The organism is Pseudomonas sp. BTN1 (assembly GCF_001907715.1).
In the GTDB taxonomy this organism is placed as follows: Bacteria; Pseudomonadota; Gammaproteobacteria; order Pseudomonadales; family Pseudomonadaceae; genus Aquipseudomonas; species Aquipseudomonas paracarnis.
Map to the genome: position 1 here is coordinate 1 of NZ_MPBM01000075.1, position 57,671 is coordinate 57,671.

At 60.4% G+C, this 57,671-nt stretch carries 46 protein-coding genes (1 of these 46 running past the window's edge); 32 read left to right on the forward strand and 14 right to left on the reverse strand.

From position 1 onward, the window contains the following. Positions 1-264: 264 nt before the first annotated feature. From rnr to BMH52_RS27205, 15 genes are all read left to right on the forward strand, one after another. On the forward strand, positions 265-2,892 hold the full coding sequence (gene rnr, locus BMH52_RS27135; RefSeq protein WP_014716673.1) for a ribonuclease R: 2,628 nt from the start codon (positions 265-267) through the stop codon (positions 2,890-2,892). Beyond that, positions 2,889-3,650: a 23S rRNA (guanosine(2251)-2'-O)-methyltransferase RlmB gene (gene rlmB / locus BMH52_RS27140; RefSeq protein ID WP_003188074.1), complete on the forward strand. Its 762-nt coding sequence runs from the start codon at positions 2,889-2,891 to the stop codon at positions 3,648-3,650. The genes rnr and rlmB overlap by 4 nt, the downstream gene beginning before the upstream one ends. A gap of 294 nt (positions 3,651-3,944) precedes the next feature. Further along, positions 3,945-4,364, forward strand: coding sequence for a 30S ribosomal protein S6 (rpsF, locus tag BMH52_RS27145; protein WP_003188075.1), 420 nt, complete (start codon positions 3,945-3,947; stop codon positions 4,362-4,364). Between the two features lie 29 nt (positions 4,365-4,393). Next, entirely contained in the window at positions 4,394-4,624 is a 231-nt protein-coding gene (rpsR, locus tag BMH52_RS27150) for a 30S ribosomal protein S18 (protein ID WP_002551829.1), read from the forward strand. A gap of 36 nt (positions 4,625-4,660) precedes the next feature. Continuing rightward, a complete protein-coding gene (locus BMH52_RS27155) occupies positions 4,661-5,551 on the forward strand; it encodes a hypothetical protein (RefSeq protein WP_073845618.1) in 891 nt (296 codons plus the stop codon). A gap of 18 nt (positions 5,552-5,569) precedes the next feature. Beyond that, a complete protein-coding gene (rplI, locus tag BMH52_RS27160) occupies positions 5,570-6,016 on the forward strand; it encodes a 50S ribosomal protein L9 (protein WP_003171376.1) in 447 nt (148 codons plus the stop codon). 110 nt (positions 6,017-6,126) lie between these two features. Further along, complete coding sequence (gene dnaB / locus BMH52_RS27165) at positions 6,127-7,524, forward strand: replicative DNA helicase (RefSeq protein WP_003188079.1); 1,398 nt, start codon at positions 6,127-6,129, stop codon at positions 7,522-7,524. A gap of 208 nt (positions 7,525-7,732) precedes the next feature. Beyond that, positions 7,733-10,036 (forward strand): YgiQ family radical SAM protein, encoded by a 2,304-nt coding sequence (locus tag BMH52_RS27170; RefSeq protein ID WP_003188080.1) that lies wholly within the window; start codon positions 7,733-7,735, stop codon positions 10,034-10,036. 202 nt (positions 10,037-10,238) lie between these two features. After that, on the forward strand, positions 10,239-11,171 hold the full coding sequence (locus BMH52_RS27175; RefSeq protein WP_014716676.1) for a hypothetical protein: 933 nt from the start codon (positions 10,239-10,241) through the stop codon (positions 11,169-11,171). Then, complete coding sequence (locus BMH52_RS27180; RefSeq protein ID WP_073845620.1) at positions 11,168-11,617, forward strand: hypothetical protein; 450 nt, start codon at positions 11,168-11,170, stop codon at positions 11,615-11,617. The genes BMH52_RS27175 and BMH52_RS27180 overlap by 4 nt, the downstream gene beginning before the upstream one ends. A gap of 166 nt (positions 11,618-11,783) precedes the next feature. Then, on the forward strand, positions 11,784-12,704 hold the full coding sequence (locus BMH52_RS27185) for an NAD synthetase (RefSeq protein ID WP_073845622.1): 921 nt from the start codon (positions 11,784-11,786) through the stop codon (positions 12,702-12,704). Then, positions 12,701-13,150: a hypothetical protein gene (locus BMH52_RS27190; RefSeq protein WP_020301625.1), complete on the forward strand. Its 450-nt coding sequence runs from the start codon at positions 12,701-12,703 to the stop codon at positions 13,148-13,150. Before BMH52_RS27185 ends, BMH52_RS27190 begins: the two co-directional genes overlap by 4 nt. A 187-nt stretch (positions 13,151-13,337) precedes the next feature. Next, positions 13,338-16,628, forward strand: coding sequence for a DUF2126 domain-containing protein (locus tag BMH52_RS27195; RefSeq protein ID WP_073845624.1), 3,291 nt, complete (start codon positions 13,338-13,340; stop codon positions 16,626-16,628). Between the two features lie 158 nt (positions 16,629-16,786). Then, positions 16,787-19,273 carry a circularly permuted type 2 ATP-grasp protein gene (locus tag BMH52_RS27200; protein WP_073845626.1) on the forward strand — a complete coding sequence of 829 codons (2,487 nt, stop codon included), beginning with the start codon at positions 16,787-16,789 and terminating at the stop codon, positions 19,271-19,273. Continuing rightward, positions 19,273-20,163 carry a transglutaminase family protein gene (locus tag BMH52_RS27205; protein WP_020301622.1) on the forward strand — a complete coding sequence of 297 codons (891 nt, stop codon included), beginning with the start codon at positions 19,273-19,275 and terminating at the stop codon, positions 20,161-20,163. Before BMH52_RS27200 ends, BMH52_RS27205 begins: the two co-directional genes overlap by 1 nt. A 131-nt stretch (positions 20,164-20,294) precedes the next feature. Here BMH52_RS27205 and BMH52_RS27210 read toward each other — a convergent pair whose 3' ends face one another. Continuing rightward, a complete protein-coding gene (locus tag BMH52_RS27210) occupies positions 20,295-20,477 on the reverse strand; it encodes a hypothetical protein (protein WP_014716683.1) in 183 nt (60 codons plus the stop codon). 333 nt (positions 20,478-20,810) lie between these two features. On the opposite strand from BMH52_RS27210, the gene azu reads away from it, so the two are divergent. After that, entirely contained in the window at positions 20,811-21,257 is a 447-nt protein-coding gene (gene azu / locus BMH52_RS27215; protein WP_014716684.1) for an azurin, read from the forward strand. A gap of 136 nt (positions 21,258-21,393) precedes the next feature. Here the strand turns inward: azu and nadE are convergent, their stop codons facing one another. The 3 genes from nadE to BMH52_RS27230 form a co-directional block, all read right to left on the reverse strand. Further along, positions 21,394-22,221, reverse strand: a complete 828-nt coding sequence (gene nadE / locus BMH52_RS27220; protein ID WP_014716685.1) for an ammonia-dependent NAD(+) synthetase — start codon at positions 22,219-22,221, stop codon at positions 21,394-21,396. A gap of 3 nt (positions 22,222-22,224) precedes the next feature. Next, positions 22,225-23,439, reverse strand: coding sequence for a nicotinate phosphoribosyltransferase (gene pncB / locus BMH52_RS27225; protein WP_003188094.1), 1,215 nt, complete (start codon positions 23,437-23,439; stop codon positions 22,225-22,227). A 207-nt stretch (positions 23,440-23,646) separates the two neighbouring features. After that, a complete protein-coding gene (locus BMH52_RS27230; RefSeq protein ID WP_014716686.1) occupies positions 23,647-24,537 on the reverse strand; it encodes a LysR family transcriptional regulator in 891 nt (296 codons plus the stop codon). A gap of 153 nt (positions 24,538-24,690) precedes the next feature. Between BMH52_RS27230 and BMH52_RS27235 the strand changes: the two genes are divergently transcribed. The 9 genes from BMH52_RS27235 (at position 24,691) to BMH52_RS27275 (ending at position 35,795) form a co-directional block, all read left to right on the forward strand. Continuing rightward, positions 24,691-26,181 (forward strand): aldehyde dehydrogenase family protein, encoded by a 1,491-nt coding sequence (locus BMH52_RS27235; RefSeq protein ID WP_003188096.1) that lies wholly within the window; start codon positions 24,691-24,693, stop codon positions 26,179-26,181. A 144-nt stretch (positions 26,182-26,325) separates the two neighbouring features. Beyond that, positions 26,326-27,609, forward strand: coding sequence for an FAD-binding oxidoreductase (locus tag BMH52_RS27240; protein WP_073845628.1), 1,284 nt, complete (start codon positions 26,326-26,328; stop codon positions 27,607-27,609). Between the two features lie 374 nt (positions 27,610-27,983). Then, on the forward strand, positions 27,984-29,120 hold the full coding sequence (locus tag BMH52_RS27245) for a branched-chain amino acid ABC transporter substrate-binding protein (RefSeq protein WP_005784282.1): 1,137 nt from the start codon (positions 27,984-27,986) through the stop codon (positions 29,118-29,120). 201 nt (positions 29,121-29,321) lie between these two features. Further along, the gene (locus BMH52_RS27250) at positions 29,322-30,236 is read left to right on the forward strand and encodes a branched-chain amino acid ABC transporter permease (RefSeq protein WP_003188099.1); all 915 of its coding nucleotides are present in this window, start codon (positions 29,322-29,324) and stop codon (positions 30,234-30,236) included. Positions 30,237-30,238: 2 nt separating this feature from the next. After that, positions 30,239-31,537, forward strand: a complete 1,299-nt coding sequence (livM, locus tag BMH52_RS27255; protein ID WP_038448664.1) for a high-affinity branched-chain amino acid ABC transporter permease LivM — start codon at positions 30,239-30,241, stop codon at positions 31,535-31,537. After that, positions 31,530-32,405: an ABC transporter ATP-binding protein gene (locus tag BMH52_RS27260; protein WP_038448667.1), complete on the forward strand. Its 876-nt coding sequence runs from the start codon at positions 31,530-31,532 to the stop codon at positions 32,403-32,405. Before livM ends, BMH52_RS27260 begins: the two co-directional genes overlap by 8 nt. Then, positions 32,402-33,118 (forward strand): ABC transporter ATP-binding protein, encoded by a 717-nt coding sequence (locus tag BMH52_RS27265; RefSeq protein ID WP_003188103.1) that lies wholly within the window; start codon positions 32,402-32,404, stop codon positions 33,116-33,118. Before BMH52_RS27260 ends, BMH52_RS27265 begins: the two co-directional genes overlap by 4 nt. 823 nt (positions 33,119-33,941) lie before the next feature. After that, positions 33,942-34,709, forward strand: a complete 768-nt coding sequence (locus BMH52_RS27270; RefSeq protein WP_014716689.1) for an SDR family oxidoreductase — start codon at positions 33,942-33,944, stop codon at positions 34,707-34,709. A gap of 180 nt (positions 34,710-34,889) precedes the next feature. Continuing rightward, positions 34,890-35,795, forward strand: coding sequence for a cation diffusion facilitator family transporter (locus tag BMH52_RS27275; RefSeq protein WP_014716690.1), 906 nt, complete (start codon positions 34,890-34,892; stop codon positions 35,793-35,795). A gap of 108 nt (positions 35,796-35,903) precedes the next feature. On the opposite strand, the gene BMH52_RS27280 is transcribed toward BMH52_RS27275, so the two are convergent. The 5 genes from BMH52_RS27280 to ureE form a co-directional block, all read right to left on the reverse strand. After that, complete coding sequence (locus BMH52_RS27280; protein WP_072434881.1) at positions 35,904-37,013, reverse strand: AGE family epimerase/isomerase; 1,110 nt, start codon at positions 37,011-37,013, stop codon at positions 35,904-35,906. Positions 37,014-37,189: 176 nt separating this feature from the next. Beyond that, a complete protein-coding gene (locus BMH52_RS27285) occupies positions 37,190-37,762 on the reverse strand; it encodes a HupE/UreJ family protein (protein ID WP_073845630.1) in 573 nt (190 codons plus the stop codon). Between the two features lie 22 nt (positions 37,763-37,784). After that, on the reverse strand, positions 37,785-38,399 hold the full coding sequence (gene ureG, locus BMH52_RS27290; protein ID WP_014716693.1) for an urease accessory protein UreG: 615 nt from the start codon (positions 38,397-38,399) through the stop codon (positions 37,785-37,787). 14 nt (positions 38,400-38,413) lie between these two features. Further along, on the reverse strand, positions 38,414-39,088 hold the full coding sequence (locus BMH52_RS27295) for an urease accessory protein UreF (RefSeq protein WP_020301618.1): 675 nt from the start codon (positions 39,086-39,088) through the stop codon (positions 38,414-38,416). Then, positions 39,085-39,585 carry an urease accessory protein UreE gene (gene ureE, locus BMH52_RS27300; protein ID WP_014716695.1) on the reverse strand — a complete coding sequence of 167 codons (501 nt, stop codon included), beginning with the start codon at positions 39,583-39,585 and terminating at the stop codon, positions 39,085-39,087. The genes BMH52_RS27295 and ureE overlap by 4 nt, the downstream gene beginning before the upstream one ends. 339 nt (positions 39,586-39,924) lie before the next feature. On the opposite strand from ureE, the gene BMH52_RS27305 reads away from it, so the two are divergent. Beyond that, positions 39,925-40,431: a C40 family peptidase gene (locus BMH52_RS27305; protein WP_014716696.1), complete on the forward strand. Its 507-nt coding sequence runs from the start codon at positions 39,925-39,927 to the stop codon at positions 40,429-40,431. A 5-nt stretch (positions 40,432-40,436) separates the two neighbouring features. Here the strand turns inward: BMH52_RS27305 and BMH52_RS27310 are convergent, their stop codons facing one another. Both BMH52_RS27310 and BMH52_RS27315 read right to left on the reverse strand, forming a co-directional pair. Next, the gene (locus tag BMH52_RS27310) at positions 40,437-41,069 is read right to left on the reverse strand and encodes a TetR family transcriptional regulator (RefSeq protein ID WP_003188114.1); all 633 of its coding nucleotides are present in this window, start codon (positions 41,067-41,069) and stop codon (positions 40,437-40,439) included. Positions 41,070-41,220: 151 nt separating this feature from the next. Then, the gene (locus tag BMH52_RS27315; protein WP_003188116.1) at positions 41,221-41,541 is read right to left on the reverse strand and encodes a hypothetical protein; all 321 of its coding nucleotides are present in this window, start codon (positions 41,539-41,541) and stop codon (positions 41,221-41,223) included. A gap of 357 nt (positions 41,542-41,898) precedes the next feature. Here BMH52_RS27315 and BMH52_RS27320 point away from each other — a divergent pair, with 357 nt between their 5' ends. Continuing rightward, complete coding sequence (locus BMH52_RS27320; protein WP_073845632.1) at positions 41,899-43,965, forward strand: AsmA family protein; 2,067 nt, start codon at positions 41,899-41,901, stop codon at positions 43,963-43,965. Positions 43,966-44,078: 113 nt separating this feature from the next. On the opposite strand, the gene BMH52_RS27325 is transcribed toward BMH52_RS27320, so the two are convergent. Then, complete coding sequence (locus BMH52_RS27325; RefSeq protein ID WP_014716698.1) at positions 44,079-44,609, reverse strand: bacterioferritin; 531 nt, start codon at positions 44,607-44,609, stop codon at positions 44,079-44,081. 97 nt (positions 44,610-44,706) lie between these two features. After that, the gene (locus tag BMH52_RS27330) at positions 44,707-45,597 is read right to left on the reverse strand and encodes a DMT family transporter (protein WP_073845634.1); all 891 of its coding nucleotides are present in this window, start codon (positions 45,595-45,597) and stop codon (positions 44,707-44,709) included. A 98-nt stretch (positions 45,598-45,695) separates the two neighbouring features. Between BMH52_RS27330 and BMH52_RS27335 the strand changes: the two genes are divergently transcribed. The 3 genes from BMH52_RS27335 to BMH52_RS27350 all read left to right on the forward strand — a co-directional run bounded on the left by BMH52_RS27335 (position 45,696) and on the right by BMH52_RS27350 (position 48,046). Further along, positions 45,696-46,484 (forward strand): helix-turn-helix transcriptional regulator, encoded by a 789-nt coding sequence (locus BMH52_RS27335; protein WP_072434889.1) that lies wholly within the window; start codon positions 45,696-45,698, stop codon positions 46,482-46,484. 71 nt (positions 46,485-46,555) lie between these two features. Continuing rightward, complete coding sequence (locus tag BMH52_RS27340) at positions 46,556-46,855, forward strand: PsiF family protein (RefSeq protein ID WP_003188123.1); 300 nt, start codon at positions 46,556-46,558, stop codon at positions 46,853-46,855. 177 nt (positions 46,856-47,032) lie between these two features. After that, positions 47,033-48,046, forward strand: coding sequence for an AI-2E family transporter (locus tag BMH52_RS27350; protein WP_003188124.1), 1,014 nt, complete (start codon positions 47,033-47,035; stop codon positions 48,044-48,046). A gap of 136 nt (positions 48,047-48,182) precedes the next feature. On the opposite strand, the gene BMH52_RS27355 is transcribed toward BMH52_RS27350, so the two are convergent. Beyond that, the gene (locus BMH52_RS27355) at positions 48,183-49,451 is read right to left on the reverse strand and encodes an Hsp70 family protein (protein ID WP_072434891.1); all 1,269 of its coding nucleotides are present in this window, start codon (positions 49,449-49,451) and stop codon (positions 48,183-48,185) included. A gap of 168 nt (positions 49,452-49,619) precedes the next feature. Here BMH52_RS27355 and BMH52_RS27360 point away from each other — a divergent pair, with 168 nt between their 5' ends. Next, positions 49,620-56,555 (forward strand): dermonecrotic toxin domain-containing protein, encoded by a 6,936-nt coding sequence (locus BMH52_RS27360; RefSeq protein WP_073845638.1) that lies wholly within the window; start codon positions 49,620-49,622, stop codon positions 56,553-56,555. Between the two features lie 229 nt (positions 56,556-56,784). After that, positions 56,785-57,671, forward strand: partial view of a DnaJ C-terminal domain-containing protein gene (locus BMH52_RS27365; protein ID WP_014716703.1) — the 5' portion only. 52 nt of this gene lie beyond the right edge of the window; only the first 887 of its 939 coding nucleotides appear in the window; it begins with the start codon at positions 56,785-56,787; its stop codon lies off the right edge, out of view.

Consider the following 57,671-nt stretch of genomic DNA (forward strand, 5'->3'; position numbering starts at 1 on the left):
CACCTGAAGCTGGCGTGTCTACCAATTTCACCACCTGGGCAGCATCAACAACGTTGCCGTCGTCGATGGCGCGCACTATACGGAGCGATATTTGAGCTGTAAACCCCTGCCATGAAAAAAGCCTGGAAAATTTCACCAGCGGTCGTGCAAGGTGCGTGGCGGGGGTCGTAAAGGTCTTTTAAACGCTTGTTGAGACCTGAAATTTCCCGTTTCAATACGCGTATGCCAAACTAACCCACATATAGACAAGGTGAAAACTCTCTAATGGCCGATTGGCAGTCCCTCGATCCCGAGGCCGCTCGTGAAGCGGAAAAATATGAAAACCCTATTCCTAGCCGCGAACTGATCCTGGCGCACCTCGCCGATCGTGGTTCGCCTGCTAGCCGCGAGCAGTTGGTCGAAGAATTCGGTCTGACCACCGAAGACCAGCTCGAAGCCCTGCGCCGCCGTTTGCGTGCGATGGAGCGCGATGCTCAATTGATCTACACCCGTCGTGGCACTTACGCGCCGGTAGACAAGCTCGACCTGATCCTGGGCCGCATTGCCGGCCACCGCGACGGCTTCGGCTTCCTGATACCGGACGATGGCAGCGACGACCTGTTCATGAGCCCGGCGCAAATGCGTCTGGTGTTCGATGGCGACCGTGCCCTGGCGCGGGTTTCTGGCCTGGACCGCCGTGGTCGTCGTGAAGGCGTGATCGTCGAAGTGGTGTCCCGTGCCCACGAATCTATCGTCGGCCGTTACTTCGAAGAAGGCGGCATCGGCTTCGTGGTGCCGGATAACCCGAAGGTGCAGCAGGAAGTGCTGATCACACCGGGCCGCAATGGCGCCGCCAAGGTCGGCCAGTTCGTCGAGGTGAAAATCACCCACTGGCCTACTGCGCGCTTCCAGCCCCAGGGCGATATCGTGGAGGTGGTCGGCAACTATATGGCGCCGGGCATGGAAATCGACGTTGCCTTGCGCACCTACGATATTCCTCACGTCTGGCCTGATGCCGTGCTCAAGGAAGCCGCCAAGCTCAAGCCGGAAGTCGAAGAGAAAGACAAAGAAAAACGTATCGACCTGCGCCATCTGCCGTTCGTCACTATTGACGGCGAAGATGCCCGCGACTTCGACGATGCGGTCTACTGCGAAGCCAAGCCTGGCAAGCTGCGCCTGTTCTCCGGCGGTTGGAAGTTGTACGTCGCGATTGCCGACGTCTCCAGTTACGTGAAGATCGGTTCGGCCCTGGATAACGAGGCTCAGGTGCGCGGCAACTCCGTGTACTTCCCAGAGCGCGTGATTCCGATGCTGCCTGAGCAGCTGTCCAACGGCCTGTGCTCCCTGAATCCGAAAGTCGACCGTTTGGCCATGGTGTGCGAGATGACCATCTCCAAAACCGGCGAAATGACCGACTACCAGTTCTACGAAGCGGTGATCCACTCCCAGGCGCGTCTGACCTACAACAAGGTCAGCACCATCCTGGAAACGCCGAAGACCAGCGAAGCCAAGGCTCTGCGTACCGAGTACGCTGGCGTGGTGCCGCACCTCAAGCAGCTGTACTCGCTGTACAAGGTGTTGCTGGGTGCCCGTCATACCCGTGGCGCGATCGATTTCGAAACCCAGGAAACCCGGATTGTCTTCGGCTCCGAGCGCAAGATTGCGGCGATCACCCCGACCACCCGTAACGACGCGCACAAGCTGATCGAGGAGTGCATGCTGGCGGCCAACGTGGCCACTGCCGAGTTCCTCAAGAAGCACGAAATTCCTGCGTTGTACCGTGTGCACGACGGCCCGCCGCCGGAGCGCCTGGAAAAACTTCGCGCCTTCCTCGGCGAACTCGGCCTGTCCCTGCACAAAGGCAAGGATGGTCCTACGCCTAAGGATTACCAGGCCCTGCTGGCCAGCATCAAGGACCGTCCGGATTACCACGTGATCCAGACCGTGATGCTGCGATCCCTGAGCCAGGCGGTGTACAGCGCCGATAACCAGGGCCACTTCGGCCTGAATTACGAGGCGTACACCCACTTCACTTCGCCGATTCGCCGCTACCCGGACTTGCTCACGCACCGGGCGATCCGCAGCGTGATCCATTCCAAGCAGAACACCCCGCACGTCAAGCGCGCCGGTGCCATGACCATTCCGAAAGCACGGATCTATCCGTACGACGAAGCGGCCCTGGAACAGCTGGGTGAGCAGTGCTCCATGAGCGAGCGCCGCGCCGACGAAGCCACCCGCGACGTGGTGAACTGGCTCAAGTGCGAGTTCATGAAGGATCGCGTGGGCGAGTCGTTCCCTGGTGTCATCACCGCCGTGACCGGCTTTGGGCTGTTCGTCGAGCTGACCGACATCTACGTCGAGGGCCTGGTGCACGTCACCGCCTTGCCGGGTGATTACTACCACTTCGATCCTGTGCATCACCGCCTGGCGGGCGAGCGCACCGGTCGCAGCTTCCGTCTGGGCGATACCGTTGAAGTGCAGGTCATGCGTGTCGACCTCGACGAGCGCAAGATCGACTTCGGCATGCCTGACAAGCCGGCAGAGCCTGCGGGTCGTAAAAAACGTGGTGAAACCACAGCGCCTGCGTCCAAAGGCAAAGCGACCACTGCAAAAACCACGGCCGAGCCTGCACCTGCCAAGGCCGGTCGTCGTTCTTCCGCCAAGGACAAGGCCCCTGAAGCCTACCGCCCAAGCGACGCTGCGGCGAAAAACGCCGAGCTGCGCAAGAGCCGCGAGTTGAAGCAGCAGTTGCTCAACGAAGCCAAAAGCGGTGGTAAAGCGGCGTCTGGGGGAAAGTCTCACGGGGCGGAAAAACCGTCGAGCAAGCCAAGTAAACACCGTAAAGGCCCGCCAAAAGCGGGTTCGGCTCCCGCAAAAAGCGGCGGGTCGCGCAAACCTAAGGCCAAGTCATGAGTCTGGAAAAAATCTACGGCGTGCACGCCGTAGAAGCACTGCTGCGTCACCATCCCAAGCGCGTCAAGCAGGTGTGGTTGGCCGAAGGTCGCAGCGAGCCGCGCGTACAGGCGCTGGTCGAGTTGGCTACGCAGAATAAGGTTGCCATCGGCCAGGCCGAGCGTCGTGAAATGGACGTGTGGGTCGAAGGCGTTCACCAAGGTGTGGTGGCTGACGTCAGTCCGAGCCAGGTGTGGGGCGAGGCGATGCTCGACGAGCTGCTCGACCGTACCGAAGGTGCGCCGTTGCTCTTGGTGCTGGACGGCGTGACCGACCCGCACAACCTCGGCGCCTGCCTACGTTCGGCGGATGCTGCCGGTGCGCTGGCGGTGATCGTGCCCAAGGACAAGTCCGCGACCCTGACGCCGGTGGTGCGCAAGGTCGCCTGCGGTGCGGCGGAAGTGATTCCGCTGGTGGCCGTGACCAACCTTGCGCGTACCCTGGAGAAGCTCCAGCAGCGCGGCCTGTGGGTCGTGGGCACGGCGGGGGAGGCTGAGGTCAGCATTTATGACCAAGACCTTACCGGCCCTACCATCCTGATCATGGGCGCCGAAGGCAAAGGCATGCGCCGGTTGACCCGTGAGCATTGCGATTACCTGGTGCACCTGCCGATGGCTGGTAGCGTCAGCAGCCTCAATGTGTCGGTTGCGACGGGTGTTTGCCTGTTTGAAGCCCAGCGTCAGCGTGGTGCGAAAGCCAAGGCCAAGCCCAAGAAGTGATCAAAATGTGGGAGCGGGCTTGCCCGCGATGACGGAGTGTCAGTCAGCAGAGATGTTGCCGGTGCCATGGTCATCGCAGGCAAGCCCGCTCCCACATTGGTTCTGTGGTGTTTATTCAGGATTGTTCAAATAATCACCAATTGCCTTGCGCCGCTTCTCCCCCTTCTCTACAATTGCGCCCCTTGCCTTCCTGGCAGGCACCGATGTGCCTCCCCTGCGGCAAGATCCATAAGTGTCATTCACTCCTTGTCTGACCGTTTTTGAGCGGCAGGCTACAACCCGTAAGGAGCATTCATGCGTCATTACGAAATCATCTTTTTGGTCCACCCGGATCAAAGCGAGCAAGTCGGCGGCATGGTTGAGCGTTACACCAAGCTGATCGAAGAAGACGGCGGCAAAATCCACCGTCTGGAAGATTGGGGCCGTCGTCAACTGGCCTACGCAATCAACAATGTTCACAAGGCTCACTACGTGATGCTGAACGTTGAGTGCACTGGCAAGGCCCTGGCCGAGCTGGAAGACAACTTCCGCTACAACGATGCAGTGATCCGTAACCTGGTCATCCGTCGCGAAGAAGCCGTTACCGGCCAATCCGAGATGCTCAAGGCTGAAGAAAACCGCAGTGAGCGCCGTGAGCGTCGCGATCGTCCTGAGCACGAAGGCGCTGAAAGCGCTGAAGGCGAAGAGAACGACAGCGATAACGCTGACGAGTAATCCACGGACCTTATTAAGGAGCCTATCAAATGGCACGTTTCTTCCGTCGTCGTAAATTCTGCCGCTTCACCGCTGAAGACGTGAAAGAGATCGATTACAAAGATCTCAACACTCTGAAAGCCTACGTATCCGAGACCGGCAAAATCGTTCCAAGCCGTATCACCGGTACCAAAGCACGTTATCAGCGTCAGCTGGCCACCGCTATCAAGCGCGCCCGCTTCCTGGCCCTGCTGGCCTACACCGACAGCCACGGCCGCTGAGACCGGGCAGTCGACAAGTAGTAAGGGATTGAATGCATGCGCGCCTTAGCTGAGTTCATCATGCGCGGTCGCGTGCAGGCCACTCTGGTAGTGGCTGGATGTGCGGCATTGCCGTTGCTTTATTGGTTGGGTGCTGCCGCAGGTTGCCTTGTGCTGCTGCGGCGCGGTTTGAAGGACGCCCTTGGCGTTCTTGCCCTGGGTTTGTTGCCGGCCTTGATCTGGCTGCAAATGGGTGATCCACGGGTACTTCTGGTACTGCTGGGGTCATCGAGCCTTGCGTTGGTTTTGCGCGCAAGTGAGTCCTGGGTCCGTACGCTGCTGGTCAGCGTGGCATTGGGGTTGGTGTACTCAGTGATGCTTGGCGCGGCTTTCCGCCCGCAAATCGAGGCGCTGGCGCAGGAGATCGTCAAGATCCTGCCGTTGGCTCTCGGGGATCTCTACCAGCAGTTGTCGGTAGATGAGCGAGCGCGGTTTGCGTCACTGATTGCCCCGGTCCTGACTGGCCTGATTGCGGCTTTGTTGCAGGTCGTCAGCGTGCTGAGCCTGATTCTTGGGCGTTATTGGCAGGCGTTGTTGTACAACCCGGGTGGTTTTGGTCGCGAGTTTCGCAGTATCAGAATCCCAGCGGGGCCGGCGATGTTGCTGCTGGCGTGCATGGTTGTCGGGCCGAACTTCGGCCCACAGATGGCCTTGCTGGCGCCGATTTGCAGCGTACCGCTGGTGTTTGCCGGGCTGGCCCTGATTCATGGGCTGGTTGCGCGAAAGCGCCTGGCCAGGTTCTGGCTGGTGGGGTTGTACGTCACGCTGTTGCTGTTCATGCAGCTGATCTATCCGTTACTCGTGGTCTTGGCCATTGTTGACAGCCTGATTGATTTTCGCGGTCGTCTGGCGTCGAAAGACGCCGATAACGCGAACGGTGAAGGTTAAAAGTTAGAGGATTTTCACATGCAACTGATCCTTCTGGAAAAAGTCGCCAACCTGGGCAACCTGGGCGACAAAGTGAACGTTAAGGCCGGCTACGGTCGTAACTACCTGCTGCCATACGGCAAAGCCACCGCTGCAACCGCTGCCAACCTGGCTGCGTTTGAAGAGCGTCGTGCTGAGCTGGAAAAAGCCGCAGCAGACAAAAAAGCGTCGGCCGAAACTCGCGCTGCCCAACTGGCTGAGCTGGAAGTGACTATCACTGCCACCGCTGGTGACGAAGGCAAGCTGTTCGGTTCGATCGGCACCCACGACATCGCTGATGCACTGACCGCCTCCGGCGTTGAAGTGCAGAAGAGCGAAGTTCGTCTGCCGAACGGCACCATCCGCAACGTAGGCGAATTCGACGTAGCCGTGCACCTGCACGCCGAAGTTGAAGCCACCGTACGCGTTGTCGTGGTAGCAGCTTAAGTCGCACCTAACTGACTGGCACCTCGCGTGCCAGCCGGTTAACATCGGGCACGATCCTGTTTACAGGTCGTGCCTTTTGTTTTTCTACACACCCCAAATTCCAAGTGGCCATGAACGAAATCTCCGCTCCTGAGCAATACGATCTGCAAACCGCTGCCCTGAAGGTGCCGCCGCATTCCATCGAGGCCGAACAGGCCGTGCTCGGTGGCTTGATGCTGGACAACAACGCCTGGGAACGCGTGCTGGATCAAGTCTCGGACGGTGACTTCTATCGTCATGACCACCGCCTGATCTTCCGCGCCATCGCCAAGCTGGCCGACCAGAACTCACCGATCGACGTGGTAACCCTGGCCGAGCAGTTGGACAAGGAAGGCCAGACCTCCCAAGTGGGTGGCCTGGGCTACCTCGGTGAGCTGGCGAAAAACACGCCGTCCGTCGCCAACATCAAGGCCTATGCCCAGATCGTCCGCGAGCGCGCCACCCTGCGCCAGTTGATCGGCATCAGCACTGAAATCGCCGACAGCGCCTTCAACCCCGAAGGCCGCACTGCTGCCGAGATCCTTGACGAAGCCGAGCGGCAGATCTTCCAGATTGCAGAAGCACGGCCCAAGACCGGCGGCCCGGTCAGCGTCAACGACCTGTTGACCAAAGCCATCGACCGCATCGACACCCTGTTCAACACCGACGCGGCTATTACCGGTATTTCCACCGGCTACACCGACCTCGACGAAAAGACCAGCGGCCTGCAGCCGTCCGACTTGATCATCGTCGCCGGCCGTCCGTCGATGGGTAAGACCACCTTTGCGATGAACCTGGTGGAAAACGCCGTTCTGCGCAGCGACAAGGCGGTGCTGGTGTACTCCCTCGAGATGCCAGGTGAATCGCTGATCATGCGTATGCTCTCGTCTCTTGGCCGTATCGACCAGACCAAGGTGCGTTCCGGTCAACTTGAGGATGACGACTGGCCGCGCCTGACCTCGGCGGTCAACCTGCTCAACGACCGCAAGCTGTTTATCGATGACACCGCCGGTATCAGCCCGTCCGAAATGCGCGCGCGTACCCGGCGCCTGGTGCGTGAGCATGGCGACATCGCCCTGATCATGATCGACTACCTGCAGTTGATGCAGATCCCGGGTTCCAGCGGCGACAACCGTACCAACGAGATTTCTGAAATCTCTCGTTCCTTGAAGGCGCTGGCCAAGGAATTCAACTGCCCGGTGGTGGCGTTGTCCCAGCTCAACCGTTCCCTGGAACAACGTCCCAACAAGCGTCCGGTGAACTCCGACTTGCGGGAATCCGGAGCGATCGAGCAGGACGCCGACGTGATCATGTTCGTGTACCGCGACGAGGTGTACCACCCCGAGACGGAACACAAGGGCATTGCCGAAATCATCATCGGCAAACAGCGGAACGGCCCGATCGGGTTTATCCGGTTGGCGTTCATCGGCAAGTACACGCGTTTCGAGAACCTGGCGCCGGGTAGCTACAACTTCGACGACGACGAGTAATTTGTGGGAGCGGGCTTGCTCGCGAAGGCGGTGGATCGGCCAGCAGGTGTATTGACTGACACACCGCCTTCGCGAGCAAGCCCGCTCCCACATTTGAATGGGTTCACAATTCAGGGTCACCACAATTCCGACTACTACCGTCGGAATTGGTCAAAATTTGTGCTATATTCCGCGCCCGCGATTTTTCATCTTCACACCGGTCACCGTCATGCAAACAGCCAAGCCGTTATTTGACTATCCCAAGTACTGGGCCGAATGTTTCGGTCCTGCGCCATTCCTGCCGATGAGCAGGGAGGAGATGGATCAGCTTGGCTGGGATTCGTGCGACATCATCATCGTCACCGGTGATGCCTATGTTGACCACCCATCGTTCGGCATGGCGATCATCGGCCGGCTGCTGGAGTCCCAGGGCTTTCGCGTCGGGATCATTGCGCAGCCGAACTGGCAGTCCAAAGACGACTTCATGAAGCTCGGCGAGCCGAACCTGTTCTTCGGCGTCGCGGCCGGCAACATGGACTCGATGATCAACCGCTACACCGCCGACAAGAAAATCCGCTCCGACGACGCCTACACCCCCGGCGGCATGGCTGGCAAACGCCCCGACCGTGCAAGCCTGGTGTACAGCCAGCGTTGCAAGGAAGCCTACAAGAATGTACCGATCGTACTCGGCGGCATCGAAGCTTCCCTGCGCCGCATCGCCCACTACGACTACTGGCAAGACCGCGTGCGCAACTCGATCCTGATCGACGCCACCGCCGATATCCTGCTGTACGGCAACGCCGAGCGGGCCATCGTCGAAGTTGCCCAGCGCTTGTCGTGGGGCCACAAGATCGAAGACATCACCGATGTGCGCGGTACTGCGTTCATTCGCCGTGACACGCCGGCGGGCTGGTACGAAGTGGACTCCACGCGCATCGACCGTCCGGGCAAGATCGACAAGATCATCAACCCGTATGTGAATACCCAAGACACCCAGGCCTGCGCCATCGAGCAGGAAAAAGGTCCAGTCGACGATCCGGAAGAAGCCAAGGTTGTGCAGATCCTCGCCAGCCCGCGTATGACCCGTGACAAGACCGTGATCCGCCTGCCATCGGTGGAAAAGGTCCGCGGCGACGCGGTGCTCTATGCCCACGCCAACCGCGTGTTGCACCTGGAAACCAACCCAGGCAACGCCCGTGCCTTGGTGCAGAAGCACGGAGAAGTGGACGTGTGGTTCAACCCGCCGCCCATTCCCATGACTACCGAAGAAATGGACTACGTGTTCGGTATGCCTTACGCCCGCGTGCCGCACCCGGCATACGGCAAGGAAAAGATTCCGGCCTACGACATGATCCGTTTCTCGGTGAACATCATGCGTGGCTGCTTCGGCGGCTGCACCTTCTGCTCGATCACCGAGCACGAAGGCCGCATCATCCAGAACCGTTCCGAAGAGTCGATCATTCGCGAAATCGAAGAGATCCGCGACAAGGTGCCGGGCTTTACCGGGGTGATCTCCGACCTCGGCGGCCCGACTGCGAACATGTACCGCATTGCCTGCAAGAGCCCGGAAATCGAATCCGCGTGCCGCAAGCCGTCGTGCGTGTTCCCTGGCATCTGCCCGAACCTGAACACCGACCACTCGTCGTTGATCCAGCTGTACCGCAGTGCCCGTGCGTTGCCGGGTGTGAAGAAGATCCTGATCGCTTCCGGCCTGCGCTACGACTTGGCCGTCGAGTCGCCGGAATACGTCAAAGAACTGGTCACCCACCACGTCGGTGGCTACCTCAAGATCGCCCCGGAACATACCGAGGAAGGTCCGCTCAACCAGATGATGAAGCCGGGCATTGGCAGCTATGACAAGTTCAAGCGCATGTTCGAGAAGTACACCAAGGAAGCGGGCAAGGAGCAGTACCTGATCCCGTACTTCATCGCCGCCCACCCCGGCACCACCGATGAAGACATGATGAACCTGGCCCTGTGGCTCAAGGGCAATGGCTTCCGTGCCGACCAGGTGCAGGCGTTCTACCCGTCGCCGATGGCCACCGCCACCGCGATGTACCACTCGGGCAAGAACCCGCTGCGCAAGGTCACCTACAAGAGCGACGCGGTGACCATCGTCAAGAGCGAGGAGCAGCGCCGCCTGCACAAGGCGTTCCTGCGTTACCACGACCCGAAGGGCTGGCCGATGCTGCGTGAAGCATTGACCCGCATGGGCCGTGCCGACCTGATCGGGTCGGGCAAGGACCAGTTGATCCCGCTGCACCAGCCGTCCACCGACAGCTACCAGAGCGCCCGGCGCAAGAACTCGACGCCGGCCGGCAGCCATAAGGTCGCCAAGGAAACCACCACCAAGATCCTCACCCAGCACACCGGCCTGCCACCCCGTGGCAGCGACGGCAGCAATCCGTGGGACAAGCGCGAGCAAGCCAAGGCTGCGGCCCAGGCGCGCAATAAGCAGGCGGCCAAAGAGCGCAGCGATGCGGCCAAGGGCAAGGGCGGCAAGCCTACGCGCAAGCCGGTTGTGCCGCGTTGATCGACGCCTGAAATGCAAAACGCCAGCCTCGTGCTGGCGTTTTGCTTTCTGGTCGGTGGTGAGTCTGTTTGGTAAGGTGGCGCCCATTAGATTGCTATCGCAGGCAAGCCAGCTCCCACACTTGGAATGCATTCCCCTGTGGGAGCTGGCTTGCCTGCGATGAGGCCGGTCTGGGCACTCTCGATTTCAAGGAAGAACACTTATGGGCAACCCCTTGCTCAACATCGGCATGGACTCCAACCGCTCCCAATTCATGGCGCGCCAGCGCATTGAGAGCCAGATCAACCTGCCGCGGCTGTTCGCCGTCATTGACGCCGACCCCAGCATCGTCGGCGCTGGCGTGGTGTACATCGACGCCGACTTCAACGTGATCACCCTGCGCGAATTCAAGCCCATCTGCAGCATCAAACCCAAGCGCGTCATTTTGCGCGAGGCGCAGAAGTACATCTCGCCGGCGCAGTTCGTCGAGCAGGTGAAGACCGACCCCCGTGAAGGGCGACTCCAGAAGGAGGCCTTTGATATGGGGCTTTCCTGTGGGGCGGCGGTGATCGGTTGGATCGTGGTGTTCAGTGGCAGCGTCGCCGTACCCTTCACTGCCGGCGCCAGTGCTTTTGTGGTGGGTATTGGTGTCACAGCGGCGCTGGCCAGCAGTGCTCAGTGCGGGTTTGGCGTGGCCCGTACCTATAACGAGATCCTTGACCCAGATGCCAACGACCGCATGGACGACGCCCAGTGGTATGGCGCGGTGTCACCGATTCTCGATGCCGCGTCGTTGGTCGGGATCGGAACGGGAGCCTTCACCACATTAAGGCTACTCAAGGCCAAAAAAGCCGCTGCGTTGGGCAAGAGCTGGTATGAATTGCTCAAGGGCTTGAATCGCCAGGAGCGCAAGAAGTTGACCCAGGAATTGCTCAGTCTCAAAGACCCAAGCCTGACCCCCAAGTTGCTCAAGTTGCAGCAGCGCGCCGGCACGTTGCCCAAGCGCTACAGCTCCACGGAAATTCGTCATGCCACGCTCACCCAGCTCAAGGACGCCTTGGGCGGCATGTTGGGTATCTGGGGCAGCTATCGAACCGGTCACGTTGGCTCGGCATCGACGCTTGCCATTGGCCTGTATGAGGAACTGACGGAATGAAGGGGTTTCCCGATAGGCGCAGTTTCCTTGCGCGTTATTTTCCGGTGTTCATGGGCACCATCTTCATGGCGATTTTCTCTGGTTCGGTGGCTGTCTCCACGGCGGGCGTGACCTATTTGCGCGGTGTTGAGCCGGCGCTCAAGGCCAACTACTCCGGGGCTGCAATGCTGGTGCTGGTGGCAGTGTTGGTGTTTGGCAATGTGATGATTGCACGCGGGTATCCCTGGGCGACCCGGCTGGTGGCGGGCTACCTGGTGTGTTGCCTGCTGTTCGTGTTGCCGATGATTCAATACGGCCTCAATACCCTGGTGTACGGCTCGGCGGTGCTGTTTCCGCTGCTGGGCTTGCTGCTGCTCAACAGTAAGCGCCATCGTGAAATGCGCCAGCGGTTACTCGAAATACGTCACCTGCGTCGGGCGGTGATTGCGCAACGCAAGGCCCGTTGATTAGGTAGGTTTATTGGCGGTAGGTGGCCTGTTTGTTAGGGTGGCGCCCATCAGATTGCTATCGCAGGCAAGCCAGCTCCCACAGGGGAATGCATTTCAAGTGTGGGAGCTGGCTTGCCTGCGATGAGGCCGGTCTGGGCACTTTCAATGTCAAGGAAGAACACTTATGGGCAACTCCTTGTTCAACATCGGCATGGATTCCAACCGCTCTCAATTTATGGCGCGCCAGCGCATCGAGAGCCTGATCAATCTGCCACGGCTGTTTGCGGCCATCGATGCTGACCCCGGCGTTGTCGGTGCTGGCGTGGTGTATATCGATGCCGATTTTAATATCGTCACTCTGCGCGAATTCAAGCCCATCTGCAGCATCAAGCCAAAGCGTGTCATCCTGCGCGAGGCGCAGAAATACATCGCGCCGACACAATTCGCTGATCACGTAGTAAACAATCCACGGGAATCCAGGCTGATCGGCGAGGCCGTAAATACCGGATTCTCTTGCCTGGGTGCTGTCATCAGTTGGGCTGCGATTGCCAGCGGTACTATTCTGGTTCCTTTCAGTGCCGGCGCGAGCTCAGTCATTGTGGTGGTGGGGTACGCGGCCGCAGGCGCGAGTTCGCTCCAGTGCTTCAATGGCATTGCCCGAACGACCCTTGAGGTGGCCAAGCCTGAGGTAAACGATTGGCTCGACAGTGAAGGCTGGTACCAGAATGCATCCATTGTGCTGGACGCGGCATCGTTGGCCGGTGTGGGCGCTTCAGCCCTGACGACGGTCAAGCTGGTCAAGGTCGCTAAGGCATCGACGGGCAAGAGCCTGCGGGAAGTGCTACGCGGCTTGAACCGTCAGGAGAGGGCCAAGCTGACCAAGGAACTACTGAGCATCAATGATCCCAGCCTGACCTCGAAGATGCTCAAGCTCAGGCAGGCATCGGGTGAGCTCTCCAAGCGTTTCACCCCGACGCAACTCAAGCAAAGCACCAGTACTCAGATCAAAGATATCCTGGGAGCGACCGTCGGGTTCGGAGGCAGCGCCTACTCTGGGAACGTCAATACCATTGCGATAGGCTTGTACGAGGAAATAAACGAATGAGTGAGCTGATGACGCTGCGCGACTTCTTCAGGCGTCACTTCTTGACGTTTCTGGGCGGCGTATTTGCTGCGTACTTTTCGCTGGCACTTGCAGTGGCGCTGGCTTTCGTTACCTATTTTCGTGATGCGCCCCTTGCTCAAGTCGGGCTCAAGATCTTGGTCGCAGGTGCATTGCTTATCTTGTTGACGGTCCATAGCAACTTTATGATCCTGCGGGGCAAACCTTCGTGGGCATGGGTGATGGTCGCCATCTACGCTGCCTGTCTGTTGTTTGTGCTCCCAATGATTCAGTACAACCCACACAGGGTTCTCTATAGCCTGTCGCTGATTTTCCCGCTGTTCGGCCTGCTGGTGCTCAACAGCAGCGGGCAGCGAGAGATGCGGGCAAAACTTGTGCAAATTCGTCAACTGCGCCAAGCCCTGAATACCAGGCGTACTACGCCTTAACTGGGTAGATTCACCACCTGCACTCAGCCCGGCGCTACAAATGTGTGCAGCGCCTGCACCATAGCCGCAACGTTGGCGCTGTTTTGGTGCTGTACTGCACCGGGCCTGACGTTTTAGTGCAATGACGACTGCTGTGGCATAAGTCTTGCGCGCGTTGTGCTTATGCCCTGGCTCGCAGGAGGCCGCCGTGTCGATTCATGTCGCGTTGCACCACGTTACGCATTACCGCTACGACCGTGCAGTTGAACTCGGCCCGCAGATCGTGCGGCTACGCCCGGCGGCCCATAGCCGTACGCGGATACTGTCCTACGCGTTGAAGGTGTTGCCCGAGCAGCATTTCATCAACTGGCAGCAAGACCCCCAGGGCAATTACCTGGCGCGCCTGGTGTTCCCGGAAAAGACTGACGAGTTGCGCATTGAAGTCGACCTGGTCGCCGAGATGGCGGTGTTCAATCCGTTCGATTTTTTCCTGGAGCCCTACGCCGAAAATATCCCGTTCAGCTACGCCGCCGATGAGCAGCGCGAGCTGGCGCCGTATCTGGAAACCTTGCCGCTGACGCCAAGGTTGGCTGCGTACCTGGCCGGTATCGACCGCACGCCGCTGCCTGCTGTGGATTTCTTGGTCGGCCTCAACCAGCGCCTGGCCGCCGATATCGGTTACCTGATTCGCATGGAGCCGGGCGTGCAAACTCCGGAATTTACCCTGGAAAACGCATCCGGCTCCTGCCGCGACTCGGCCTGGTTGTTGGTGCTATTGCTGCGCAACCTCGGATTGGCGGCGCGATTTGTCTCTGGTTATCTGATTCAACTGACCGCTGACGTCAAAGCCCTCGACGGCCCGTCCGGTACCGAGGTGGACTTCACCGACCTGCACGCCTGGTGCGAAGTGTATTTGCCCGGCGCTGGCTGGATTGGCCTGGATGCCACGTCCGGGTTGTTCGCCGGTGAAGGGCATATCCCCTTGGCCTGTAGCCCCGATCCATCGTCCGCCGCGCCCATCAGCGGGTTGGTGGAGCCGTGCGAATGCGAGTTCACCCATGAGATGTCGGTGGAGCGCATCTGGGAAGCGCCACGGGTGACCAAGCCCTACACCGAAGAACAATGGTTGGCGATCCAGGCCCTGGGCCGGCAGATCGACGGCGACCTGCTCAAGGACGACGTACGCCTGACCATGGGCGGCGAGCCGACCTTCGTCTCTATCGACGACCCAGACGGCGCCGAATGGAACACCGCAGCCCTGGGCCCGGACAAGCGACGCCTGTCGGCCGAGCTGTTCCAGCGCCTGCGCCAGCACTATGCGCCCAAGGGCCTGGTGCATTTCGGCCAAGGCAAGTGGTACCCCGGGGAGCAATTACCACGTTGGTCGCTCAACTGTTATTGGCGCCGCGATGGCGTGCCGATCTGGCACAACAGCGCGCTGATCGCCGATGAGCAAGAGGACTACGGTGCCGACGGGGTGATGGCCGGGCGTTTCCTGGCCAGCGTCGCCGAACGCCTAAAACTGCCGGCGCGCTTTGTGTTCCCGGCGTTCGAGGACAATTTCTACTACCTGTGGCGCGAAGGGGCGCTGCCCCAGAACGTCACCGCTCAGGACCCGCGTCTGAGCGACGACCTGGAGCGTGAACGCCTGCGTAAAGTCTTCAGCCAGGGCCTGGATAAAGTCATCGGCCAGGTGCTGCCGCTGGCACGCACGGCGGCCGATGACCGCTGGCAGAGTGGGCGTTGGTACCTGCGCGACAACCATTGCCGCCTGGTGCCGGGGGATTCGCCGCTGGGCTATCGTCTGCCGCTCGCTTCGCAGCCCTGGGTGACGGCGGCGGAGTATCCGTTTGTGCATCCGACCGACCCTAACCAGGATCAGCCGGAGCTGCCGACCAGCGCCCAGTTGCAAAACCATGGCGAGCCCGCGCCGGGTGATGAGCGTGTGCCCAAGGTCGACGAGTCCGCCGACTGGCTGACCCGTACCGCGCTGTGCGCCGAAGCACGAGAAGGCCGCCTGTACCTGTTTATGCCGCCGCTGGAGCGCATCGAGGATTACCTGGAGCTGGTGACTGCCATTGAGGCCACCGCCGAAGAGCTGCATTGCCCGGTACTGCTGGAGGGCTACGAGCCGCCAGCGGATACGCGCCTGAGCAATTTCCGGGTCACGCCAGATCCCGGTGTCATCGAGGTCAACGTACAGCCATCCGCCACCTGGGACGAGTTGGTGGAACGCACCGAATTCCTCTACGAAGAGGCCCGGCAAACCCGCCTGACCACCGAGAAGTTCATGATCGACGGGCGCCATACCGGCACCGGTGGCGGTAACCACTTCGTACTCGGCGGTGCGACGCCCAAGGATTCGCCCTTCCTGCGCCGACCGAACCTGCTGCGCAGCCTGATCAGCTACTGGCATAACCACCCGTCGTTGTCCTATTTGTTCTCCGGCCTGTTTATCGGCCCCACCTCCCAGGCACCCCGGGTGGATGAGGCGCGCAACGATGCGCTGTATGAACTGGAAATCGCCTTCGCGCAGATGCCGGCACCGGGCGAGGACTGCCCGCCATGGTTGGTGGATCGCCTGTTGCGCAACCTGCTGATCGACGTGACGGGTAATACCCATCGCGCCGAATTCTGTATCGACAAACTTTACTCACCCGACGGCGCCACTGGCCGCCTGGGGCTGCTGGAATTGCGCGCCTTTGAAATGCCCCCCCATGCGCGCATGAGCCTGACCCAGCAGTTGTTGCTGCGGGCGCTGGTCGCGCGGTTCTGGCGCGAGCCCTATGCGCCGCCGAAGCTGGCGCGCTGGGGCACTGAACTGCATGACCGTTTCCTGTTGCCGCACTTTATCGAGCAGGACTTTGCCGACGTGATCGTCGAGCTGAACGCGGCTGGTTACCCGCTGCGAGCCGAATGGTTCGCGGCGCATCTGGAGTTCCGTTTCCCCAAGGTGGGCGACTACGCCGTCAGCGGTATCGAACTGGAACTGCGCCAGGCCTTGGAGCCTTGGCATGTGCTGGGCGAGGAGGGCGCGGTGGGGGGCACGGTGCGCTATGTGGATTCGTCCCTGGAGCGCCTGCAAGTGAAGTTGAGCGGGTTGCCACCGCAACGCTACCTGCTGACCTGCAATGGCGTGCCGGTGCCGCTGCAACCGACCGGCCGCGTCGGTGAGTTCGTGGCGGGGGTGCGTTATCGCGCCTGGCAACCGGCCAACTGCCTGCAACCGACCATCCCCGTGCATGCGCCGCTGGTATTTGACCTGCTCGACACCTGGATGCAGCGTTCGTTGGGCGGCTGCCAATACCATGTGGCGCACCCGGGCGGGCGCAATTACGACAGCCTGCCGGTGAATGCCAATGAGGCGGAGAGCCGGCGCATGGCGCGGTTTTTCCGCTTGGGGCATAGCCCGGGCAAGCTTGTGGTGCCGACTGTAACGGTAAACGATGAGTTGCCAATGACCCTGGATTTGCGGCGTTTCACAAAAAATAAGGAATGAACATGATCCAAGTGTGGGAGCTGGCTTGCCTGCGATAGCGGTGGTTCAGTCGATAGTTCTGGTGACTGACACACCGCTATCGCAGGCAAGCCAGCTCCCACATTGGATCGTAGTGAATTTGAGTTAACCTGACTTCCCTTGCCTCTGCCGAGCGTTCCATGTCCGACTTGCTCGACCGTTACCCGCTCACCGCGGGTACCTATCACGAACTGCTGGACGCCAGCGGCGCGGTGCGTGCCCATTGGCGACGCTTGTTCGATCACCTGCAACGCAGCACGCCCGCACAACTGGCCCAGCGCCAGGCGTTGCTGACGCGCCAGATCCAGGAAAACGGCGTGACCTACAACGTCTACGCCGATCCCAAGGGCGCCGACCGCCCCTGGGAGCTGGACCTGTTGCCCCATGTGCTGGCGGCCGAGGAGTGGCAGCAACTGTCGGCCGGCATCGCCCAGCGTGCGCGCCTGCTCAATGCGGTACTGGCCGACCTGTATGGCCCGCAGCGCTTGATCAAGGAAGGCTTGCTGCCCGCCGAACTGGTGTTCGGGCATAACAATTTTCTGTGGCCGTGCCAGGGTATCCAGCCGCCCGACGGTGCGTTCCTGCATCTGTACGCGGTCGACCTGGCACGCACGCCGGATGGCCGCTGGTGGGTCACCGCCGACCGCACCCAAGCCCCGTCGGGCGCCGGCTACGCCCTGGAAAACCGCACCATCGTGTCCCGCGCCTTCCCGGACCTGTACCGGGATATGCAGGTGCAGCACCTCACCGGTTTCTTTCGCACGCTGCAGGAGACCCTGGCGCGCCAGGCCCCTGGCGATGACCAGCCGCCACTGATCGTGCTGCTCACGCCGGGGCGTTTCAACGAAAGCTATTTCGAACACCTGTACCTGGCGCGTCAGCTCGGCTACCCCCTGGTAGAGGGCGGCGACCTCACCGTGCGCGACAGCACCGTGTTCCTGAAAACCCTCAGCGGCCTGCGCCGGGTGCATGCGATCATGCGTCGCCTCGACGATGATTTCTGCGACCCGCTGGAACTGCGCACTGACTCGGCGCTCGGCGTGCCGGGCCTGCTCGACGCCGTGCGTCAAGGCAACGTGCTGGTGGCCAATGCCTTGGGCAGTGGCGTGCTGGAGTCCCCGGGGCTGCTGGGCTTTTTACCCAGGATCAATGAGTTTTTGTTCGGTGAAGCCTTGATCCTGCCGTCGATTGCCACCTGGTGGTGCGGTGAAGCGCCGGTGCTTGCCGAAGCCTTGGAAAAACTCCCGGAACTGCTGATCAAGCCGGCATTTCCCTCACAAAGTTTCGCTCCGGTGTTTGGTCGCGACCTTGACGACGAACAGCGCCAGGCCCTGGCCGAACGCATGCGTGCGCGGCCCTATGCCTATGTCGCCCAAGAGCTGGCGCAACTGTCTCAGGCGCCCGTATGGCACACCGTGGATGACCACCTGCAACACCGTGCCATTGGTATGCGTGTCTACGCCGTGGCCAGTGAAGACGGTTATCGGGTACTGCCTGGCGGCCTGACTCGCGTGGCGGCCGACGCCGATGCCGAGGTGGTGTCGATGCAGCGCGGCGGGGCGAGCAAGGACACCTGGGCGCTCGGTGAACGCGTGCCGGGTGGCGAGCAATGGCGCGCCCAACGCACCATTGGCGCCTATGACCTGGTGCGCCGCGATCCCTATCTGCCCTCGCGCGTGGTGGAAAACCTGTTCTGGTTCGGTCGTTACTGCGAGCGCTGCGACGACAGTGCGCGCTGGCTGCGTATCGTACTGGCGCGGTATGTCGATGGCGACGATCCGCTGGCGTTGCAGGCCGCCGTCGAACTCGGCGAAAGCCTGCGCCTGTTGCCGGAGGAGGGCGAGCTGCCGGAGCGTCTGCTCGCCGCCTTGCTGGGTGATGACTGGCCTTCAAGCCTGCGCGCCAATTTGCAGCGCTTGCAGTGGGCGGCGTCCCAGGTGCGCGGCAAGTTGTCCAGGGAAAACTGGCAGGCCCTGGTGGAGCTGCAACGCGAAGCCATGGAACTGGAAAGCGACACTGCAGACTTTGGCGAGCTGCTCGACTTTCTCAACCGCCTGGTGATGTCCCTGGCGGCACTGTCCGGGTTTGCCCTGGACGACATGACCCGCGATGAGGGCTGGCGCTTCTTGATGATGGGCCGGCGTATCGAGCGTCTGCAGTTTCTGAGCAGCAGCCTTGCGGCGTTCCTGCGTGGCGTGGCGGTGTTCGATCAGGCCGGGCTGGAATGGTTGCTGGAGCTGGGCAACAGCAGCATCACCTACCGCTCGCGCTACCTGGCGGTGCCGCAGTTGATCCCGGTGCTCGACTTGTTGCTGCTCGACGAGCAGAACCCCCATGCGGTGCTGTTCCAGCTCAAGTTGGTGAGCCGCACCCTGCGCCGTCTCAATGATGATTTTGGCGTGCCCCGTGAAACCGGGCTGGCGCCGTTGGTCGAGCGCCTGGCGCGTTTTGACCTGGGCTGCCTGGAGGACGGCCTGTTTGGCGAAACCAGCGTGCGTGCCGCGCTGGACGGCCTGGCCGACTTGCTGCAAGCGGTGGCCGATGAAAGCGGGCAGGTGTCGGATCGCCTGGCGCTGCGCCATTTTGCCCACGTGGATGATGTCAGCCAGCAAACGGTGTCGGTGTAATGAGCGCGCGCTACCAGATTTTCCACGATACCCATTACCACTATGACAGCCCGGTGTCCCTGGCCCAGCAACTGGCGCACCTGTGGCCAAGGCCGTGCGCCTGGCAGAAGTGCACCTGGCAGCAGTTGGATATCAGCCCGGAACCCACCTCGCGCCGCGACGAACTGGACGTATTCGGCAACCCGATCACTCGCCTGGCGTTCGAACGGCCCCATGATGAATTGCTGGTGAACGCCGGGCTCACCGTGGAAGTGCTGGCGCGACCCGCTCTGGACTTCCAGCGGTCGCCGCCCTGGGACCACACCCGCGACAGCCTGACTTACAGCAGCCAGGCATTGAGCGCCGAACTGATCGAAGCCTGTCGTTATCGCTTCGAGTCGCCCTATGTCCATCTGAAGAAAACTTTCGTCGAGTTCTCCGAAAGCTGCTTCCCGCCCGGCGAGCCTTTACTGCTGGGCACGCAGGCATTGATGGAGAAGATCTTCAGCGAATTTACCTTCGATGCCGAAGCCACCCAGGTCGCCACGCCGCTGGTTGAAGTGCTGGAGCGCCGTCGTGGCGTGTGCCAGGACTTCGCTCACCTGATGCTTGCCTGCCTGCGTTCCCGTGGCCTGGCGGCGCGCTATATCAGCGGCTACCTGCTCACCCAGCCACCGCCCGGCCAGCCACGGCTGATTGGCGCGGATGCTTCCCATGCGTGGGTTTCGGTGTTTTGCCCGGTATCAGGCTGGGTGGATTTTGACCCGACCAACAATGTGCAGCCGGCGCTGGAGCACATCACCCTGGCCTGGGGCCGGGATTTCTCCGATGTGTCGCCGTTGCGTGGGGTGATTCTGGGGGGAGGCAGCCACGACCCGGAGGTGCGGGTGACGGTGATGCCGCTGGAATGAAAAACGATCATTCCCACGCTCTGCGTGGGAATGCCTGCTGTGACGCTCTGCGTCACCCTTGCGCTGGCTTCAAGCCTGGTGCGGGACGCGGAGCGTCCGGGGCTGCATTCCCACGCGGAGCGTGGGAACGATCATTCAGCTGGGTCTTTCGGGGTTTCGGTCTCGTCAGTTGCCGCTTCACCTTCGGCATCCGGGTTCAGCGCGCCGGCTTCTTCCTCTGCAGCGGCTTTCTTGCGTTGCAGCTTTTCCTCTTTCTTCTGTTCCTTGGCCAAGTCTCTCTGACGTTTGGCGAAGGAGTAATTAGGTTTGGCCATGGGCGATCCTCTAGGGTCGAAGGTGAGGGTGGGCGGCGCGCAGCTGCCTCGGGTCGTCATGGTAGCAGCTTCAGGGGGCCCTTTGCTTTCACTTACCGCAGGCGTAGGCAGCCAGAAGGCCGTTGAACAGGTGATTGAGGTGCATGGCATGAACTCCCGTGAGTGATGGGCCGATCATAATCAGGGTGCGGCAGTTTGGCTGGTTGATTGTGTTGATGAAGCTGATAGCCTAAAGTTGTATACAATCTGTTGATTCAGATCATAAGAACTCAAGCCTGATTGAGGCACCCTTACCGCAATCCGCGTTTTTAAAACCCTGCCTTGGAGATTCACATGTTTGCCAAACTCGTTGCTGTTTCCCTGCTGACTCTGGCGAGCGGCCAGTTGCTTGCTGCAGAGTGCAAGGTCACTGTCGACTCCACCGACCAAATGTCGTTCAACACCAAAGCGATTGAAATCGACAAGAGCTGCAAGCAGTTCACCGTTGAGCTGACTCACTCGGGTAACCTGCCCAAGAACGTGATGGGCCATAACTGGGTGCTGACTACCGAAGCCAATATGCAACCGGTGGCAACCGACGGCATGGCTGCGGGGATCGACAAGGATTACCTGAAAGCCGGTGATGAGCGCATCATCGCCCACACCAAGATCATCGGTGCCGGCGAGAAAGACTCGGTGACCTTCGACGTCTCCAAGCTGAAGGCCGATGAGAAATACAGCTTCTTCTGCTCGTTCCCAGGCCACATCTCGATGATGAAAGGTGCTGTGGTTCTGAAGTAAGACCGCGTTATCGTTCATCGCACGCAAGCCAGCTCCCACATTCGACCGCATTCCCATGTTGGAATCCGGTCAAGTGTGGGAGCTGGCTTGCCTGCGACGGCGATGTGACAATCAATGCAAAACGATCAGGTTCACCTCAAGGCGCAAACGGCATCACCCGCTTGTGCTCAGTCTTGCGATAGGTCTCGCAGATAATCCTGAACGCCTCCTCACGCACCGGCTCACCCTGCAGGAACGCATCAATCTCGGCATAGGTCACGCCATGTGACGCCTCGTCCGGCTTGCCCGGCGACAGGTCTTCCAGGTCGGCGGTCGGCACCTTCTCCACCAGCGATTCCGGCGCACCAAAGTGGCGGGCAATGGCTCGCACCTGATGCTTCACCAGCCCGCTCAACGGCGCCAGATCGCACGCGCCATCACCGAACTTGGTGTAGAAGCCCATCACCGCTTCCGCCGCATGGTCGGTGCCGATCACCAGCCCACCGGCCGCGCCGGCGATGGTGTACTGCGCCACCATACGCATGCGCGCCTTGGTGTTGCCCAGCACGAAGTCACGGGACGCCGCGGCCTTGCCTTCAAAGGCGGCCACTTCATTGGCCAGGGCTTTAACCGCCGGGCCGATGTTCACGGTGTGACGTTCATCCGGCTCGATAAAGTCCACCGAGGCCTGGGCGTCGTGCTCGTCGAACTGGGTTTCGTAGGGCAGGCGCACGGCGATAAAGCGGTACGCCTCATCGCCGGTGCTGGCGCGCAGTTCCTGCACCGCACGTTGGGCCAACAGGCCTGCGGTCAGGGAGTCGACACCACCACTGATGCCGAGCACCAGGGTCTTGAGCCCGGAATTGCGCAGGCAGTCCTGGATAAAGGCCACGCGCCGGGCAACCTCGGCTTCGAGTGCGGCCTGGTCCTTGAACGGGGCTTGCACCTTGAGCTGTTGTGCAATCTCACGCTGTACGGCTTGCATGATTCACTCCTTGCTGGATAGGGCAGGTACTTTGAAAACGTGACGCAAATAGGCGACAAAATTCGGGTCGGTGCAATGGGTCTTGCCCGCTTCATCGGAAATCTTCGCGACGGGCTGGCCATTGCAGGCGGTCATTTTAAGCACGATGCTCATCGGTTCCACCCCTGGAATATCACAGGTCAGGTTGGTGCCGATGCCAAAGCTCACATTAATGCGACCGCGCAACGCCCGGAATATTTCCAAGGCTTTGGGCAATGTCAGACTGTCGGAGAACACCAGGGTCTTGCTCATCGGTTCGATGCCCAGCTTGTGGTAGTGAGCGATGGCTTTTTCTGCCCACTGGATCGGATCACCGGAGTCATGGCGCAGGCCGTCGAACAGCTTGGCGAAGTACAAGTCGAAGTCGCCCAGAAACGCGTCGGTGGTGATGCAATCGGTGAGGGCGATACCCAATAGGCCACGGTACTCGCGCACCCAGCAATCAAGGGCGGCGATCTGGCTGTCGATCAAGCGTGGGCCGAGTTGCTGGTGGGCCATGATCCACTCGTGGGCCATGGTGCCCAGCGGCTTCATATCGAATTCGCGCGCCAGGTGCACGTTGCTGGTGCCGACAAAACGGCCAGGGAAATCGTGCTTGAGCACGCTGACCACTTCCTCTTGCACCCGGTAGGAAAAGCGCCGGCGCGTGCCGAAGTCCGCCACTTGCAGCTCCGACAGCTCATCGCTGCTGGCGTTGGCGGTCAACCAGTCGAACTTGCGATACAGCTGCTCGCGGGCCTGTTCAAGGATCACGGTCTGGTAGCGGTAGCGGTTACGCACCTCGCTGACGATGGCCAGCATTGGCACTTCAAACAGGATCACATGCAGCCACGGCCCGCGCAGGCGGATAAACAACTCGCCGTTCTCGATGCCGGTTTGCACATACCGCAGGTTGAAGCGAAACAGCCCGAGGAAACGCAGAAAATCCGGCTTCATAAAGCTGATGCGTTCCAGGAACCCCAGTTGATCGGGGCTCAGGCTCAGCTCGGCGAGGCGCTCGATCTGGTAACGAATCTCCGCCAGGTAAGGGCGCAGGTCTTCGCTGTTACGGCAACGAAACTCCCATTCAACTTCCACGTTCGGGTAGTTGTGCAGCACCGCCTGCATCATGGTCAGCTTGTAGAAGTCGGTGTCGAGCAGGTTCTGCACGATGCGATCGGCAAACACACTCTCGCTCATAACGGGAATCTCCAGACGGGTCGGCGATGGAGGCCGGCCTTTACGCACAATTGAGGAAGGGGGTTAGTGGCGCATAGACTTGTGGGGTTTTGCCAGTGATTTTTTCAGTAAGGCCACTGGCGCCATCGCAGGCAAGCCAGCTCCCACATTTGGAGTGCATTCCAAACGGTGGAAGCTGGCTTGCCTGCGATGGCGATTCTCCAGGCGCTAAAGCACCTGCTCCATCATCCACTTCACAAACTCGCGCACCTTGGGCACCTCCGCCGAATGCTCGGGATACGCCAGGTAGTAAGCATCCTGGCTCGGCATCGCATGTTGCCAGGGGATCACCAACTTGCCCTCGGCCAATTCCTCCTCCACCAGAAAGCGCGGCAATAACGCCACGCCGCATCCCACCTGCGCCGCACGGATACACATATAAAACGTGTCGAACCGCGGGCCATGGTAGCTGTGCTCGGTATGGAAGCCCTGGCTGGCGAACCAGTCATGCCAGCCCTGGGGCCGCGAGGCGTTTTGCAGTAGCACCAGGTCGCTCAGTTGCGTGGGGTCGGTGAAAGGCTGGGCGGGCAGGCTGTCGGGCGAACACACCGGTACCAGCTCTTCACTGAACAGTTTCAGGCTCTCGGTGCCGGGACGTGCGCCCTGGCCGAAATAGAACGCCATGTCGGCCTTGCCTTGCAGTAACTCGTCCGGGTCCTGTTCGTTGCACAGGTCCAGGTGGATCTGCGGGTGGCGCAAACGCCAGCCTTTGAGGCGCGGCACCAGCCAGCGTGCTCCGAAGGTGTAGGGCGTGGACACGCGCAGCACTTCGGTTTCGCCCCCGTAGGAGCGCAGGTAGTGGGTGGACATTTCCACCTGGGTGAGGATCTTGCGCACTTCCACCAGGTACAGGTCGCCCGCCGGGGTCATCTGCAAGCGGCGGCGCACGCGGCGAAACAGCAGGTGTTGCAACAGTTCTTCCAGCTGCGCTACTTGTTTGCTCACCGCGCTTTGGGTGAGGTTCAGTTCCTCGGCGGCGCGGGTGAAGCTCAGGTGGCGGGTGGCCGCTTCGAAACACTGCAGGGCGGTGATCGAGGGCAAATGTCTTTTGTTCAGCACGGCATGCCTCTTTTTATTCTTTGCATGAATAAAGGGAATGATATCTCGCCTAATCGTCGTTTGTTGGCAAGTCTTGGGCCAGCTACAAATAGGGCCAGGATCGCCGTGCGTATTGCGGCGCGAATTTTTGTCTGCAGATTGAAGGAGTGACCCATGGTTGCCGCATTGCTTGATCGTCTCGGGGTAAACCCGGCGCTGTACCAGGCTGGAAAACAACCCGTGCATTCACCGATTGATGGCAGCCGTATCGGCAGTGTGCACTGGGAAGGCGCCGCCGAGGTGGAGCAACAGGTCAGTCGCGCCGAGCATGCATTCGAAGCCTGGCGCAAGGTGCCGGCGCCGCGGCGTGGCGAGCTGGTGCGCCAGTTCGGCGACGTATTGCGCGAGTACAAGGCCGACCTGGGCGAACTCGTTTCCTGGGAAGCGGGCAAGATCACCCAGGAAGGCTTGGGTGAAGTGCAGGAAATGATCGACATCTGCGACTTCGCCGTCGGCCTGTCGCGCCAGTTGTACGGCTTGACCATCGCCTCCGAGCGCCCCGGCCACCATATGCGTGAAACCTGGCACCCGCTGGGCGTGGTCGGCGTGATCAGCGCCTTCAACTTCCCGGTGGCTGTGTGGGCGTGGAACACTGCGCTGGCCTTGGTGTGCGGCAACGCAGTGATCTGGAAACCGTCGGAAAAGACCCCGCTCACTGCACTGGCCTGCCAGGCCTTGTTCGAGCGCGTACTGAAAAAATTCGACGGTGCCCCCGAGTACCTCAGCCAAGTGATCATCGGCGGCCGCGACGCCGGCGCTGCGCTGGTGGATGACCCGCGCGTCGCCCTGATCAGCGCCACCGGCAGCACGCGTATGGGCCGTGAAGTGGCACCCAAAGTCGCCGCACGTTTCGCCCGCAGCATCCTTGAACTGGGCGGCAACAACGCGATGATTCTCGGTCCAAGCGCCGACCTGGACATGGCCGTGCGCGCCATCCTCTTCAGCGCGGTGGGCACCGCCGGCCAACGCTGCACCACCCTGCGCCGGCTGATCGCCCATGAGTCGGTCAAGGAAGAAATCGTCACCCGCCTCAAGGCCGCCTATTCCAAAGTGCGCATCGGCCACCCACTGGAAGGCAACCTGATCGGCCCGCTGATCGACAAGCACAGTTTCGACAACATGCAGGACGCCCTTGAGCAAGCCTTGAGCGAAGGCGGCAAGGTGTTCGGCGGCAAGCGCCAACTGCAAGACACATTCCCCAACGCCTACTACGTATCGCCGGCCATCGTGGAAATGCCCGAGCAAAGCGACGTGGTGTGCAGCGAAACCTTCGCGCCGATTCTTTACGTGGTCGGCTACACCGACTTCGCCGAAGCCCTGCGCCTGAACAATGCCGTGCCACAAGGTTTGTCGTCCTGCATCTTCACTACCGACGTGCGTGAAGCCGAGCAGTTCATGTCGGCGGTGGGCAGTGACTGTGGCATTGCCAACGTCAACATCGGCCCGAGCGGCGCGGAGATCGGTGGCGCGTTCGGGGGTGAAAAAGAAACCGGCGGCGGGCGTGAATCGGGCTCGGATGCGTGGCGCGGGTATATGCGCCGGCAAACCAATACTGTGAACTACTCGCTGGAACTGCCGTTGGCACAAGGCATCACGTTCGACTGACCAGACTGATCGTTCCCACGCTCTGCGTGGGAACGCATTCTGTGACGCTCCGCGTCACGACAATGCGGACGCGGAGCGTCCAAGGCTACATTCCCACGCAGAGCGTGGGAACGAGCGGTGGTGAATTCATCCCGGAGTCTGGCAATGGCACTGCGCGAAACATGTTTATGGGAACACCTCACCCCAGGCCGTCCCGACCGAGCCGCGCTCAAGGGCGCGGTCAAGGTGGATGTGTGCGTGATCGGCGCCGGCATCACCGGTTTGTCGGCGGCCATTCATTTGCTGGAACAAGGTAAAAGCGTCGCCGTACTGGAGGCCCATCGCACCGGTCACGGCGGCTCGGGGCGCAACGTCGGGCTGGTCAACGCCGGCCTGTGGATTCCACCGGACGAGATCGAGGCCGGTTTCGGCACGGCGGTGGGCAGCCAGCTCAACCGCATGTTGGGTGCGGCGCCGTCCCTGGTGTTCAGCCTGATCGACAAGTACAACATCGACTGCCAATTGCGCCGTGAAGGCACCTTGCACATGGCGCACAACGCCCGTGGCGAGGCGGACTTGCGCAGCCGTGAGCAGCAGTGGAAACGCCGTGGCGCACCGGTTGAGTTACTCACCGGCCAGGCCTGCGAGCACGCCACCGGTACCCGGAAAATCGCCGCCGCGTTGCTGGATCGGCGCGCCGGCACCTTGAACCCCATGGCCTACACCACTGGGTTGGCAAATGCCGCCGCAGCGTTGGGCGGGCAGTTGTTTGACCATTCTCCGGTCACCCAGCTTGAACGCCAAGGCGCCGATTGGTCGGTGCAGACCGCCGAGGGCGCGGTGCAGGCCGCGCAGGTGGTGATCGCCTCCAACGCCTACACCGAAGGCGAATGGACCGAACTGCGGCGTAACTTTTTCCCCGGCTATTACTACCAGGTGGCGTCGGCGCCGCTGACCGATGACGCGGCCAAGCAGATCCTCCCCGGCGGCCAGGGTTCGTGGGACACGCGCCAGGTCCTGAGCAGTATTCGCCGCGATGCCGACGGGCGCCTGTTGCTGGGCAGCCTGGGTAACGGCAACCAGAAGCCGGCGTGGTTCCTCAAGGCATGGGCCGATCGGGTGCAGCAACACTACTTCCCGTACCTCAAACCGGTGCAATGGGAATTCACCTGGACCGGCTGCATCGCGTTCACCCCCGACCACTTGATGCGCCTGTTCGAACCGGCCCCCGGCCTGGTGGCGGTTACCGGTTATAACGGGCGCGGGGTGACCACCGGCAGCGTGGTGGGCAAGGCGTTTGCCGACTACCTGTGTCACCAGGCCCCCCAAGCCTTACCGATCCCTTTTGCCCCTATGCAACCTCTGGCCGCTGTGGGCCTGCGCAGTTGCCTGTATGAAGCCGGCTTCTCGCTCTATCACGCCGGGCAATGCCTGAGGATCGTGATCTGATCAGCGAAATACCCCTCAGAAGCCTGCGTTTTCTTAGCAGGCTACCCATCTGTATTGGTGCAAGTCGTAGCAATCACGCACTGTAAATGTGCAGTTCCGTTACGCACGTTGTTACAGCTGTAGGAACTGTCGTTTATGCCTGTGGTTGCAGGTGCGACCTACCAGGGTTGTACTTTTTTGCAGTGCTGGTTGCACCCGTAGACGCTAGACGGTTGCACGTCCTGGCAAAAGGCGTCGAAACGCCTGTAATAACAATGACACCGTGTCTTTTTGAAGAATAAAAAAGTAATGGCACGCGGCTTGCTCTGAGCTTTCAGTGAAAAGTTTGAATGCAAGTTGTCGTGCCAAAAATCAAAAATATCGGAGCACCACTCATGTCCCAGACGTTTTACAAGAAAGGTTTTCTGGCCCTCGCCGTTGCTGCGGCGCTGGGTGTTTCTACGTTTGTTCAAGCTGATGTGAAAATTGGTGTGGCGGGCCCGATGACGGGTGCCAACGCCGCTTTCGGTGAGCAGTACATGAAGGGTGCCCAGGCGGCAGCCGACGTTATCAACAAGGCCGGCGGCATCAACGGCGAGCAGATCAAGCTGGTGGCGGGCGATGACGCCTGCGAACCCAAGCAGGCCGTGGCCGTGGCCAACCGCCTGGCCGACCAGGACAAAGTGATCGGTGTGGTCGGGCACTTCTGCTCATCCAACACCATCCCGGCGTCTGAGGTTTACGACGAAGCGGGCATCATCGCCATCACCCCAGGCTCCACCAACCCACAAGTGACCGAACGCGGCCTGGGCGCCATGTTCCGTATGTGCGGGCGTGACGACCAGCAAGGCATCGTGGCCGGCGACTACATCGTCGACGTGCTCAAGGGCAAGAAAGTCGCGGTGATCAACGACAAGGACACCTACGGCAAAGGCCTGGCCGACGCCACCGCTGCGCAGTTGACCAAGCGCGGCGTCAAGCCGGTGCTGGAAGAGGGCCTGACCCGGGGCGAGAAAGACTTCAGCGCCCTGGTTACCAAGATCCGTTCCCTGGGCGCCGACGTCGTGTACTTCGGCGGCTTGCATCCGGAAGCCGGCCCACTGGTGCGCCAGATCCGCGAAGCGGGCCTCAAAGACGTCAAGTTCATGTCCGATGACGGCGTGGTCACCGACGAACTGGTAGCCACCGCCGGCGGCGCGCAGTACGTTGATGGTGTGTACATGACCTTCGGCGCCGACCCGCGCCTGCTGCCAGACAGCAAGACGGTCGTGGAAGAGTTCCGCAAGAACGGTACCGAGCCTGAAGGCTACACCCTGTACGCTTACGCCTCGATCCAGGCCCTGGCCGCCGGCTTCAACGGTGCCAAGTCCAACAAGGGCGAAGACGCTGCCAAGTGGCTCAAGGCCAACCCGGTTAAAACCGTCATGGGCGAAAAAGCCTGGGATGCCAAGGGCGACCTGAAAGTCTCTGACTACGTGGTTTACCAGTGGGACAAAGACGGCAAATACCATCAGTTGGAAAAGCAGAAGTAAGTACAAGCACCACGGACTCAATGTGGGAGCGGGCTTGCTCGCGAAAGCAGAGTGTCAGTCGCCGAATGTGTTTATGACCCACCGCATTCGCGAGCAAGCCCGCTCCCACATAAGGGCTGTGTTTTGACCCCGATCTGTCTTTTCCTCCAGAAGCGCCGCACACCCACCGGTGTGCAGGTGCTCACCGCGTGAGATTGCGTTATGGATGGTATTTTCCTGCAGCAACTGGTCAACGGCCTGACCCTCGGGTCGGTCTATGGCCTGATCGCCATCGGCTACACAATGGTCTATGGCATCATTGGCATGATCAACTTCGCCCACGGCGAGGTTTATATGATTTCCGCTTACCTCGCGGCGATCAGTCTGGCACTGCTGGCTTACTTCGGCATCGAATCCTTCCCGCTGCTCATTCTCGGTACTTTGATCTTCACCGTAGTCGTCACCGGCGTGTACGGTTGGGTGATTGAGCGTGTCGCCTACAAACCCCTGCGTAACTCCACCCGCCTAGCACCGCTGATCAGCGCCATCGGTATCTCGCTGATCCTGCAGAACTACGCGCAGATCGCCCAGGGCGCCAAGCAACAAGGCATTCCCACCCTGCTGGCCGGCGCCTGGCGCGTCGATATCGGCACCGGGTTCGTGCAACTGACCTACACCAAAGTGTTCATCCTCGTGGCGGCGTTCGCCGGCATGGCCTTGCTCACCTACATCATCAAATACACCAAGCTCGGCCGCATGTGCCGCGCCACCCAGCAAGACCGCAAGATGGCCTCGATCCTGGGCATCAACACCGACCGAGTGATCTCCTACGTGTTCGTCATCGGCGCAGCCATGGCTGCCCTGGCCGGCGTGCTGATCACCCTCAACTACGGCACCTTCGACTTCTATGCCGGCTTCATCATCGGCATCAAGGCGTTTACCGCGGCGGTCCTCGGCGGCATCGGCTCCCTGCCTGGGGCGATGCTGGGCGGGATCATCCTCGGTATCTCCGAGTCGCTGTTCTCGGGGTTGATCAACTCTGACTACAAAGACGTGTTCAGTTTCTCCCTGCTGGTGGTGATTCTGATTTTCCGTCCCCAGGGCCTGCTTGGTCGCCCACTTGTGGCGAAGGTGTAAACATGTCTGCTGCCAAATCCATTGATATCAAGAAAAGTGTGGTCGATACGGTCCTCGCGGGGCTGATTTCGCTGATCGTATTCGGCCCGATTGTCGGCGTGGTGCTCGACGGCTACAGCTTCAACCTGGAACCTGCGCGGGTTGCCGTGCTGGTCGCTATCGTGATGGCCGGGCGCTTTGCCTTGAGCCTGTTCCTGCAAACTTCCAAGGGCGTGAAGATCCTGCAGGGGTTCGAGAGCAGCGGCTCCGGCGTGCACGTGCTGCCACCGGACTACAAGTCGCGGCTGCGCTGGATCATCCCGGCGTTGATCGTGATCGCCATCGTGTTCCCGATCTTTGCCAACAAGTACCTGCTCACCGTGGTGATCCTGGGGCTGATCTACGTATTGCTCGGCCTGGGGCTGAACATCGTGGTGGGCCTGGCGGGCCTGCTCGACCTGGGTTACGTGGCGTTCTATGCCATCGGTGCCTACGGCCTGGCGCTGGGTTATCAATACCTGGGCCTGGGCTTCTGGACGGTGCTGCCACTGGCGGCCATCGCGGCGGCGTTGGCGGGGTGCATACTCGGCTTCCCGGTGCTGCGAATGCACGGTGACTACCTGGCCATCGTGACCCTGGGTTTTGGTGAAATCATACGCCTGGTGCTCAACAACTGGCTGTCGTTCACCGGCGGCCCGAACGGGATGCCCGTGCCGTCACCGACCTTCCTGGGCCTGGAGTTCGGCAAGCGTGCGAAGGATGGCGGCATTCCGTTTCACGAGTTTTTCGGCATCGATTACAACCCCAACATCAAGTTCATGTTCATCTACATCGTGCTGTTTCTGGTGGTGCTGGCCGTGCTGTACATCAAGCATCGCCTGACGCGCATGCCGGTCGGTCGCGCCTGGGAAGCCCTGCGCGAAGATGAAATCGCCTGCCGTTCCATGGGCCTGAACCATGTGCTGGTCAAACTCTCGGCCTTCACCATCGGCGCGTCCACCGCCGGTTTGGCCGGGGTGTTCTTTGCCAGCTACCAGGGCTTCGTCAACCCATCGTCGTTTACCTTCTTCGAGTCGGCGTTGATCCTCGCCATCGTGGTGTTGGGCGGCATGGGCTCGACGGTCGGCGTGGTGATCGCAGCGTTCGTGTTGACCGTGGCGCCGGAACTGCTGCGTAGTTTTTCCGAGTACCGTGTGCTGCTGTTTGGGGTGTTGATGGTGGTGATGATGATCTGGCGACCGCGTGGCTTGATTCGTATCAGCCGTACCGGTGTGACGCCACGCAAGGGTGCCATAGCGAATAGGGAGCCGCGCCATGAGTAAGGAAGTCGTGCTGGTAGTCGAACACCTGATGATGCACTTCGGGGGCATCAAGGCCCTCAGTGATGTGAGCCTACAGGTCAAACGCAACTCGATCTTCGCCCTGATCGGCCCCAACGGCGCCGGCAAGACCACGGTGTTCAACTGCCTCACCGGCTTTTACAAAGCCAGTGGCGGCAAGATCGAGCTCAACGTGCGGGGCAAGCAAACCAACGTCATTCAGTTGCTGGGTGAGCGCTTTGAGGCCACCGACTTTGTCTCGCCCAAAAGCTTCCTCAGCCGCGTGTACTACAAGATGTTCGGCGGCACCCATCTGGTGAACCGTGCCGGCCTGGCGCGCACTTTCCAGAACATTCGCCTGTTCAAGGAAATGTCGGTGCTGGAAAACCTGCTGGTGGCCCAGCACATGTGGGTCAACCGCAACATGCTTGCCGGCATCCTCAATACCAAAGGCTACCGCAAGGCCGAAAGCGATGCGCTGGACTGCGCATTCTACTGGCTGGAAGTGGTCGACCTGGTGGACTGCGCCAACCGTCTGGCCGGCGAGCTCTCCTACGGCCAGCAGCGCCGCCTGGAAATCGCCCGCGCCATGTGCACGCGGCCGCAGATCATCTGCCTGGACGAACCGGCAGCGGGCCTCAATCCACAGGAAACCGAAGCCCTCAGCGCGATGATTCGCCTGCTGCGCGACGAACACGACCTTACGGTGGTGCTGATCGAACACGACATGGGCATGGTGATGAGTATTTCCGACCACATTGTGGTGCTGGACCACGGCAACGTGATCGCCGAAGGCGGCCCGGATGCGATCCGCAACGACCCGAAAGTGATCGCCGCCTACCTGGGCGCGGATGAAGAGGAGTTGGTATGAGTGCACCTATCCTCGAAATGAAGGACCTGGACGTGTTCTACGGCCCGATCCAGGCCCTGAAAAAAGTCTCGCTGCACATCAACGAAGGCGAAACCGTCAGCCTGATCGGCTCCAATGGCGCGGGTAAGTCCACGTTACTGATGTCGATCTTCGGTCAGCCTCGGGCCGAGTCGGGGCAGATCCTCTACAACGGCGTCGACATTACCCACAAATCGTCCCACTACATCGCTTCCAACGGCATTGCGCAGTCGCCGGAAGGGCGGCGGGTGTTCCCCGACATGACCGTCGAGGAAAACCTGCTGATGGGCACTATCCCCATTGGCGACAAGTTCGCCAGCGAGGACATGCAACGCATGTTCGAGCTGTTCCCCAGGCTCAAGGAGCGGCGCAACCAGCGGGCGATGACCATGTCCGGTGGTGAGCAACAAATGCTCGCCATCGCCCGTGCGCTGATGAGCCGGCCCAAGCTGTTGCTGCTCGATGAGCCAAGCCTGGGGTTGGCGCCGATTGTGGTGAAGCAGATCTTTTCCACCCTGCGCGAGCTGGCGTCCACCGGTATGACCATCTTCCTGGTGGAGCAGAACGCCAACCATGCGCTGCGCCTGTCGGACCGAGCGTATGTGATGGTCAATGGTGAGATTCGCCTGACCGGCACCGGCAAGGAGTTGCTGGTGAACGAGGACGTGCGCAACGCCTACCTGGGCGGCCACTGACCTAAGATCCAGGCGCATCAACCCTGTGGGAACCGGGCCTTATGTGGGAGCCGGGCTTGCCCGCGACAGCATCACCTCGGTTTAGCTGACATACCGAGGTGGCCGCATCGCAGGCAAGTTAGCTCCCACCCAAAGCCGGTTCCCACATTTGTTTTCGCGATGTCCACAAGCGCTCAACCAAATTGTGGAAAACAAATCCAGCCCACCTCAAAAGCGCGACATATAGTCGCCGCAAATCCCTGTTTTGTCACAGTTTTGACTTGTCCCCATCCACTGTGGAACCGGCTGTGGGTAACGTGGGAGTAGCTGGCTGAAAGCCTTTAACCACGTGGCTTGTAGCGTGTTGGTTGTTTTTCGATCAGTGTGTTTTTCGCGACCGTCTCAAGGGTTTGTCAACCTGTTTAAAGACACAGGTATATGAACGAAATAAGTCGTTCCGGCCTGTGGATAAGTCTGTGATTAAACTCTGGAAAGACGCGCGCAGGGGCCGCAATGACTGGCCTGGAGCCATCGTTGTGTTTTTCAGCATTTGTCGCCGGCTACATAGGCGCTTGCCCAGGTCAAGCAAAAAACTTTATAAAACCGCCTGCAACCCTTGTACACAGTGGCTTTGAGCCGTTTGCACTTGCCCCCAAAGACTGTGGGCGCAGTTGTGGATAACCTGCGCGCATATGGCTGCAAGCTACGGTTTATAAGGCTTTGCGTCGCTTGATTAAAAAGTGATCAGTCAAGCATGCGCGTGTGTGCACAGCGGTTGCCGCAAACGCGGCGTAAGGGCATTCTGCTGGCTGTTTTTTTTTCCGATGCCCGCAAGGAGAACACCATGTCCGACACGCTGTTTATCACTGGCGCTACTTCAGGTTTCGGCGAAGCCTGTGCCCGTCGTTTTGCCGAGGCCGGCTGGAAACTGGTGCTCACCGGTCGTCGTGCCGAGCGCTTGAATGCCTTGGTCCAAGAGCTTTCCAAGCAGACCGAAGTGCATGGCCTGGTGGTGGATGTGCGCGACCGCAAAGGCATGGAGGAGGCCATCGCCAACCTGCCGCCGTCGTTCGCCACGCTGCGCGGCCTGATCAACAACGCCGGCCTGGCCGTGGGCACCGACCCTGCGCCCAAGTGCGACCTCGACGATTGGGAAACCATGGTCGATACCAACATCAAGGGCCTGCTGACCACCACCAACCTGCTGTTGCCGCGCCTGATTGCCCATGGCCGCGGGGCCGGGATCATCAACCTGGGCTCCATCGCCGGTAACTACCCGTACCCGGGCAGCCATGTGTATGGCGGTTCCAAGGCGTTCGTGAAGCAGTTTTCGTTGAACCTGCGCTGCGACCTGCAAGGCACCGGCGTGCGCGTGACCAATATCGAGCCGGGCTTGTGTGAAAGCGAGTTCTCCCTGGTGCGCTTCGGCGGTGACCAGGCGCGTTATGACGCCACCTACGCAGGTGCCGAGCCGATCCAGCCGCAGGACATTGCCGATACGATTTTCTGGGTGATGAACACCCCGGCGCACGTGAACATCAACCGCCTGGAGTTGATGCCGGTGAGCCAGACCTGGGCTGGGTTTGCGATTGAGCGTGGGGCCAAAGGCTAAGACCGCGTCGCTGCCATCGCAGGCAAGCCAGCTCCCACATTTGACGGTATTCACACATCCAAATGTGGGAGGGGGCTTGCCTGCGATGGCGGCAAATCGGCCAAAATGCGGCATAAGGTACACTGCCCGCCTGAAAACCCCACCGCACCCAGCGGTTTAAAGGTTTTGACAGGAGGCAATGTGAGTAACCGAGGTGAGCAGGCACTGCTCAAACAATCGACTATCCTGATGTTCGCAGTCGCGATCGCCGGGATTGTCACGGGTGTGATATCCGGCGCCCAATCCATTCTGTTCGACGGCTTTTTCTCGCTGATCGCCACCGCCATCAAGGTGCTGATGCTGATCACGGCCAAGCTGATCGCCAAGAAAAGCAACGAGCGTTTCCAGTTCGGCTATTGGCACCTGGAGCCAATGGTGCTGTTGATCGAAGGCAGTTTCCTGCTGCTGATCGCCATCTACGCGTTCCTCAATGGCGTGTTCGGCATTATCAATGGCGGGCGCGAAATCGAGTTGGGGCTGGTGATCATTTATGCGGCGGTGTTTACCGTCGTGGAGTTCGCCTACTTCTTCTATGTGCGCTACCGCAATCGCACACTCAAATCGTCATTGATCCAGTTCGACAACATCAGTTGGCTGGTGGACGCGATGCTGTCGGTGGGCTTGCTGATCAGCTTCCTGGCCGCACTGTTGCTCAAGTCCCAGGGCTATGGCGAGTGGGCGGTCTACGTGGACCCGTTGATTCTGATCCTGCTGGCCCTGAGCATGCTGGCGCCGGCATTCAAGATCCTGCGCCCGGCGCTGCGCGAAGTGTTGGGCATCGCGCCGGATCACTTGGACGACAAGGTTCGCGAAGTGATGGACGCGGCGCAGGCCAAGCATGGTTTCGACGACTATGTGTCCTATGTGCAGAAGCACGGGCGTGCGCGGTTTATCGAAATTCATGTGGTGCTGCCAGCGAATTACCCGGTGGATAACGTCGCGACTCTCGATGGGCTGCGGGAAGAGATATCCACAGGGCTTGGGGCGGCGGATGCGGCGCGGTGGTTGACGATCAGTTTTACCGGGGATCGCAAGTGGATTGCCTAAAGTCTGTTAGAGCGAGGTGAGGCTATCGCAGGCAAGCCAGCTCCCACATTTAAATGTGCGAACACTATCAACTGTGGGAGCTGGCTTGCCTGCGATGGGCCCTGCAGGTCAGCCCAGATGCTGGACCAAGCCCTGATAGCAAGTCGCCAAATGATAGGGCGTAGTCGAAGGCATATCCCGTCGGCTCACCTTACCCTCGGCATCCAGGCATTCATGCCAACCCTTGGCATGCAAAAAGCGCTGTTGCAGCGCCTGCAACTGACGCTGCAGCACCGCTTCGCTGCCTGGCCGCAAGGTCAACGCCCGCAGGTACTCCGCCTGTGCCCAGATCCGTTGGGTACCGTCGCGCACCGTGCCATCCAGCGCGAGCATGCCGCTGACCGCCCCGCTTAACTTATCCACACCCTTTTGCTCGGCATAGGCAAATGCCCGTGTCAGCGAGCCATGCAGTGCGGTGCCGCGTAGCACAGCTGAAGACTCGAGCAAAAAGAACCATTCGAACTGGTGCCCCGGCTCAAACCAGTTATCCACAGCGCCCAAAGGTTTTTCCATCATCACGCCGTGCTCGCGGTCGATGAAACGTTGCTGCATGGCCGTCGCCAGTGCCAGCAGGGCCGCTTGTACCTGGGCGTCCTCACGCACCGCGAGGGTGGCCAGGAAACCTTCGGCCAGGTGCATCAACGGGTTTTGCAACGGGCCGGAGTCGAGCGAGGCCCAGTTGCGCTCCAGTACGGCCTCGTACAAGCCGTCACCGGTGGCAAAACGTTGGGCGACGACTTCCAGGGCAGCGTTGAGCACCGATTCCACCAACGGCTCACGCATCTTGGCCCAGTAATGGGCGCAGGCAAAAATAATGAAGGCGTGGGTGTAGAGGTCTTTGCGCTTGTCCAGCGGCTGGCCGGCAGGGTCGATGCTATAGAACCAGCCACCGTGTTCGGCATCATGGAAGTGCCGTTGCAGGGAGCGAAACAGCGCTGCCGCACGTTCTTCGGCGAAAGCCGCGCCGGGTTCGCCGATCAGGCTGGCGAACAGGTACAGCTGCCGGGCGCAGGCCATGGCGCGATAGCGCTGAGGGGGCAGTGGCTGGTGATCGGCATCCAGGGCCTCAAAGGGCAGTGCCAGGTCGGCATTCCAGCCCGGGCCTTGCCAGAGAGGCACGATCAGGTCATGGAAGTGCGTGAGCACAGGCGTAAGGGAAGAGGGGGAAGCGATGGGCATTGGCTGGCGTCGTCACGGCAGGGGTGTAGGCGCGCATGGTAGCAGGCTGATCGTTCCCACGCTCTGCGTGGGAATGCATTTTATGACGCTCTGCGTCATGCTTTGGGACGCAGAGCGTCCTCGGCTGCGTTCCCACGCGGAGCGTGGGAACGAGAGGCCCTCAGCAGTGCCGCAAATCAGCCCGCCAGCAACCACACCCCAGTCGCCGCCGAAGCCGCCCCGGCCACTCGCACCAAGGGTGCAGCAGCAGCTGGCAAAAAGCGCACGACTGCATAACCGGCTGCATGCAACGCCGCGGTCGCCCCCACAAACCCAGCGGCATACGCCCAAGGGCTGGTCATATCCGGCAGTTCCAGGCCATGGGCCACGCCATGAAACAGCGCAAACAACGCCGTGGCGCCCACGGCCACGAACAGCGGCGGCCGTACCGCCAATGCTACCGCCAGGCCCAAGGCCAGCACCGAAGCAGCAATCCCGCTTTCCAGCGCCGGCAGTTGCAGCCCTTCAAAACCCAGCACGCCGCCGATCAGCATGGTGCCGACAAAGGTGCATGGCAGCGCCCAGCGCGCGGCGCCTTTTTGTTGGGCCGCCCAGAGGCCTACCGCAAGCATGGCCAGCAAGTGATCGAGGCCGCCCAGGGGATGGCTGATACCGGCCATCAGGCCATTGTCGCCATGGCCAGGATGGGCGAAGGCCAGGGCAGGCGCGAGCAGCAGCACGGCGGCGGCGAAAAGTCTGTTGAGTCTCATGGACAGGTTCCTTATGGGTTGATCAGGCGGCGGTCAGCAGGCCCTGGCGTTCGATGAAGGCGACGATGTCATCCAGGCCGACCCCGGTTTTCTGGTTGCTGAACACAAAGGGTTTGCCGTTGCGCATGCGTTGAGTGTCGCTGTTCATCAGGTCCAGCGACGCGCCGACCAGCGGGGCCAGGTCGATTTTGTTGATCACCAGCAGGTCGGATTTGCAAATGCCAGGCCCGCCCTTGCGCGGCAGCTTGTCGCCCGCAGACACATCGATCACATAGATGGTCAGGTCCGACAGTTCCGGGCTGAAGGTGGCCGACAGGTTGTCGCCGCCGGACTCCACCAGAATCAGGTCCAGGCCCGGAAAACGACGGTTGAGTTGGTCCACGGCCTCCAGGTTGATCGAGGCATCTTCGCGAATCGCCGTGTGTGGGCAGCCGCCGGTTTCCACGCCGATGATGCGCTCCGGCGCCAGGGCCTGGTTGCGCACCAGGAAGTCGGCATCTTCACGGGTATAGATGTCGTTGGTCACCACCGCCAGGTTGTAGCGATCGCGCAGCGCCAGGCACAGGGCCAGGGTCAGGGCGGTCTTGCCCGAGCCTACCGGGCCGCCGATACCGACGCGCAGGGGTTGTGTGTTCATGTGCTTCTCCAGAATCAGGAACGGAACAGGCGGCTGTACTGGCGCTCGTGGGCCATGCACGCCAAGGACAGGCCAAAAGCAGCGCTGCCCAAATGGTTAGGGTTAATGCGCTCGGCATCCTGCTGGGCTTGTTGCAGCAGCGGCAGCAGTTCACTGGTTAGACGCTGGGCGGCTTGCTGGCCCAGTGGAAGGGTTTTCATCAGCACGGCCAATTGGTTTTCCAGCCAGCTCCACAGCCAGGCGGCGAGGGCGTCGTCGGCGTTGATGTGCCAGGCGCGCGCGGCCAAGGCCCAGCCAAGGGCCAGGTGCGGTTCGTCGCGTTGAGCGAGAAAGTCACGGGCGCTGTCGTCCAGTTCCGGCAAGCCGTTGAGCAACTGTTGCAGGGAGTAGCCCATCTGGCGGCTTTCCTGATACAGCTCCCGGGTCTCACGGCTGGCGCGGTGCTCGTCGCACCACTGCGCCAGTTGCGCCCAGTCCTGCTCGATGGCTGCGCGGCAATGGGCGAGCAACAGCGGCGCTTCGAAACGCGCCAGGTTGAGCAGCAACTGGTCACTGATCCAGCGTCGGGCGCTCGCGGCATCCTGCACGCGGCCGTTGTCCACCGCCATTTCCAGGCCCTGGGAATAGCTGTAGCCGCCAATCGGCAATTGCGGACTGGCCAGGCGTAGAAGCGCCCAGGCTGGGTTCATAGACGTACGCCGAACTGATGCAGCTTGGGGGCGTAGTTGAAGTCTTCATCCCCATGGCGCGAATGATGATGGCCGCCGCCATAGGCGCCGTGCTCGGGTTGAAACGGCGCTTCGATGGTCTGTGCATCGGCACCCAGCTGTTCAAGCATGGCCTTGAGCACGTAGTCATCGAGCAGGCGCAGCCAACCGTCACCGACTTGCAGGGCTACATGGCGGTTGCCTAGGTGATAGGCGGCGCGAGTCAACTCGAACGCGTTGCGGCAGGTGACATGCAGCAGTTGTTCAGGGCGGGCGCACACCCGTACGACGCGTCCGTCTTCTGCCTGTAGGAATTCACCATCGTGCAAGGGCGGCTGGCCCCGCTCCAAAAACAGGCCGACGTCTTCACCGTCGGCACTGAAACAGCGCAGGCGGCTTTTGCTGCGGGCTTCGTAATTGAGCAGCAACTCGGCGGCCCAGAGGGCTTGGGGGGCGATTCGGCGATGTATCACCAGCATCAGAGAGCTTCCAGCTGTGAGCGATGAAAGACCTAGAGCAAGGGGCTTGCCAATCACGGAATTGAGTCGGAATTCCCTGTAGTCAGGCAGGCATGCTGCTCAATAGGGCGTCAGATAATTCAGTGTGTGAATCAATTTGGTGCGTGGCGAGGTTTATAGCACCAGCGAAGGGCGTTTTGCGTTGATGGAGGCGCTTGTCTTGATGAAATTTCTTTCATCTTTTTCTCTGTAGGCAGTTTTTAGGATTTGTCCTACGAATCATGAGGATTTGGAGTTCATGAGATTACCTGAGGGTTCTTTAGGCTATGCGCCCTGTTTAATACCACCGCGACGTTCATCATGCTTCGATCAATTTTCTGTATATGCCTGGTCAGCCTGACCTTCTTTATTTCATCGGCATCGGCCAATTTTCAGCCCCGCGCCAGCTTCGGCTCGTCGCTGCAAAGCCTCAAGCCGGCTTCCATCGACGACGTGATCGACCGCGCCCATGAGTTGCTCGGTACGCCCTACAAGTGGGGCGGCACCTCGGCGGAGCAGGGCTTCGATTGCAGTAGCTTCCTGGTGTACCTGTTCAAGACCCAGGCCAATATCCAGATACCGCGCACCACCACGGCCATGCACCGGTCATCGGCGGCGACCATCAAGCGCAATGCGTTGAAGCCTGGGGATGCGGTGTTTTTCAAAGGCAACGGGCGCGGCCAGGTCAGCCATGTCGGGCTTTACATTGGCCACGGCAAATTCATTCATTCGCCGCGCACCGGCAAAACCATTCGTATCGATTCATTGAGCAATAGCTACTGGAACAAGCACTACACCACCGCCAAACGGTTCCACACGGCGGGTTGATTGCTTTATTCGGTGCTGCCCAGCCCTTGCCAATGTTTGAGGCCGATAAAGATAAAGCGCAGTTGCTGGGTGATTTTCGCCTGGGGCGTAAGGTGGGCCGGCAAGGCGTGGGCCGGTGGGTCGATGATATCGGGCAGGGTGGCGAACACACTCTTGACGATCAGGTCGGCCATCACATGCAAACCTTCGGCATCCAAGTGCTGAAGTTTGGGCATCAGTGTCAGGTCGGCGGCCAGGTCGCGAGTGATGTCTTCGCGCAGGGCGGCGATGGCTTGGCGCACGGCCAGGCAGCCGCCGTACTGTTCGCGAGCCAGGAACAGGAACTGAGAACGGTTAGCCGAAACCACATCGAGAAAGATGCGCACCGAGGCATCAATGATGCCGCCCATCACGAATTCGTTGTGGCGCACCAGGCGGATCGTGGCGCGAAAGGTCTGGCCGACCTCGCTGACCAGTACCAGCCCCAACTGGTCCATATCGGCGAAATGGCGATAGAAACCGGTGGGCACGATACCCGCCGTCTTGGCCACTTCACGCAGGCTCAGGCTGCCAAACCCACGGCCGCACTCCATCAGATGGCGGGCTGCGTCCATCAGGGCGAGGCGGGTCTGTTGCTTCTGTTCGGCGCGGGGCAGCATGAGCGGATGAGCTTTGTCGGCAAGTACAGCGACGCACTCTAGCAAAAGCGCTTTGCCGGCGTCGAACTTGGCAGGGGCGGGGCGTGACGCGGTCTATATAAAAGCAAAAGCCCGATCGGCAGATCGGGCTTTTTTCTGGGCCACCACAGGCTTAGCTCTGTGCTTGATGCAGTTCTTGCAGACGGTCGGCACCGCCTTCAGCAACGCCTTCGGTGTAGGCACGTTTGTTGGCTTGTTCAGCACCGCCTTCGACCAAACCTTTCTCTTGCAGACGGTTGTAGCCATTTTCAGCTACGGCGCCTTTGGCGTAATCACGGTTTTCGTCTTCTTGCGAACCGCTGCGAGCCACGGTTTGGCTGGTTTGCACGGCTTGGGCTTTGTTCTGTGGGGTGGCCTGTTCGGCAGCTGGCAGGGCAAAGGCGCTGGAAGCCAGGACAGATAACAGAACGGTAGCGAGTAATTGGCGTTTCATGATGGTTGCTCCTAGGGAGGGCGATAAAGTGGGTACAGGGCTAATGTTACCCTTGATAAGTCGATATAAAAGTTCATAAACACAATGGTAATAATCAACAGAATTGATTGTTCTCGCGGGAGGCTCTAGATCGAGCCTCTCAAGCCCGCGGCTTTGCACCGATGTGGGTATTTTCGACACGAACCTGGGTAACAATGGTGCGTCGTCGATGGGGAAAATTGTCTGGTTGATCAGGAAAATCGCTTTTTTCGGCTAAATCCGCCGTTGCGTTAAACCCCCAGGCACTTTGCCAGTCGTAGTCCTATAAGCTGTTTAAAAGGCTGTTGCCCAGCCAGTCGTATTCAGGAGTCCTGTGCAATGACGCGCACTCGTAAAATTCTCGCTTGGAGCTGCGCCAGCTTCGTTCTGTTGATTGCCATCGTGGTACTGGTGTTGGTGTTCTTCGACTGGAACCGCATCAAGCCGCCCCTCAATGCCAAAGTCTCCGAAGAACTGCATCGTCCATTCGCCATTAACGGCAACCTCGCGGTGGTGTGGCAGCGTGAGCCCGATGAAGGCGGCTGGCGCGCCTGGGTGCCGTGGCCCCATGTGATTGCCGAAGACCTGACCCTGGGTAACCCCGATTGGTCGAAACAACCGCAGATGGTCACGCTCAAGAAGGTTGAGCTGCGCATTTCGCCCCTGGCCTTGCTGGTGCAGCGTGTGGTGATCCCCCGCATCGACCTCACCGAACCCAGTGCCCAGTTGCAGCGCCTGGCGGATGGCCGCGCCAACTGGACGTTCAAGTTCGACCCCAAGGACCCCAACGCCGAACCGTCCAACTGGGTGGTGGATATTGGCGCCATCGGCTTCGACAAAGGCCATGTGACCCTTGACGATCAAAGCCTCAAGACCCAGCTGGATGTGATCATCGACCCGCTGGGCAAGCCGATCCCCTTCGGTGAAATCGTCGGCGACGCCGATGCCAAGAAGGCCCTGGAAAAAGGCTCGGCGCCCCAGGACTACGCGTTCGGCCTCAAGGTCAAAGGTCAATATCATGGTCAGAAGCTCGCGGGCACGGGCAAGATCGGTGGCTTGCTGGCCTTGCAGGACGCGGCCAAGCCGTTCCCGCTGCAAGCCCAGGTCAAGATCGCGGACACCAGCATCGCCCTGGCCGGCACCCTGACCGACCCGCTGAACCTCGGCGCCCTGGACTTGCGCCTGAAGCTTTCAGGCAGCAGTCTGGGCAACCTGTATCCGCTGACCGGCGTGACCCTGCCGGATTCGCCGGCCTATTCCACCGACGGCCACCTGATCGCCAAACTGCATGAGCCCAGCGGCGCCTCCTTCCGCTACGAGAACTTCAACGGCAAGATCGGCAACAGCGACATCCACGGCGACCTGGCCTATGTCGCCAGCCAGCCACGCCCCAAGCTCAGTGGCGCGCTGGTGTCCAACCAACTGCTGATGGATGACCTGGCGCCTTTGATTGGCGCGGACTCCAACGCCAAGCAAAAAGCCCGTGGCGGTGAAAGCAAACAGCCGGCCACCAAAGTGCTGCCGGTTGAGGAGTTCCGCACCGAGCGTTGGCGCGATATGGATGCCGACGTCGAGTTCACCGGCAAGCGCATCGTGCACAGCGCCGATTTGCCCTTTACCGATCTTTATACGCACCTGGTGCTCAACGACGGCCAACTGAGCCTCGAACCCCTGCGTTTTGGCGTGGCCGGTGGCAAGCTCGATGCGCAGATTCGTTTGAACGGCCGCACCACCCCGATGGAAGGCCGCGCCAAACTCACGGCGCGTAACTTCAAGCTCAAGCAGTTGTTCCCGACTTTTGAACCGATGAAAACCAGCTTCGGTGAACTCAACGGCGATGCCGATATTACCGGGCGCGGTAACTCGGTGGCGGCACTGTTGGGCACATCCAACGGTGACCTGAAGATGCTCATCAACGATGGTGCCATCAGCCGAAGCCTGATGGAAATCGCCGGGCTCAACGTGGGCAACTACGTGGTCGGCCGCCTGTTCGGCGACGAGGAAGTGAAAATCAACTGCGCCGCGGCGGACTTCGGCATCAAGACGGGCCTGGCGACCACACGGTTGTTTGTGTTCGATACCGAGAACGCGATCATCTACATTGACGGCACCGCGAATATGGCCACCGAGCAACTGGACCTGACCATCACGCCGGAATCCAAGGGTTTTCGCCTGTTCTCCCTGCGTTCACCGCTTTACGTCAATGGACCTTTCATCAAGCCCAATGCTGGGGTGAAAGCCATTCCGTTGGCGCTACGTGGTGCAGGCATGGTCGCCCTGGGCGTGATCGCCGGGCCGGCCGCCGGCTTGCTCGCCTTGGTTGCCCCAAGCGGTGGCGAGCCCAATGAGTGCGCACCGTTGCTGCAACAGATGAAGGAAGGCAAGGCGCCCAAGACCGTGAAGTAACTGCGGGAGCGGCCTTGCCCGCGATAGCGGAGTATCAGTCAATGATTTATCAACTGATCCAACGCTATCGCGAGCAAGCCCGCTCCCACAGGGTGATGTTGCGGTGTTAGTTATTACAGATCCTGCAGAATATCCGCCATATCGTCCGCGTGTTCTTCTTCCTGAGCCAGGATGTCTTCGAAGATGCGACGGGTAGTCGGGTCTTTGTCACCGATGTACTGGATGATCTCGCGGTAGCTGTCTACTGCGATTCGCTCGGCCACCAGGTCTTCATAGACCATTTCCTTCAAGGTGTTACCCGCCACGTATTGCGCATGGGAGTTTTTCGACAGCAGGTCGGGGTTGAACTCCGGCTCGCCGCCCAGTTGCACGATACGCTCGGCCAGTTTGTCAGCGTGCTCGGCTTCCTGGGTCGCATGTTCCAGGAACTCATCGGCAGCCACGCTGGCCTTGAGGCCGTTGGCCATGAAGTAGTGACGCTTGTAGCGCAACACGCAGACCAGTTCAGTGGCCAGCGACTCGTTGAGCAGTCGGATGATTTCCTGACGGTCGGCGTCGTAGCCTTCGGTCACGGCACCGTTTTCGACGTTCTGGCGGGCGCGGCTGCGCAGGGTCGCAACGTCAGTCAGTTGTGCTTGAGTCATTTCAATCTCCTGGGGCTAATCCGGTTGTACGCCACGCTCTGCCGGCGTGATCGCTATTGGTTGTGAGTCCCGGGCCAGGCGAAAAGTTTTATCGGATTTAACAGGATGTGTCCTGAGGGCGTCTGACCGGTGTGGTCCAGCGCTCCGACAGGATCACTCCACCCAGGGTCAGCAAGCCACCCACCAGGTGATACCGCGCCAACTCTTCCTTCAGCACCACCGCCGCAATCAGCGCGGTAATCAGCGGCAGCAGGTTGAAGAACAACGTGGTACGGCTGGGCCCCAGGGTCTTGACCGAGTGCATCCACGCCAGCGGTGCCAGCATCGAAGCCAGCAGGCAGGCATATAGCACCAGCGGAATATTCGCCCAGCCCAAACCGGCCTTGGCCGAGAACAGATACAGCGGCAGCAGCACCATCACCGCGACCAGCACCTGCAAATACAGCAGCACCAACGGCGGCAGGCGCAGCTGCCATTTTTTCAGCAGGGTGCTGTAGACCGCATAAGCCAATGTTGCCACCAGCATCATGCCGTCGCCCAGGTTGACCCCATGTTGCAGCAACGCGCCCAGGCTGCCGGCCGACACCACCACGACCACGCCTGCGAACGACAGCACCGCGCCGGTCAGCGCACCGAAGGTCAGGCGTTGGCCAAGGCTGATGATCGCGGCGGTCAGCGCCATCAACGGCATCAGAGACAGGATGATGCCCATATTGGTGGCGCTGGTCAGCGTCGCGGCGTAATAGGCCAGGCTTTGATACACCGCCATGCCGAGCACGCCGAGGATAAAGATCTTGCCCAGGTTGGGACGGATCTGCGGCCAGTGGGCGACCACCGGTTTGGGCATGAACGGCGTGAACAGCAACGCAGCGAACAGCCAGCGGTAAAAGCCGATTTCAGCCGGGAAGATCGAGCCCACGGCCAATTTGTTGACCACGGTGTTGCCGGCCCAGATAAAGATAGCCAGCAGCGGATACGCGTATTGCATTGAAAAGAAACCCAGTGTGTTGACGAGGCAGGATTATCCTCTGTCTGGATCGAAGCCTATACTGCGATCCAGACAACTGAGCGTTGAATCCAGACAATATGTCCCGACACACCGTACGCCTGCCCGATTTCGCCCGCCTGCCAAGCCCGGTGTACTTTCGGTATTCCGATTTTGCCCCGGACACCGAATGCACCCCCCACCAGCACACATGGGGCTCGCTGGATTACTCGGCCAGCGGTGTGATGCGCATGGAAGTGGCGGGCAATCGCTTCATGTCGCCACCGCAATACGCCGTGTGGGTGCCGCCGCTTACCGAGCACAGCTCCTACAATGCCGAGGCGATTGTCTACCACTCCGTAGGGCTGGCGCCGCAGCTGTGCGAGCAGTTGCCGCAGCAGCCTTGCACCCTGGCGATCAGCGACATTCTCAAGGCGATCCTCAAGGATTTCGCCCTGCGCGATGTCAATGCACCGCGCACCGATGCCGACATGCGCCTGGCCCAGGTGCTGGTGGACCAGCTCAGGCAGGCGCCGGTCCACGACTGCTTCCTGCCCTACGCCCGCCACCCGGGATTGCTTGGGGTCTTGGAGGGCATGCAGGCAGAGCCGGGAGACAACCGCCCTCTGGCGCAATGGGCCGAGCAGGTGCATGTGAGCGAGCGCACCCTGGCGCGCCAGTTTGTGCGCGAGCTGGGCATGAGCTTCGGCGAATGGCGCCAGCGCTTGCGCTACCTGGCGGCCATCGAAGCGCTGGACAGCGACCGCAGCGTGCAACACGTGGCGTTTGATCTGGGCTACAGCACCGCCTCAGCGTTTATCGCCATGTTCCAACGCCACGCCGGCTGCACGCCGGAGCAATATCGGCGGGCGAACATTCGTGGCCGGTGAAGTTGTAACAGGTTTTGACTACACTGCGCTGTAGGCCGTGCCCGTCGGCACGGTAACAGGGAGAAAACTCCATGAAGATGCTGCGTATTCCGTTGTTAATGATGGGCCTGCTGATGTGTGCCCAGGGTTTTGCCGCCACTGCCCAGCAAAACAAAATGACCACCTGCAATGCCGAGGCCACCACCAAGACGCTCAAGGGCGATGACCGTAAGGCCTTCATGAAGACCTGCCTGTCGGCACCTGCCGCCAACGACGCCAAGACCCTGACCCCGCAGCAGCAGAAGATGAAAGACTGCAATGCGTCGGCGAAAACCCAAGCCTTGGCCGGTGATGCGCGCAAAACCTTCATGAGCACTTGCCTGAAGAAATAATAGCCCCGGGCCATAGAAGGCTGCGACACTCGCACACAGCCCCTTTGTAGGAGCGAGCTTGCTCGCGAAAAACGTGAACGATCACACGGGCGCCCTGACTAAACGAGGCGCCCTTTCGTTTTTCGCGAGCAAGCTCGCTCCTACAACATCCTTCAACGCCGTTTGTTTTGAGGCTGTATGCCAACGTTTTCTCAGCGTCATGTGTTGTTGCTGTCCAGCTACATCATCATTTTCGGCGGGTTGCTGCTGGTACTGCCGCTGAAATTGCTACCCAGCCTGCTGGCCGGCCTGTTGGTCTATGAACTGGTCAACATGCTCACCCCTCAACTGCAACGCCTGATCGAAGGCCGGCGCGCGCGCTGGCTGGCGGTGGCCTTGCTGGGCACCTTGATCGTCAGCGTGTTGGCCTTGATCTTCGCCGGCGCCATCAGCTTCCTGCTCCACGAAGCGGAAAACCCCGGGGCTTCCCTGGACAAATTCATGGGCGTGGTCGACCGCGCGCGCGGGCAATTGCCGCCGTCCATCGATGCTTACCTGCCCGCCAGCGCCGCGGAGTTTCGCGTGGCCATCGGTGATTGGCTAAGCAAGCACCTGAGCGAACTGCAACTGGTTGGCAAAGACGCCGCCCACATGTTCGTCACCTTGCTGATCGGCATGGTGCTGGGTGCGATCATCGCCTTGCAGCGCGTGCCCGACTTGACCAAGCGCAAACCCCTGGCCGCCGCGCTGTTCGACCGCCTGCACCTGTTGGTCCAGGCGTTTCGCAACATCGTCTTCGCCCAGATCAAGATCGCCGCGCTCAACACCGCCTTCACCGCGGTGTTCCTGGCAGTGGTGCTGCCGTTGTGTGGCATTCACCTGCCGTTGACCAAGACCCTGATCGTGCTGACCTTCCTGCTCGGTCTGCTGCCTGTGATCGGCAACCTGATCTCCAACACCCTGATCACCATCGTGGCGCTGTCGCTGTCGATCTGGGTGGCGGTGGCGGCGCTGGGGTATTTGATCGTGATCCACAAGGTCGAGTACTTCCTCAACGCGCGAATCGTCGGCGGGCAGATCAGTGCCAAGTCATGGGAGTTGTTGTTGGCGATGCTGGTGTTTGAGGCAGCGTTCGGCCTGCCGGGGGTGGTGGCGGGGCCGATTTACTATGCCTATCTGAAGAGCGAGCTGAAGCTGGGTGGGATGGTTTAAAGACAGGTTCGGTGCCTGAACTGGCCTCTTCGCGAGCAAGCCCGCTCCCACATTCGGCTGCATTCCAAAGATGGAACGTGGTCAAGTGTGGGAGCGGGCTTGCTCGCGAAGGGCCCGCCACGGTTTCAGCTAAAACTCAGCTGCCGTAACGCTTGCTCGCCTCAATCGCCAAACCACTGCCAATGCTGCCGAAGATATTACCTTCCACATGCCGCGCATTTGGCAGCATTGCCGAGATGCTGTGGCGCAGCGCCGGAATGCCGCTGGAACCACCGGTAAAGAACACCGTATCCACCTGGGCCACGCTCACCGAGGCGTCATTGAGCAACTGCGTGACACTGCCGCGCACGCGTTCGAGCAGGTTGTCGATCGACGATTCGAACAGTGCGCGACTCAGGTCGACGCTCAAGCCCGCTTCGATACGGTCCAACGGCACATGGCGGCTGTCTGCCTGGGTCAGATGGATCTTGGTTTCCTCCACCTCCATCGCGAGCCAGTGCCCAGCACGCTGTTCGATCAGCTTGAACAGGCGGTCGATGCCGCCGGTGTCTTCGATGTCGTAGCGCATGCTGCCCAGGGCCAGCTGGGATTTTTGCGAGTACACCGAGTTGATGGTGTGCCAGGTCGCCAGGTTCATGTGGTGGCTGGTGGGCATGTAGGCGCCGCTCTTCATGCGGCTGCCGTAGCCGAACAGCGGCATCATGCCAGCCAGCGAGAGTTGTTTGTCGAAGTCGGTGCCGCCGATGTGCACGCCGCCGGTGGCGAGGATGTCGCTCTGGCGGTTGTCGTTGTGACGACGATCCGGCGACAGGCGCACCAGGGAGAAGTCGGAGGTACCACCGCCGATATCGACGATCAACACCAGCTCTTCTTTCTCGATGGTGGACTCGTAGTCGAACGCCGCTGCAATCGGTTCGTACTGGAACGAGATGTCCTTGAAGCCGATCTTGCGCGCCACATCCACCAGGGTGTTTTCCGCTTCCTGGTCGGCCATCGGGTCGTCATCGACGAAGAATACCGGGCGGCCCAGTACCACTTCTTCAAATTCACGACCGGCGTTGGCTTCGGCGCGGCTCTTGAGCTGGCCGATAAACAGTGCCAGCAGGTCGGTGAAGGGCATGGCAGTGCCGAGCACGCTGGTGTCGTGCTTGATCAGCTTGGAACCCAGCAGGCTCTTGAGCGAGCGCATCAGGCGGCCTTCGTAGTTCTCCAGGTATTCGTGCAGCGCCAGGCGACCGTACACCGGGCGGCGTTCCTCGAAGTTGAAGAAGACCACTGACGGCAAGGTGATTTTTCCGTCCTCCAGCGCGATCAGCGTCTCCTCGCCGGGGCGGATCCAGCCGACGGTGGAGTTGGACGTGCCGAAGTCGATGCCACAGGCACGGGCTGGAGATTCGTTTTTCATGTCTAACAGGTTCCGGTCAAAAAACGGCCGCGCAGTGTATGTCACTCGGGCCCGGATGCGTAGACCGGCGATCCGTAATTCAGCGTGCATTCGCGCTACATAGCTACGCCTCGGACCGACAGGGGCTTGGTTAGGCTGCGGTTTTACTGCCCTCACGGACGAACCGCTATGCCTGATGCAACATTCAATGCCGACCTGCGCGGCGTGCATTACGACTTTCTCAAACAACGCGTGCCGAACTGGTTCATGGAAGGCACGCCGCAACGCCAGGAAGAACTTGGCAAACACGAGATGGATATTCCTGCCTGGTACCTGGCCGCCACCCACACGGACAAAACCACCCTGGCGGCACAGCATTCGCGCTTTCGTGAAACGCTTAATTCGATTGAGGAACACCTGGGCCAGATCGAAGACGTCCTGACATTCGCCGAGCAACCGCTGAAAGATGCGATCAAAAACGAGTTCAATCTGGAGCTGGATGTACGCAATGTGTTCTTCGTGCGCAAGTATGGCTCCAAAGGCGCTCGCGATGACTTCTACGGTGCCTTTGTTTTCGAACAACAAAACGATTCGTCGCTGAACTATACATACCGCGGCATTTCATTGCTGGAAGCCGCCCTGGCCAATTTCGAGGCCGATGAAGAACAGCCCTGCGCGTGCACCGATTGCCAACTGATCACCACCTTCAACCCGCAAAACCCCAACATCATTGCGACCTTCGCGGCGGTCAATGCCCAAGCTGTAGCAATCGCCCCCCACGCGTTCGCCAAGCTCTGCCGCACTCTGGACCTGGGCGCGCTTTACCAGGCGCATATCAAGGCGGTGGTTGAACCTGCAGACGCCAGCGGGCGCCAGGCACTGCAGCAGCTACTCGAGGAGCACCAGCGCCAGCAGCTTGCAGTGTGCATCGAGATTGCCAGGCTGCAGTTGAACGGAGCGCTGAGTGCCGATGCCTATAGAATGCTCAAGCAGGTGGTGACCGGTTCTGATATCCCCAGGCTTGGTGGGAAACCGGTGACTTATGCCGCACTTAAAGTATTCGATAGCGTGTTGGTAGGGCCGCTGTTGATCGGGCCCGATCGTCAAAATACGAGCCGCTCCGAGCCGCTGGTGGTGTACATCCCCGGTGACCCCCAGCAGCCCGTCAAGGAATATGCGTCAAGTAGCGAGTTCATGGCTGACTTGCGCACACGCCTGCACAGCGCATCGTATCGACGCTTTTTCAGCCGCTTTGTGCCAGTGCGCGACCAAGGCGGTTTTTTCGCCCGGTTCAATCGGTTGTACCAGCCTGCCAACAACGGAAATGGCGGGGCAGACTATCCGCTGCGCACACCGTTGGCGCGGTTGCCGATGCAAGACTGGGTCGTTGCCGGTGACCTGTGGCAGCGCATTCGCCAAGCACATATCAGCAAGATTTTGAGTGATGCACGTGCCGTGGCCGTGCCCACTGAAGATGAAGACCGCAAGGCTCGGCTCGAACGTTTGGAGCGCTTTTTCGACGCGGCTGTCAGCGTGTTCAACCTGGCCGCTTTTGTAGTGCCGGGGCTGGGGCCGATCATGCTCGCGGTGGGTGCTTCGCAAATGTGCTACGAAGTGTTCGAGGGCATTGAGGCCTACGAACAGGGCGAGCCGCGCCAGATGTGGGCGCATTTCGCTTCCGTGGCGCTGAACGTTGCCTTCATCGCCGCCGGTTCCAAGGTGTTGCCTGCCGTCAAATGGCAGAGTGCGGTGGATCATCTCAAACCGGTGACGCTGCCAACAGGCAAGCAGGTGCTGTGGAACCCTGATCTTGCGCCCTATGCATCGCCACTCAAACCCGCGCCCGAGGCCAAGCCCGATGCGTTGGGCCTGTACGAGCACGAAGGCCAACAGTTGGTGCCGTTCGACGACTCCCATTATCAGGTCAAGCAAGACCCACACACAGGTCAATACCGCATCCAGCATCCGAGCCGTCCCAATGCCTATGCACCGGAACTGGAGCACAACCATAACGGGGTCTGGAGCCATGAACTGGAGCAACCGCTGACGTGGGACGAGCCCACGCTGCACAAGCGCCTGGGCATCGCCGGACAGTCCGAACCGCTACGTATCAGCGGCGTCGAGACCGATGCGTTGCGCCAGACCATGGTCGATCATGAGCCGCTGCCGCTCTTGCTGGACGACACCATCAAGCGCCTCGAACTGCACCGGCAACTCAGCACCTTTGTCGAGCAAATCAAAAGCAGCGACCCGCTGGTGTACCAGAAAGCCGATCCTGTGCTGCAATTTGACATGCTCCAGCGCCGCGGTTTGCTGCCCGATAACGTACCGCTCAAAGTCATTGGCCCCACCGGCGACGTGCTGTGGGAAACCGCCGATGCGCCGACTTCAGTGCGCAAGCGTGTAATAGTGCTGACCGAAAGCACTGTGGCTCAGGGCCGCTTGCTCAGGGAGTTGCTGTACACCTTGCAGGGGGTCGACCCGCAGCTCAAGGAGTTTCCGGGTAGCCCCGATCAATCCCTGGACGTTCGCTGCGGCCAACTGCGCCAGTACCTCGGCGATGCCGTGCAGAGCCTCAAGGGTCCGTTGCTGGAAGAACGCTACCGAGCGCTGAACCCCGCACCCGATGCGGATGTGCAACGGGTGCTGGACGCATTCCCGGCCTTGCCGACCCTGGCGGCCGAGCGGTTGTTGCAAGGGGCTACGGCAAACGAACTGGAGGCCTTGCGCAGCAGCGGTCGCTTGCCTGAGCGATTGGCCGAGCAGGCGAAATGGTGTGCCCAGCAAACCCGTGTGGCGCGTGCCTACGAGGGCCTGCACCTTGACACTCAGACCGGACTCGACAGTCATCGCTTGGCCTTGCGCACCCTGGAAACGTTGCCAGGATGGCACCGAGGTTCGCGGCTGGAGTTACGCCAGTATTCCCCAGAGGGCACGGTGCTCGATGCCATCGGCTCACCCGATTTTCCGCACAAGCGAACCTTGGTGCTGCTCGAGAGCGGCGAATTCCAGGCTTCCATGCCCGGCGATTTCTACAGTGCCATCTGGGAGCAACTGGCGCTCGACGAGCGTCAGCGCCTGGACCTGGGCAGCGCCGCTGAGCTCAAGCAGGCGATTCAGCACAGCCCTTTACCACGCGAGGCGCTGCTCACGGTGTTGGAGGAGAATCCACAGCGCAAACCGGACTATGACCCGATGGTACGTCTGTTGGGTGGCGGGCCGGGGTTTCGTCTGTTCAGGAAAATTGGCAACGCGTTGCGCACGGACAGAGGGCGCGTACGGCAGTTGTTTCCCAGCTTCAACGAGGAGCAAATCACCGCGTTTATCCAATCCTTGGGTGATGACGTGACTGGGGGACTAGCGCGGCGGGAGGAAGAGTTTCGGGCACTGAAAAAAACCTTGAAGGTGTGGTGGCGCGCCCAAGGGCCGCAAGCCATGAATGCCTACAGCGTTCAGACAGAGCTGGTCAATCAAGTCGTGCGCTGCTGGCGGCGGGAAACCGGGGCGTTACTGAAGCTGCATTACGGCAGGGGGGAACGGTTTGATTTGCCGCCAGTGAGTGCAGATTTCAGTCATGTGCAACACCTTGAGCTGTCCGACATCAGTTGGTCGAGCAACGCGGGCAAGTTTCTCGACAACTTCAGGCATCTGGAGGGTTTGAAGATCTTTAATGGCGACGTTGCCGAATTTCCGCCTGTGATCGGGGAAATGAAAAATCTGACTTCGTTGAGCATCACCTTCAGCGGGCTTCGATTGATACCGCACAGTGCGCACTTGTTAAGCCGGCTCAGCGCGCTTGAAAACCTGGACCTGACGCATAACCCGTTAGGTACATTGCCCGACTTCAGTGGTATGCCAAACCTCACGGAGTTGAACTTGCGCGGTACGCAGATTGACCAGTGGCCTTCTGGATTAACCAGCCTGACCGGATTGAAGCGTGTCGACCTGTCGAATAACCGACTGCAGGAGGTCCCTGCGCAACACTTGACGCCGCCGGCGGATCAGCTCGAAGCGGTCGTGCGCACGAATAACGTCACCATTGTGCATGGCAACCCCTTTGCGGCCGACTATTGGCAGAAGTTCGACCAGTATTGGAAGAACCTGACGCAAAACCATCCGCGCCTCCTGCGAGGCGCCCTTGATGACGCCTTTGATAGCGGAAATCCAAGGCTTCGGGTCATGCAGAAAATATACCCGAACAACAGCGTGCAGTTTTCCAGGGGGATGATTTGGGCGTTGGGCGAGGCCGCCGAGGCAGAGCTGGCGTCGCGTGAGCAAGCATTTGACACGCTGCTGCGTCAGTTGGAGGGCTGGCGGTTCTCCGGCGGCGGTGAGCGCCAGCGCTATGTGCGGGTTGGGCAACGTTCCACCGAGGTGGCGGCACTGAGTGATCGCGCAACGGCCCAGCAACGTATCTTGAGTTGCTGGCGCAGGGAAACCCCGCAGCAACTCACCCACGCGGGTGACCCCTTCGGTCTGGAGCTGGACCTCAGTGGCCTGAACCTGCCGAGCCTGCCTGATCTGGATGCGGATTTCAGCCATGTCGGTTCACTCAAATTGAGCAACATGAACCTCAATACGTCGCCTGAAGGTTTTCTCTCTGGCTTTCGAGGCGTGCGCTGGCTGGACCTGTCGAGTAACCGGTTGCGCGAATTGCCACCGGCGCTGGGGCAGATGCAGGGCTTGACCCGGCTGTCCCTGCAAAACAACCGGATACGCCTGACCCCCGATTCTGCAGCGACGCTGTCGTCACGCACCACGCTCAGGGCGTTGCTGCTCAATTCAAACCCACTGGGTATCACGCCGGATTTCAGTCAAATGTCGGATCTGCGTTCATTGGGCATGGGGGCAACCGGCATTGATAGCTGGCCGACGGGCTTGGGTGGCCAACCAAGCCTGGATGCGGTGTACCTCAGAGCTAACAATATTTCCACATTGCCCGATTCGCTGATAGCCCCGCCGGACGAGCAACTGGCACAGACCCTGCGCGTCACCCGTGTGACCGATCTGGATTTGAACCCGTTGTCGGTCGAGACGCGACAACGCATAGTCGCTTACGGCAACCGGCTAAGTGCGGGAGAACGAGCCACTAACAGGCTGGTCGCCAGCGTCATGCGGGTGGCTGATCGTCCTGTGGTGTTGGCTGCCACTGATGCTCCGTTCCGGCGCTGGTCCATCGGGTTCTCCACGCAACAGGTTGCGCAGCGCAGACTTCAATGGGCCGCCCTGCAGGCCCTGCCCGGTGCGCAAGGTTTCTTCGAAGTGCTGCGTGACCTGGAAGTCGCACCAGCAGGCCATGCAGACTTGCAGCGGCGCGTGTGGGAGGTGATCGATGGCATCACGCAAAACAGCGCCGAGTCCGAGCAGTTGCGCAAGGAAATGTTTGAATGGGCGGGCCGGGCGGCCTGTTGTGATCGTGCGGCCCTGACCTTCAGCAACCTTGAGATCCTGCTGATGACCCACAACGCCAGGACCCTCGCACTGGACGCGTCCCAGGGAGCGGCGCTGCTGAAACTGTCCAGGGGGCTGTTGCGCCTGGAGGAGCTGGAGAAGATCGCACTGCAAGATATCGACCGGCGTAGAACTGCGATCCGCAAGCGCGACGACTTGACCCCCGCTCAGCGCGAGGTGGAGTTCAGCCGCTTGGAAGAGGTGGAGATTCGGCTGGCGTATCGTCATGGCCTGAAGGATCGCCTTGAGTTGCCGGGCCAGCCGCAACAGCCACGGTTCGCTCGTCTGGGTAATGTCTCCTTGGAGATGCTTAATGATGCCTATCAGCGAGTCATCAGCCTGGATAACTCCGCACAGGAGTTTCAAGCCGTGCTTTCAAGGGACTTCTGGAAAGATTATGTGGCGAACAAATACCGCGCACGGTTTGAAGTACAGAACGAGCCCCACCACGAAAAAATGGATACGTTGCGGCGTGATTTCGAGGCTGGGACATTATCGCGCGCAGCCTACGATGCCAAGGCCGAGGAGTTGCAGGCACAGTTTGCGATTGAAGAAGCGCAGTTGATTGAAACCTTGACCCGCGATGAAGTGGCGCAGGCGCTGGTACCCACGGCAACTCTCGAAGCGCTGGGGGAAAGCACCTCCGTGAACCTGCAACTTTCCCAGGCGCAAGCCATTGAATTCAATGGCAAGCAATATTTTGTCGCGAGCATGCCCGATGCGGGCGACGGTGAGCACTACGTGCTGTGGGTACAGGCGGTGGACAATCCGTTGCTGTTGACCAGCAGCGGCGTAATTGCCAAGCCTGATGTCAGCGGGGTATGGAAGCGTCGGGGTCTGGTGGGCGGGATGGCGCCGCAAGGTTCGGACGATGAGTTTGTGGAGGCCTCGGAGTCCATGCCGGTGCGGCCATACACGGCGGGCGAACTCAGCTATATGCGCCGTGAAATCCATTTCACGGCCAATCCCAATCCGGCCGGCAGCTACATCCGTGCCAACAACGGCAAGTATCCGCTGAGGGATTATCAGGGACGGCCTATTCGAATCAGGTCTCTGGAGAAGCAGGTGATCCAGGACTCGGGCGCCCACTACACCTCGGCGCAGATCAAGCCTTACATCCAGTTCGAGGGATATGAACAGGTCGGCGCGCGCTATGAAGCGCAACTGCAACTGCGCACGTTCACCGAACAAGACGTGAAAGTGCCGGGCGAGAAAGCGTTGATCGGCCAGTCGATGGTGGTGGCCAACCGCCGAATCGCCAAAGGCGAAATCGTCGGTGTGTACGGCGGTACCGTGCTGCCGTTCGGTATCTTCGGGCCTGGCGAACAGACCTATACCATGAAGGTGGGCAGCCAGATGGTTGCCCACGGGAACACGCTGGTGGAAGAACCGATTCACATATCGGGGGACAACATCCTGTCGCGAATCAACACCCACTTTGAGTACGACGCCAACGGCACACCCCTGCGCCAGGCGTTGGGAGGCTACAACGTTGAGACCGTGGCTTTCGACGTCGAGGCCGACATGTGGCTGGGCGTGGGGCCTGACGCGCAGATCAAGCGCAAGCCATTTTTACTCAATGCCATTTTCGCTACCGAAGATATCGCCGCTGGCACCGAGTTGCGTTTGGACTACCAGTACACCGAAGACATGATAAGAGGCCGATTTGCCTGATTCTTGCGTTGCGGGTAACGCGTCTGTCGTCGTAAATAGACGCGTCCTATCTTGAAAGTCCATGTTTTGCCCCAATCTTGTGGGCATATCCAGGCGGTACACCGCGTTTGCATTGATGCCGTGTATCGCCGCTTAACTTAGACGCGCCCTGACATCAATTCCCAGGCTGCCAGCCATGGCGTGCCGTGTGGCGGGCTGCGCGATATCGATAACGGATGGTGATGCCCCCATGGATTTCAAAGACTACTACAAGATTCTCGGTGTCGAGCCAACGGCTGACGACAAGGAGATCAAGTCGGCTTATCGCAAGCTGGCGCGTAAATATCACCCGGACGTGAGCAAGGAAAAGGATGCCGAAGCCAAGTTCAAGGACGCGTCCGAAGCCTATGAAGCGCTGAAAAGCGCCGACAAGCGCGCCGAGTACGACGAGCTGCGTAAATACGGCCAGCATGGTCAGCCGTTCCAGGGCCCGCCTGGCTGGCAGAGCCGTGGCGGCTTTGGCGGTGGCCAGGATGCGGGCGATTTCTCGGACTTCTTCAGTTCGATCTTCGGCTCGCGCGGTGATGCCTTCGGTGGCGGCCAGCGCCGTCCTGCCGGGCGCAAGGGCCAGGATGTGGAGATGCAGTTGACGGTGTCGCTGGAAGAAACCCTGTCGACCGAGTCCAAGCAGATCAGCTTCCAGGTGCCCCAGTACGATGCCTCCGGCCGGCACGTCAGCAATACCGTCAAGAGCCTGAACGTGAAGATCCCGGCCGGTGTGGCCGATGGCGAGCGCATCCGCCTCAAGGCCCAGGGTGCGCCTGGCATTGGTGGCGGGGCCAATGGCGACTTGTACCTGATCATCAAGTTTGCACCACACGCCAAGTTCGAGGTGGACGGTGAAAACCTGATCATCAACCTACCGCTGGCGCCGTGGGAGTTGGCGCTGGGCACGGAAGTGGCCGTGCCGACCCTCACCGGCAAGATCAACCTCAAGGTGCCTGCCGGTAGCCAGAACGGCCAGCGTATGCGTGCCAAGGGCCATGGTTTGCTGAACAAGGCCGGGCAACGCGGCTATCTGTTCATCCAGCTCAAGGCCGTCATGCCCAAGGCGGCGGATGATGAGGTCAAGGCATT

Excerpts from the sequence above, each read along its gene's own strand:
- rnr (WP_014716673.1), top strand. The coding sequence starts at position 265 with ATGGCCGATTGGCAGTCCCTCGATCCCGAGGCCGCTCGTGAAGCGGAA.
- rlmB (WP_003188074.1), top strand. The coding sequence starts at position 2,889 with ATGAGTCTGGAAAAAATCTACGGCGTGCACGCCGTAGAAGCACTGCTG.
- rpsF (WP_003188075.1), top strand. The coding sequence starts at position 3,945 with ATGCGTCATTACGAAATCATCTTTTTGGTCCACCCGGATCAAAGCGAG.
- rpsR (WP_002551829.1), top strand. The coding sequence starts at position 4,394 with ATGGCACGTTTCTTCCGTCGTCGTAAATTCTGCCGCTTCACCGCTGAA.
- BMH52_RS27155 (WP_073845618.1), top strand. The coding sequence starts at position 4,661 with ATGCGCGCCTTAGCTGAGTTCATCATGCGCGGTCGCGTGCAGGCCACT.
- rplI (WP_003171376.1), top strand. The coding sequence starts at position 5,570 with ATGCAACTGATCCTTCTGGAAAAAGTCGCCAACCTGGGCAACCTGGGC.
- dnaB (WP_003188079.1), top strand. The coding sequence starts at position 6,127 with ATGAACGAAATCTCCGCTCCTGAGCAATACGATCTGCAAACCGCTGCC.
- BMH52_RS27170 (WP_003188080.1), top strand. The coding sequence starts at position 7,733 with ATGCAAACAGCCAAGCCGTTATTTGACTATCCCAAGTACTGGGCCGAA.
- BMH52_RS27175 (WP_014716676.1), top strand. The coding sequence starts at position 10,239 with ATGGGCAACCCCTTGCTCAACATCGGCATGGACTCCAACCGCTCCCAA.
- BMH52_RS27180 (WP_073845620.1), top strand. The coding sequence starts at position 11,168 with ATGAAGGGGTTTCCCGATAGGCGCAGTTTCCTTGCGCGTTATTTTCCG.
- BMH52_RS27185 (WP_073845622.1), top strand. The coding sequence starts at position 11,784 with ATGGGCAACTCCTTGTTCAACATCGGCATGGATTCCAACCGCTCTCAA.
- BMH52_RS27190 (WP_020301625.1), top strand. The coding sequence starts at position 12,701 with ATGAGTGAGCTGATGACGCTGCGCGACTTCTTCAGGCGTCACTTCTTG.
- BMH52_RS27200 (WP_073845626.1), top strand. The coding sequence starts at position 16,787 with ATGTCCGACTTGCTCGACCGTTACCCGCTCACCGCGGGTACCTATCAC.
- BMH52_RS27205 (WP_020301622.1), top strand. The coding sequence starts at position 19,273 with ATGAGCGCGCGCTACCAGATTTTCCACGATACCCATTACCACTATGAC.
- BMH52_RS27210 (WP_014716683.1), bottom strand. The coding sequence starts at position 20,477 with ATGGCCAAACCTAATTACTCCTTCGCCAAACGTCAGAGAGACTTGGCC.
- azu (WP_014716684.1), top strand. The coding sequence starts at position 20,811 with ATGTTTGCCAAACTCGTTGCTGTTTCCCTGCTGACTCTGGCGAGCGGC.
- nadE (WP_014716685.1), bottom strand. The coding sequence starts at position 22,221 with ATGCAAGCCGTACAGCGTGAGATTGCACAACAGCTCAAGGTGCAAGCC.
- pncB (WP_003188094.1), bottom strand. The coding sequence starts at position 23,439 with ATGAGCGAGAGTGTGTTTGCCGATCGCATCGTGCAGAACCTGCTCGAC.
- BMH52_RS27235 (WP_003188096.1), top strand. The coding sequence starts at position 24,691 with ATGGTTGCCGCATTGCTTGATCGTCTCGGGGTAAACCCGGCGCTGTAC.
- BMH52_RS27240 (WP_073845628.1), top strand. The coding sequence starts at position 26,326 with ATGGCACTGCGCGAAACATGTTTATGGGAACACCTCACCCCAGGCCGT.
- BMH52_RS27245 (WP_005784282.1), top strand. The coding sequence starts at position 27,984 with ATGTCCCAGACGTTTTACAAGAAAGGTTTTCTGGCCCTCGCCGTTGCT.
- BMH52_RS27250 (WP_003188099.1), top strand. The coding sequence starts at position 29,322 with ATGGATGGTATTTTCCTGCAGCAACTGGTCAACGGCCTGACCCTCGGG.
- livM (WP_038448664.1), top strand. The coding sequence starts at position 30,239 with ATGTCTGCTGCCAAATCCATTGATATCAAGAAAAGTGTGGTCGATACG.
- BMH52_RS27260 (WP_038448667.1), top strand. The coding sequence starts at position 31,530 with ATGAGTAAGGAAGTCGTGCTGGTAGTCGAACACCTGATGATGCACTTC.
- BMH52_RS27265 (WP_003188103.1), top strand. The coding sequence starts at position 32,402 with ATGAGTGCACCTATCCTCGAAATGAAGGACCTGGACGTGTTCTACGGC.
- BMH52_RS27270 (WP_014716689.1), top strand. The coding sequence starts at position 33,942 with ATGTCCGACACGCTGTTTATCACTGGCGCTACTTCAGGTTTCGGCGAA.
- BMH52_RS27280 (WP_072434881.1), bottom strand. The coding sequence starts at position 37,013 with ATGCCCATCGCTTCCCCCTCTTCCCTTACGCCTGTGCTCACGCACTTC.
- BMH52_RS27285 (WP_073845630.1), bottom strand. The coding sequence starts at position 37,762 with ATGAGACTCAACAGACTTTTCGCCGCCGCCGTGCTGCTGCTCGCGCCT.
- ureG (WP_014716693.1), bottom strand. The coding sequence starts at position 38,399 with ATGAACACACAACCCCTGCGCGTCGGTATCGGCGGCCCGGTAGGCTCG.
- BMH52_RS27295 (WP_020301618.1), bottom strand. The coding sequence starts at position 39,088 with ATGAACCCAGCCTGGGCGCTTCTACGCCTGGCCAGTCCGCAATTGCCG.
- ureE (WP_014716695.1), bottom strand. The coding sequence starts at position 39,585 with ATGCTGGTGATACATCGCCGAATCGCCCCCCAAGCCCTCTGGGCCGCC.
- BMH52_RS27305 (WP_014716696.1), top strand. The coding sequence starts at position 39,925 with ATGCTTCGATCAATTTTCTGTATATGCCTGGTCAGCCTGACCTTCTTT.
- BMH52_RS27310 (WP_003188114.1), bottom strand. The coding sequence starts at position 41,069 with ATGCTGCCCCGCGCCGAACAGAAGCAACAGACCCGCCTCGCCCTGATG.
- BMH52_RS27315 (WP_003188116.1), bottom strand. The coding sequence starts at position 41,541 with ATGAAACGCCAATTACTCGCTACCGTTCTGTTATCTGTCCTGGCTTCC.
- BMH52_RS27320 (WP_073845632.1), top strand. The coding sequence starts at position 41,899 with ATGACGCGCACTCGTAAAATTCTCGCTTGGAGCTGCGCCAGCTTCGTT.
- BMH52_RS27325 (WP_014716698.1), bottom strand. The coding sequence starts at position 44,609 with ATGACTCAAGCACAACTGACTGACGTTGCGACCCTGCGCAGCCGCGCC.
- BMH52_RS27330 (WP_073845634.1), bottom strand. The coding sequence starts at position 45,597 with ATGCAATACGCGTATCCGCTGCTGGCTATCTTTATCTGGGCCGGCAAC.
- BMH52_RS27335 (WP_072434889.1), top strand. The coding sequence starts at position 45,696 with ATGTCCCGACACACCGTACGCCTGCCCGATTTCGCCCGCCTGCCAAGC.
- BMH52_RS27340 (WP_003188123.1), top strand. The coding sequence starts at position 46,556 with ATGAAGATGCTGCGTATTCCGTTGTTAATGATGGGCCTGCTGATGTGT.
- BMH52_RS27350 (WP_003188124.1), top strand. The coding sequence starts at position 47,033 with ATGCCAACGTTTTCTCAGCGTCATGTGTTGTTGCTGTCCAGCTACATC.
- BMH52_RS27355 (WP_072434891.1), bottom strand. The coding sequence starts at position 49,451 with ATGAAAAACGAATCTCCAGCCCGTGCCTGTGGCATCGACTTCGGCACG.
- BMH52_RS27360 (WP_073845638.1), top strand. The coding sequence starts at position 49,620 with ATGCCTGATGCAACATTCAATGCCGACCTGCGCGGCGTGCATTACGAC.